Here is a 57,671-nt window from a genome sequence, read left to right as displayed (position 1 = left end):
AGGCCTAGTATTGCTGCAAACAGCTGAGGGGTAATCGCCCTGACCCAGGCGTTGTCGGCGAAAAGCTGTATCCCCATTTGGAGCACATCTTCCGACAAGTGGTGTAACGAAGGTATTCCGTGTACGAGGATGCCACCACCCACCAGAAACATCGCAGCGGTACCTAGTACCGTTAGCGCACGCATCAGGCGCGGCGCAAGCAACAACAAGCCTTTGCCCGCGCCTCGTAAGGCAGCGCCTCCGACGCCCTGTTGCTCACTCTGCACCCAATGCAGACCCAGGTCATCAATTTTCACAATGACTGCTACGAGCCCGTACACACCGATGGTCATCAGCAGAGCTATCGCTGCTAATACGCTCGCACGAACAAGCAAGCTGGCATCGCCCACGATACCCAGCGTAATGACAATAATTTCTGCCGATAGTATGAAATCTGTTCGGACCGCGCCCTTAATACGCTTTTTTTCAAGCTCCAGTGGATCCGTGCTTGGGTTTTCCAGTTGCTTGCGTAAATTCTCGCCGGCTTCACGACGAGTGTCAGCACTGTGACTGAGGTAATGCCAGAGCTTTTCGAAGCCCTCGAAGCACAAAAACAGACCACCCGCGATTAGCAGAGGCGTGATTAGCCACTCTGCAACCGCAGCTATCACAATAGCCGCGGGGACCAGCATCGCTTTATTGAGCATAGAGCCTTTGAAAACCGCGTAGACAACGGGCAGTTCCCTGTCGGCTGCTACGCCCGTGACTTTCTCGGCATTGACGGCCAGATCATCTCCGAGCACACCTGCGGTTTTTCTCGCGGCAACCTTCGTCATCACCGTCACATCATCCATGAGAGTAGCGATGTCATCGAGTAACGCGAGAAGGCTAGCTCCTGCCATAGGTTTATACCTTTTTTGTTTTCTTGCGCTGCTTGGCAGGCAGCTGCATGTTGGAACGAGGAATCCGTGGTTTCTTTCCGGACTCTAAATAACCGTGGATAGCCTCCTGAGACCGAATCGCAGCGGAGTGCGCTTTTCGCTGCACAGGTTGGTTTGATTGCGCCTTATCCAAAACCCTGGCACGAACATTGTCATGCCACTGAATATCCAATACGTCCTGAATCACGGTTTGCGCGTCAGCATCGTAGATAGGACACAGGACCTCCACGCGATAATCAAGATTGCGCGTCATGAGATCTGCGGAGCCTATGAGGTACTTCGGCTCGCCCGCGTTGTAAAACACATAGACTCGCGGGTGCTCCAGGTAGCGATCCACAACACTGATCGCCTCAATGTTTTCAGAAATATCTTTAACCCCGGGTTGCAAAGAGCACATGCCGCGGATAATTAAACGTATCTCTACGCCAGCATCACTCGCTTCGTAGAGCTTCATGACCAACTCTCGATCAACGAGGTTATTGCACTTCAGGGTCATCGCGGCACGAAGCCCTTTTTTGGCATTGACGATTTCCTGATCGATCATGCCTTCGATGCCTGGCCTTGAGCTGTGCGGAGAGACAAGAAGGTGCTGATACTGTGGGCGTCGATAATTGTATTGAAGAAAATCAAAAACGTCGAAAACCTCACGACCCAAATTTTGATCGTAGGTCATCAGAGAAAAATCTGTATACAAGCGGGCAGTTTTCTCGTTGAAGTTTCCGGTACCGATGTGCGTGTAAAACCTTTGTTGCCCCTCTTCTTTGCGCTGAATCAGCAATAACTTGCTGTGAACTTTCAGCCCCGGCACACCAAACTTAACTTCGATACCGCCCTCAGTTAGACGCTGCGCCCAATTGATATTGGCCTGCTCGTCAAAACGCGCCGCCAGCTCCACCACTGCAAGAACGCGCTTTCCGTTATGCACCGCATTTAGCAGCGCGTCCACCACCCGGGATTCCGACGCAACGCGGTAAAGACAGATCTTTATGTTTTCAACATCGGGATCTACGGCGGCCGTCTTGAGTAAGTCGATGAGGTAGTCAAAGGAATGATAAGGGTAGTACAAAAGTACATCTTTGCTGCGAATCGCCGCGAGGATATTGTCTGCTTCATCAATTCGTGTGACGGGCACATTGCCCAGGGGACGCAACTCAAGATAGCGTGGACCTACACTGGGAAAAGACATGAAGTCTTTGGAGTTGTGATAGCGCCCCCCGGGGATCAAGCTATCGTACTTACCCAGAGAGAACTTAGACGCGAGAAAGTCCAGCAGCGACGCCGGCATCTGGGCGTCGTAGACAAAGCGCACTGCATCTGCCTTACGTCTCTGCTTGAGACTGCTGGCCATTTTTTCGATAAGGCTATCCATGATACCTACATCGAGCTCCAGCTCGGCATCCCGCGAGAACTTAAAACAATAGGCTGCTACCGAATCTATGGGCATTACGCCTCGGAACATTTGCGGCAAACAGGCGCGAATCACGTTATCCAGGGCAATGAATACGCGACCGCTCTTACCTTTGCGCCTCGGGATCTCGACAAAGCGATTCATGCGGTCCGTGGGAACCTCCACCACCGCTACGCGTTGCTTCTTACCTGCGCCAATTTCTACGGCGAGATACAAGCTTTCGTCATTGAGAACAGGGATAGGCGAGCCTTCATTGAACAGAATGGGGTCTAGCTCGGGCAGCAGCTTGCTCGTGAAGTAATCCTGCACAAACTGGGCTTGGTTGGCTTCCAGTTGCCGCTCATTGATCAGGTAAATCCGCCGCGCCTGCAAAGCCTTCATTACAGTCGCGTAGACCTGCTCAAAGTCATGCTGCTGCGCAACCACCTCTGACTGAATCGCCGCGAGAAGCTCTTTCGCTCCTTGTCGTGCGCTGCCGCTAGACACAGAGATTAGCCGACGGACCTCAGCAACTCTTACGCGGAAGAACTCATCGAGGTTATTAGAGAAAATTCCGAGATATCTGAGACGTTGAATCTCCGGGGCATTATCGTCTGCCGCCTCTTGGAGTACTCGGGCGTTGAACGATAGCCAACTCAGCTCCCGCGGCACGAACAAACTATCATCGAGGTCCGCTAAGCGCGTCTTGATTGGGCTACTCATTGATACTCACCATCTGTTGCTCACAGGAACCCCATGCCGCTCAAAGCGGCTCACCATCAGGCGTCGGGCTTTATTGCTAACACATCTGTGTGAAGATCTTGTAGTACGGACTCCGCGGTATTGCCAATCAACTTTGCACTAATGCCCTGACGAGCAACGGTGCCCATTACAACAATTTGCGCTCTCGCCTTGGCTGCCTGGGAGGTAATCACCTTGCAAACCGGCCCACGCTTCGTAACAAACTGCTTTTCTGGGATGCCGTGCTCTTTGGCCAGCGCTTTGAGGTGAGGAAGCATTTCCTCACGATGCTTTTTGGAATAGCTGATGGGATCCACGAGATCGAGATCGGCCAAAACAGAGGGTATCTCGATCGCTGACATGATCTTGAGCTCGACGCCTAAAGCCTCCGCCAGAGCCTTCGCCGCCCCCAGAACCTTGGAGTTTAGCTGTTGCTTACTCTTCTTGCGGGTTCCGAGATCCAGTGCAGCCATGACGGGACGAGTCCGACTCCACTTTTTCTCAGCTACCATCAGAACAGGCACAGGACACTCTCGCAGAACGTGCCAATCCGTTGAGGTGTATCCGAGACTACCGGTCGTGTGCGTCGTTTTGACAACTGCGGAAAACTTCGCGCTACTGGTACGCTTCACGATCCAGGGATGCACGGTCTTAAGCCAAACTACCTTTAGGGCGACCTTTTGATCTTTGCTTGCGAAAGCATCAATTCGCTCGAGGATCTGCGCGCGGCGCTTATCCAGGATTTGCTGCTTCAATGTAGCCTGTGCAGCTTTGCCACCCTCGATACGATTGAGTGGCGCGTACACGAACGCAACGACCTCCACGTCGTAGCCCAGTTTGGCCGCCAGCTCGAGGCCTCGGGACGTCGCTACACATGACTTACCCTTGTCCGCAACGATTAGAATCTTGCCCATACTGTCTCTCCCGTGTCGTTAACTCGATTATAGGCGCTCAAGACAGTGGCGAAAGGGTCGTCTCTCAATTAATCGGCAAAAATATAGGCGGATACAGTATCTGCGGTGGCCTTGGGTGCCTCCAAGGGGAACAAATGCCCGCCTGGAATTTCTTTAAAGGACGCTTGAGGCTGCCAGTGCTGCCAACGCGACCATATTTCAGGTCGAAGGGTATCGCTGTCTGACCCACGAATTGCCAAGGTGGGCACCGGCATACGCTTCATGAGTGGTCGGGCCCTTGGCGCACTGCCGTAGACCGCCGCTTCCCATGCCCCCGAATAACGCAGCTGCACTCCCCCGTCTGGCAGAGCTGCTTTACTAGCCTGTACATAATTTGACAGCGCCTTGTCGCTAAGCCCTTTGAAAGCGCGCTTGCCCCGATAAAAGTCAAAGGCCGCTTCGTGGTTCTCAAAGTGCTCTGGCCGAGATAGAGCACGTCGAAGCATAGGCATGTTCTTGCGCCGCTTCTCTGGCATCAGCTTTGTTGCCATCACTAAACGATCGGGCAAGAACACAGGGTCCAACAAGATAAGTCCTGCTATTTTTTCGGGGTGACGACTAGCCGCAAGCGCGGCAATAGTTCCACCCATGCTATGCCCCATCACCCAGACCGGGGCATCAAACCGCGCGTTGAGTACGTCAAGCATATCGCCTGCGAAAAGCTGCCAGCTCAAACGTCGGGGCGGCTCTCTCCCTCCCCACAAAGGACGATGCTCCAAAGCGCTGATTGCGAACTTGTCTTGCAGGTGAGCAAAAAGTTCTCTGTAGCTCCCCGGGGGGTAGCCGTTAGCATGTGCAAACAACAGAGGAAGCCCCTCTCCCCCCATGTCTTCTACAACTACGCTACTCACCGTGACCTCCTCAACAACACTGTATTCGCAGCCTATGTCACCCAAAGATTTTTCGACAGCTCTGCTATGCTGTGAACATGGACAATGAAGATACAGCAAACCGCGGCCTGGACTGGAGAATTCTTTTCGGGCTCACGATTACGACGCTCTGGATGGGCACGGGCATCTACTACGTCACGGCCATCGTTGGCTGGAATGAGTTTAAGGCACTGCCCACCGCCGATATTGGCAGCTTTTTCGAAGGGGCTTTCGCTCCTCTCGCCTTTTTATGGCTGGTCATCGGCCACTTTATGCAACAGAAAGAAATCACCGCCAATACGCGCGCCACAAGTATGCAGGAGCAAAGCACGCGGCGCCTGGAACTCCACTCGCGGCGCGACTCCTATTTCAAACTCTTGGGTCTGGTGCAGGAGCAGTTAGGGAGTATCGCCGGCTTCCACTACGTGTCCGTTTTCGGACCTACGGGAACCAATGAGGTCTCAATGGAGGAGTTCACAAACTTGCGCTCTGAAGCAAGCACGGGCGATCACTCATTGTTTATTCGCCGCCTGATCTCAGCCATCGCCAGTAGCCGCGACGACCCCGAGGCCGTGCGTGACATTCTTTTTGGTACAGATATACGCTCGCGCCACAGCGAGAGTTTCAAACGCACCTTCGGCAGACTTCTCGATGCGGCAGAGTCTGTGGATACGGACAACATGCTTCGGGAAGCTCTCCTTGATGGCTCGGCCGCGGGAATCTACTACCGACTGCTTCGCCATGTCTCCGGCGAGGAAGAGATGAATCCGCTATCGGGTCTTCGCATCTAGTAACTCCAGCCAATTTGAGTAAACAAATATTGGCTATCCGTTGAAGCTGCGGGATTTAGCAATGCCCCCGGTGCTCCGGCAAAGTACTCACCCTTGTTGAGGTAAGCAGCGCCCAAAGCCACGACGAGAGACGTGTTGTTGGGTGTCCATCGCCAACGCAACTCCCACTGCCCGCCAATCTTTCGACCCGAAGCGCCCGTGAAGTCCCTTCGCCCTCCGGTAACAAAAAAGTCTCTGGGACTATCCAGCGATAGCCAGCGATGAGATAACAACCAGGCCTGATTTTCGGACGACTGCCACCAAGCCCGTACTGCCGGCGCACGCAGGTTGCTGCGAACCGCAGCTCCGAAGATACCGCTGGGCCCAAGTTCAAATGCTCGGGCGCCATACAGGCGATCGAAACGCTCGTTTCGACCATCAAAAGGATCTCGATCACCCGTCGCCTGATCATAGGCAAGCCGGAGATTTAATCCGGGCCACAGCTCCATGCCTAGATGCATATGAGTGAACCAGGCACGATGATCCAAAACCTCGTCAGGGGTCGAAAAAACACTCGCTCGGGACTCGCCCCATTGGTAGGCTGCCTCGAGCTCGGCATCCAGCGCGCCATCCGTCCAAACGAAGCGGGCGCCCAAGGTTGTCAATTCACGATCGGCCACTGGGCGACCAGGCTCGTCATTGAGCTCGCTGACAAACATATAACTAGCCAGGGTTGCGTCCGATTGGGGCACAACATAGTCAATACTAGCTCCCCAGAAACGCTCACCGCTCCCGGCCTTGTCGAGGCGAAATTCTTTTTCTCGCAAGGAATCAAAATCCAGGCCGTCCGGCCTACGTTGCAGCGGTAGAGTATAAAAAACCGCAGCGTTAGCGCTTGGAGATACATAGCTCAAGTGCGCGCCCTGGAACGCGTTACTGGTATTGCGAAACTTATTCCGCGCAAGCAGCCGTCGGCTACCGTAATCAATCGTCATTCGGCCCAAAGAAAGATCAAACTCCGAGCCGTCTTTTAATGCCCACTGTTTCGACAGCTTCGCTACGATGGGCTCGAGCGTGTTGATATCGTCAGTGCCTATTGGCGAAAGCGCCTCGGCCCCCCAGGCACGGCTGTCCTGAACCTCGACTTCCACGCTCCAGTCGGATGCCCGATATAGCGCTCCCACGACCGTACGAGAAAACTGCAGGTGGTCCTTAGCGGGGGCCACGATGCGGAAAGAATCAGAAAGATATTCTGTTCGAAGTCGAACATCCAAGTGCAGAGACCAACCAAGCGAGGGATCGTCATTATCCTGTGCGAAGACGCTGGAGCTAAGAAATAAGACGCTGGAGCTCAAACATAAAACGCTGGAGCTCAGACATAAAGTTGAGCTGAGCAAAAACCTACACAGACAAAGACTAATGCCTTTGATCATCAGCAGTTAGATGGCTCGATTACCAGCCAGCAGGCATTCGAACTAATCAAGCGTGCTTGGGAACCACAACACTAGCCAGGCCACTTGCAGAGAAAGGCTGCCAGTCTTCAACGGATTGTTTCAGGCGATCGGCAATCACATACCAAACAGTGGGGTTTAAAGTCATCCCACAGTGACTGCCGCGAACCTGAATATTCTGCGTCGTTCCATGCGCGAATTCAGGGTTCTGAAAAGAAGTCCGCCAATTCACGATGCCATCGCCTTTGGAATAGACGGCTGTTGTCGGCACTGGAGGCGCACGGTGTAGATCGTCAAGGGCGACGGGCAAGTCATCCGTGGGGTTCAGCGCCTCAAAGAGTCGCGCGGGATAGGAGCCGCTATGCCGGCCGCGCCCAAAAGGACTCCCGAGCGAGATTACTTGCCGTACCTGAGAGGGATCCTCACGAGCGATCTCCCGGGCAAAGATGCCGCCCAGACTGTGGCCTACAAGCGAGACGGATTGACCGTAGCGATCGCCGAGCATAGCTACGCGCTCCATCAGGTTATCGAGGGTCTCTCCTCTGGGGCCCAGGTTTTGTCCCTGCCCCCAACCATAGACCCTGTATCCGAGACTTTTCAGAAATCGCCTCAGAGTAGCGTTGTACCCATCGGAGCCAAGAAACCCCGGCAACACCATCACAGGGTGGCCATCACCGGGCGCAAGATTACTTAAGAGGCGCCGTACAGATGCGAGCGAAAGAACTTCGAGGGCCATTCTCTGGGGCTCGGTCAATGCAAGCCACGCAGCTGGAGGGGGCAGGTTATAAGGATCTACCGGCTCTGTCCCCGGCATCACTACGTCACCAAACAAGGCCATTCTACTCGCGCCCATAATTCCTCCTGATTGGCCGCAGAGCTACTGTCTGCGGCGCGAATTTTATTTTTTTCTATTGGGCAGGGAGGATACTCCGAGGAGCCCGGGGCACAACCCCCGGGAATGACTTGCTTTTTAGCACTCGCATGCGTTCCGGTGCTAGCTTCAGAGCCTGGAAAGCTCGCTGTTCAACTTGTAACGTCTGGAAGTTACATAGGTTTCCATGTCTTCCACGCGCCGGAGTGCCGAATCAAGACGCTCTCTAGCCCTTGCCAAACGAATGCTTGCACTATCGCTGTAGCGAAACATCCGTTTGGGACGGTAATCGTGATAGCGCTCGTCGTACTCCATCTCAGGCCCAAAAGCCTCTTCGTTCGCCGACGCTGGCGCGGCCTGCGAGGCTTCTTCCGCTTCACGCTTACGGCGGCGACCACTGCGATCATCCGGCCGCGGACTCAACAATAGGCAAGCCGCAACATAGGCCCAGATGGCGAGCGTACCGGTGAACAAAAACGCGCCTATAAAGATTAAGCGCACAACCCAGTCAGCCACGTCCCAATAGTCAGCAACGCCTGCCGCTACACCGCAGATCTTGCCATCACGTCGGTTGCGATACAGTCCCATTCCCCAACCGTGACGCTTACGCTCCTGGTAGTAACGAAACTGCGCTCCACCCCGGCGACGTCCTCGGCCGTGCCTACGGCGACGGCGACCTCTATCATCGGAATAATCGTTCATGAGCTTCTCCTTGTGTTGCTGTCCTGCAGCTCCTGGTCTCTCCAATCCCCATGTTCAGAATCGAGGATCGACTCCAGCGCCTGTATGCGCTCAGTCAGTCGGTCAACCGTAACCAGAATCTGTTCAACGTTCTCACGATCTTCTTCATTCAAACTTCGACTTGAACGATTGAGGCTGCGGTAGTGCAGCACAATCCAAATCGGAGCAACGATGACCATAAAGAGAATCGTTGGCACGAAAAGTAGTTCGTAAAGTTCCATCTATGGCTCCCTGCCTAATAGGGTAAAGCTCCCATCCTGCACTATAGCCGCTGGGAGCGGAATGGATTTAGGCGTCCTTGGACGACTCTCCCCCACCCAGCTCAGCTTTCAGGCGATCCAGCTCCGCTGTGATCTTCTCATCCTGCTCAAGGGCATTGATCTCCGCCGCCAGGGAGGGCGCCACGTCTTTCCCCATGTCCATCACTTCAAGCTGACTCTCCAGATTGTCCATGCGTCGCTCGAAGTGTTCAAAGCGACCAAAGGCCTGATCCAGTGCATCACGATTAACCTGTCGCTTGACCTTGATTCTGGACTCTACCGTCTGAGTACGCATCACGAGAGCCTTTTTCTTCGCCTTCGCATCATTGAGCTTCGCCTGCAGCTTACCGATCTCATCGTTGAGCTGTGCAATGTGCTCGTCGGTAGCAGCCAGTTCGGTACTGACCGCCTCAAGCTCCTCTTCGATCTCGCGCTTTTCCTGCAGGGCAGCTCTGGCAAGGTCCTCACGTCCCTTGCTGATCGCCAATTTGGCTTTCTGCTCCCAGGACTCAGCTTCAGCTTGAAGCTGCTCGACACGCCGTGTTGCGGCTTTGCGATCAGCCAGAACCCGCGCAGAAGAACTGCGCACCTCAACCAAGGTGTCCTCCATCTCCTGGATAATCAGTCGAATCAGCTTCTCAGGGTCTTCAGCCTGGTCGAGCAAAGCACTGATGTTCGAGTTAATGATGTCGCTCATACGCGAAAAAATACCCATAGTTACTCTCCTTGCGAGTGATTAGGGGAATCAGACCGGGACTGCATTGCATCCCCCGGTGCCGAAATCAGGTTTACAGCTTCTACAACAAGTACTATTTCAAACAGTGAAACGAGTGCCAGAGATGGCCCAGTGACAGCAGCTATCCCACAGGCCACCACGGCTAGGGCGAGATAGATCGTCATACGGTCGGGCTCCATGGAGCACTCCTTAAAATTTGTGATTCGATAGATACAATCCAATTAGCGGGCCAACAACTTCATATAATAAATAAAAACAACAGCTTAAGAAGCTTATATCAAGTTAATAATGATATAAAAATCACAATAAATGGTTTGTATAACCATATAATTTGGTAAAATAAACCGCATTAAGTGGTATATTTGACGCACTATGCGTACTCCCGACAACATGCTTGGAGAATCCTCGGCGTTAGCAGCGGCGCTGGATCATCTGTCTCAGCTAGCTTCAATCCAACGCCCGGTACTGGTGCTGGGAGAGCGAGGGACGGGAAAAGAACTCGCGGCAGAACGCCTGCACTACCTCTCACCACGCTGGGATTCACCTTTCGTCAAAGTGAACTGTGCCGCCATGGCGGAAACACTCCTTGAAAGCGAACTCTTCGGACACGAGGCCGGCGCCTTTACGGGGGCCTCAAAACTGCACGTAGGACGTTTTGAAAGAGCAGACGGAGGCACCCTACTACTGGACGAAATCGGCACTATGTCTCCTCGTCTTCAGGAAAAGCTTCTGCGATTGATCGAATACGGCGAGTTCGAACGCGTGGGTGGCCAAAGGACACTCCGCGTTGACGTGAGAGTTATCGGATCTACCAATGCTGATCTTCGGGCGATGGCCGAGGCGCAGTCTTTTCGCTCAGATCTCTTGGATCGCCTTAGCTTCGACGTCGTCCACATGCCAGCACTGCGGCACAGGGGCGAAGACATAGCACTCCTGGCCCGACACTTTGCTGTACAAATGAGCGCTGAATTGAGCTGGGAGCAGTTCCCGGGCTTTGCACCTAACGTCCTTCTGCAGCTTAGAGAGTACGCTTGGCCAGGAAACGTGCGGGAGCTTAAGAACGTGGTCGAGCGCTCCTTGCATCGCTGGGCCGATCAAGACAGCCCCGTAGCAGAACTGATCATTGATCCCTTCGAGAGTCCTTGGTCCGAAAGCACTGACGAGCAGCAGCGGCTCCCAGACCCCATCGTCGCAGCACTGGTGCAAGCCGGGACTGATTTGCAAGCGCCAGCTGCTGCGACTGCCTCCGAGGACTTAAACCCAGCGGTGAAAAACCTGCGCGAACGCGTGGATGCCTACGAGAGACTGCTCGTTGCGACGGCGCTTGAGCAACACGACGGCAACCAAAGACGCGCCGCCGAGGCTCTAGAGCTGAGCTACGACCAGCTTCGGGGACTTGTCCGTAAGCACAAGCTTGGTCGACGCAAAACTCGCTAAAGATTATCAAATAAGCCTGTTTAGGCATTTCTTCTTGGCTTGTCTCCTTGTAACGTACGCGACCTGAACAGCGTAATCCCAAGGAGTTAAGTCATGACACTTCCGCTCACGGACATGTCTCTGCTGCGTAATGGTGCCTACATCAACGGCGAGTGGCTTGCAGCAGACGACGGAAAAACACTGGCCATTTTGAATCCCGCAAACGGTGAAGAAATCACCAGCATAGCGAGCGTGGGCGTCAGTGAAACGCGGCGCGCTATCGAAGCCGCCGAAGCGGCCATGGACGACTGGAAGCGCCTTGCGGCAAAGAGTCGGGCACAGATTCTTCGCCGCTGGTTTGACCTCATCATGGAGCATCAGGAAGATCTCGCCACCCTCATGACTGCCGAGCAGGGCAAACCTCTAGCGGAGTCACGCGGAGAAGTCGCCTACGGAGCATCCTACGTGGAGTGGTTTGGAGAGGAAGCTAAGCGCGTATACGGGGACGTTATCCCCGGACCCGGCGAAGACAAGCGAATTGTCTGCATCAAGCAACCCGTGGGGGTTGTGGCTGCGATCACACCGTGGAACTTCCCCATAGCCATGATTACCCGGAAAGCGGCTCCCGCCCTGGCAGCAGGTTGTACCATTGTTATCAAACCTGCGAGTGAAACTCCTTTGAGCGCGTTAGCACTTGCAGAACTGGCAGAGCGTGCTGGCATACCCGCTGGTGTGCTCAACGTAGTCGCAGGCTCAGCGCGGGACATCGGAGGAGAGCTTACCGCCAACCCCTTGGTGAGAAAACTCACCTTCACAGGCTCTACCCCGATTGGAAAAGTTCTTGAGGCGCAGTGCGCCGACACCATGAAGAAAACCTCTATGGAACTCGGGGGCAATGCACCATTCATTGTTTTTGATGACGCTGACATTGATGCCGCTGTCGCCGGCGCCATGATTTCCAAGTACCGCAATGCAGGGCAGACCTGTGTCTGCTCAAATCGAATTTTTGTACAAAGTGCTATCTACGACAGCTTTGTAGAAAAACTCGTGGCAAAAGTGGCCGAGCTGTCTGTAGGCGATGGCATGCAGGACGGCGTTGTTTTAGGCCCTCTGGTCAACGCCAAGGCTGCAGTCGATGTTGACGAACTAGTACAAACATCCATCGCCAGCGGAGCAAAACTTGCCATCGGTGGCGGGCTTCACCCACTGGGTGGGAGCTTCTACCAGCCCACCGTGCTTACGGAAGTTGATAGCACCATGGCGGTGTTTCGAAACGAGATCTTCGGTCCTGTCGCACCAATAGTTCGTTTCGAAACTGAAGAAGAAGTGATCGCAATGGCGAACGATACTGAGTTCGGCTTGGCGTCGTATTTTTATACCCGGGATATCGGTCGCGTCTGGCGTGTCGGCGAAGCGCTGGAATACGGCATCGTGGGTATCAACGAAGGCATTATCTCCAACGAGATGGCGCCCTTCGGCGGGGTCAAAGAGTCAGGTTCAGGCCGCGAAGGGTCGCGCTATGGTATGGATGACTACCTGGAGATTAAATACATGCTCATGGGCGGCTTGTAAGTCACGGCTCGAGCTTTAAGCCAAAACCACGAGAAACCGAGGCGGGGTCTAGTCCCGCCGCTCACAACCAGGAAAGCTACAGAGCATTTCAAACATCAGGTTTGCTGCGAGCAATGCCGTGTTCCCGGTCGTGTCATAGGGTGGAGACACCTCGACCAGATCAGCGCCCACAAGGTTTGTACCAAACACGCCGCGAATCACTTCCAAGCCCTGAGATGTCATCAAGCCCGCGGGCTCTGGCGTGCCTGTGCCAGGGGCCACGGAAGGGTCAAGACCGTCGATATCAAAACTCAGGTACACGGGATGCTCAGCGCCAATCTGCTCCCGAACTTCCTGCATAAGCGGCTCGAGAGACTGATACCAGCACTCTTCTGCCGGCACCACTCTTACGCCCCTTTGTCGCGCCCAATCGAAGTCATCCGCGGCATAGCCTGTGGCACGAAGACCAATCTGCACCATTTTCTTGGGATCAATGAGCCCCTCTTCAATGGCACGGCGGAAAATAGTCCCATGAGTGATGGATTCACCGAACATGTGATCATTCATGTCAGCATGAGCATCAACATGAATCACCGCTAGCGGCCCATGTACCTTTGCCTGCGCTCTTAGAATCGGCAGCGTAATCGTATGGTCGCCACCCATTGCCAGAGTTTTTGCTCCGCTCGCAAGCACCTCGTCGAAGTGGCTTTCGATGATCCCTATGGATTTCTCCAGGTTGTAAGTATTGAGCGCGACGTCCCCGGTATCCGCCACCTGAAAAGAATCGAAAGGCGCAGCTTTTGTCGCCATACCGTAAGGCCGGACCAATACCGACTCCGCACGTATCTGACGGGGTCCATAGCGCGATCCCGCTCGATTGCTGGTGCCGCAGTCCAGAGGAACGCCCAGTATTGCAATGTCGAGACCTTGCGCGCTCAGCTGTACGGGAAGCCTGAACATGCTGGCGATACCGCCAAAACGCGGCATCTCATTCCCTGACAGGGGCTGGTTAAAATCGCTCAATCTATGCTCACTCGTCTATTGTTTAATGAAAGAACTCGTCTATCTTCGAAGTGTCTGACTTTGAAGCGTCTGGCGGACCGCGGCCTGCCAACTTTCCATCCGTCTGCGCCGACTCGCTGCCGTTACGCTAACGGCAAACTCACTCTCAGGCTGCCATATACGCTTTATTTCTGCACTGTTGCGCCAAAGACCGACACCCAATCCGGCAAGATAGCTCGCGCCGGCCACGGTGGTCTCAGTTATTCGAGGACGCACCAGCTTTCTGCCGAGGTAGTCAGCCTGAGACTGCATAAGCAGATCATTAGCCGCAGCACCTCCATCAACGCGCAGCGGCCGCATCCGCTTACCGAGATCCGCTTCCATACATTTCAGGATATCGACATTTTGAAGTGCCATCGCATCCAAAGTTGCGCGAGCTATGTGGCCCCGCGTACTTCCGCGGGTTAAGCCGGTAATCAAGCCTCGTGCGTCAGCCGCCCAATGGGGCGCTCCCAGGCCCGTGAGTGCTGGAACAAACTCCACACCGCCGTGATCAGGTACGCTGGATGCAAGAGCCTCCACATCAGAGGCCCGCCTTATCAATCCCAGTCCGTCGCGCAGCCACTGCACTGCAGCCCCACACACGAAAGCGCCCCCTTCCAAGGCGTACACGGGGTCCTTATTGTCTAGCTGCCAGGCAACGGTCGTTAGCAAACCGGACTTTGAAACCACCCGCTCATCCCCTGTGTTCATCACAATGAACGAACCGGTCCCGAAGGTACATTTAGCATCCCCAGCCGTAAAACACGCCTGACCAAAGAGCGCTGCCTGCTGGTCCCCCGCTATGCCGGTGATGGGGATGCCGTCAGGAAGACCCCGCACTCCCCGCGTGTGCCCAAAAATTCCACTGCTTGGACGTATTTCGGGAAGCATGCTTGTGGGAACTTCAAAGAGCCGGCTAAGCTCCTCATCCCACTGCAGGGTCTTCAAATTCATCAAGGAAGTACGTGCTGCATTGCTCACATCCGTCGCGTGTTCCTCCCCCCCTGTCAGTCGCCATAGCAGAAAACTATCAATGGTCCCCGCAGCTAGAGCGCCAGCTTTTAATGCACGCTTTGCAGCAGGTACTTCGCGCAAAAGCCAACGAAACTTACTGGCGCTGAAATAGGGGTCCAAGACCAAACCGCTGCGCTTTCTTACGGTATCTTCATGACCGGCATCGCGCAGGGCGTCACAAAAGTCACTAGTCCGTCTGCACTGCCAAACAATCGCGTTGTGCAGCGCGTCACCGCTCCGTCGATCCCAGAGTACTGAGGTTTCACGCTGGTTGGTGATGCCAACAGCGACAATATCCGAGGGCTTGCACAGCTTTTTACGAAGAAGCCGCGAAAGCGCTTTTTCTACTGAAGACCAGATAGCCTCCGGGTCATGCTCTACCCACCCGGGTTTTGGGAACACCTGCGGAAACTCGATGTTTACGCTGGCGCAGAGCTGCCCCTGCGAATCAACCAGGGCGACGGTACTGCCCGTCGTGCCCTGATCGATCGCAAGAATGAAGTCAGGCATTAGGCTGCAAAGCCCTCCATAGCCTTGATCTCCAGATAGTCCGTGAAACCGTGCTCGCCCCATTCGCGGCCGTTTCCAGATTGCTTAAAGCCACCAAAAGGCACCTCGTAGCCACCGGAAGCACCGTTGATGTGGATGTTGCCGGCACGAATACGTCGCCCCACTCGCCGCGCGTGCTCTATATCACCACTCTGCACATAACCCGCAAGACCGTAGGGCGTATCGTTCGCCATGGCGATCGCCTCGTCCTCACTCTCATAGGGGAGTATTGCCAGCACCGGACCAAAAATCTCTTCCCGCGCAATGGTCATGGTGTTCGTCACGCCTGAGAAGATCGTAGGCTTAACGTAGTAGCCCGCATCCAAGCCATCAGGTCGGCCCGTGCCTCCCGCAACGAGGGTAGCCCCCTCATCGATACCCGCCTGAATAAGTCCCTGGATCTTGTTGAACTGAACCTCTGACACGACCGGACCGATCTGTGTCGCCTCGTTCGCGGGGTCGCCAACCACAACGCTGGCAGCGACGTTGGCCGCTATCGCTTCGACCTCGGCCAATCGGGCTGCAGGAACAAACATTCGCGATGGAGCGTTGCAGGACTGGCCACTGTTCATAAACATGCTCATGACACCGCGAGAGACCGCTGCATCAAAGTCCGCATCATCAAGGATGATGTTCGGCGACTTACCACCCAACTCCTGCGTGACCCGCTTAACCGTCGGCGCAGCATTCATCGCGACTTGTGTACCAGCTCGCGTCGAACCAGTGAAGGACATCATGTCGACATCAGGATGCTTGGACAAAGCCGCACCTACAGTCGGCCCATCACCATTTACCATGTTGAAGACACCGGCAGGAACTCCGGCCTCATGCATGATCTCGGCCCAAATCTGAGCGGACAAAGGAGACACTTCACTGGGCTTCAGAACAATCGTACAGCCCACTGCCAATGCGGGAGCGACCTTGCAAGCGATCTGATTTACCGGCCAGTTCCAGGGCGTGATCATTCCACAGACGCCAATGGGCTCTTTGACAAGACGATGCTGCCCAAGGTCTTCTTCGAACTCGTACTCTCGAAGCACATCCAGCGCCTGCTGCAGATGCCCAAGACCGGTGTGGGCCTGAGCCGTCTCAGCCAAGCCCTTTGGGGCGCCCATCTCGGTACGAATGGCTTCTGCCATATCCTGGTAGCGAGACTGGTACACCTCAATGCAGCGCTCGAGCAAGGCAATACGCTCTTCACGACTGCTGACGCCATAGGTCTCAAAAGCCGCCTTTGCCGCCGCTACGGCTCGATCTACGTCTGCCTCAGAACCTAAAGAGATTCGCGCACAAACGGTCTCGTGAGCGGGGTCGATAACATCGAAAGGCTTGGCAACCGCAGGGTCAACCCACTCGCCATTAATATAAAACTGTAGATGCTCGCGCATAGGACTTGCTCCATTATTGTGGTGTTATCGAAAAATCCGAGACCGGAGTTTAGCACCGCAGAAGCTGAGGGAAAGCACCGTTTTTTATCATCCAGAGTAAGGCTCTGACGGTAACGAGTCCGCCGCAAAGCTCACAAGCCTGAGACCGGAGCTTCCTTGCACCTACCGGGTGTATCACCCACAATATGCGCCCCTAATTGCTTAGCCTATTCGAGGACAAATACCATGAACATGGATATTGCCAGTGACGAGATGACCCTCTTTCGCGACATGGCGCGCCGCGCGTTTGAGCAGGAGATAGGGCCTCACTTTGAAACATGGGAAGAAGACCACCTGGTACCTCGCGAGTTCTGGAACACCATGGGAGCAGCGGGCTTGCTCTGCCCCGACGTCGATGAAGCTTATGGCGGCGCAGGTACAGCACCCCATGTGACGCTGATGCTCATTGAAGAACTCTCTCGCATGGGATTTGGCGGAATCGCAACGGGCTACGGCATACACTCCAATATTGTGGCGCCCTATATCAGCCGCCATGGCACCGACGAGCAAAAGCAGCAATGGTTACCGAAAATGGTCAGCGGAGAAGCCTTTGGCGCGCTCGCCATGACTGAGCCCGGTGCTGGCTCTGACGTTCAAGGTATCCGCACGAATGCCGTGCGGGACGGTGACGAGTGGATACTCAATGGCTCAAAAATCTTTATCACCAACGGTATTCACGCAGACATCGTTGTCGTCGCTGCGATCACCGACCCCGGTAAAGGTGCAAAAGGCACATCACTCTTTTTGGTAGATACGACGCTACCTGGGTTTGAGAAAAGCCGTAAGATCGAAAAAATTGGCCAGCACACCTCGGATACTGCACAACTTTTTTTCCAAGATGTACGACTTCCGGCGAACGCCCTCCTCGGGGAGGAAAACCGGGGCTTTATAATCATGATGGAAGAGCTTCCGAGAGAGCGCCTCGGTATCGCAGCACAGGCGGTCGGCTCCGCTGAGGGCGCTCTGGATATCACCGTCGATTACGTAAAAGAGCGAAAAGCCTTCGGGCAGAGCATCGGCGAGTTTCAAAACACTCGCTTCAAGCTTGCCGATGTGAAAACCCAGATTGGGCTCAGCCGAGCGCTCTACGAGCAGTGTGCTGACGAATACGCAGGGGGCGCGCTTACCGCTGACAAGGCCGCGATGCTTAAGCTCGCTTCCTGTGAAATGCAGTGCAGCACCATTGACGATTGCTTGCAGCTGTTTGGCGGCTACGGCTACACCGTTGAATATCCCATCTCGCGCTTTTATACCGATGCGCGCATCCAACGCATTTACGGCGGGTCATCGGAGATCATGCGTGAACTCGTAGCTCGCACGATGTTGGGGCGCTAGGGCCTGAAGCAAACAGTTCTTCTTGCCGGCGCTACCGGCTATATAGGCTCTCGGGTAGCCCGAGAGCTTTTACAACATGACTACGCAGTTATCTGCCCCGTCCGGGATAACCAAGCTGCTGCTGCGAAGGCATTGGAAGCCTTCGCAAGCTCCAGCACGCAGGGTAGCCTTACCTTTTGCCCAACACGCCTGCAGGACGTAGCAAATCTAAATGACGCTCTACAGGCCTTCCCGATAGATAGCATCGTGTCTTGCATCGCCAGTCGGAGCGGCGGCGTAAAGGATAGCTATGAAGTCGATTACCTTGCCAATCACGCACTCCTTGAGTGGGCTCTTGGCAATGACGTCAGACACTTCACACTCCTGTCCGCCATATGCATACAGAAACCGCGACTGGCGTTTCAGTTCGCCAAGCTGAAATTCGAAGACGAACTGGCCGCGTCAGGAATAGCTTATACGAGCGTCCGCGCTACTGCCTTTTTCAAATCCCTTAGCGGGCAGCTCAAGCGAGTCAGTGAGGGAAAGCCTTTTCTTATGTTCGGAGACGGCACGCTCACTCGGTGCAAACCGATCGCCGAGTCAGACCTCGCCACCTTCATACGTTTGAGCCTGGAGTCCCACGATCTACAGGGGGTACAGGCTATTGGTGGACCGGGACCGGCGATAACGCCATTAGAACAAGCGCAGCTTTTAGCGCGTGTCACAGATCAACCCCTGCGCACTCGCGGAGTCAGTCCAACGTTACTAAAGGTGATCGCAGCGATACTAGCCGTGCCCGCTCGCTTGTCAAAAAAGTTTGCCGACAAGGCAGAGTTTGCACGCATTGGACATTACTATGCGACGGAGTCAATGTTGCTCTGGGATGCGGCCAGAGAAAGCTACGACGCAGACGCAACCCCCGAGTTCGGCACTATCACTCTGGAAGACAGTTATCGCGCACAGTTAGCGGGCACAGAAGACCAGGGGCTCGGCGATCAAGCCGTGTTCCGCTGAAACACAAAGTTGACGCAAACACTTAGTCTCTTGCAGAAGCCGCCGGATTAGGGTTCTATTAACGGGACGCGTGTTCATCACTGATAGTGCTCAAGAAAACAAACAGGAGAAGTTGTATGTCGAAGAAGTTGCTTGCGACCGGTTTAGCGGTACTCACTCTTAGCGCAGCGCCCGTGGCGCTATCTCACTTGGTGAAGGAAGAGGCTATGCAGTCCTATCGCCAATCTTACTTCACACTGATCGCCATGAACTTTGGCCCCATGGCAGCGATGGTCAAAGGTGATATGCCTTGGGACGATGCAAAAATGCTAGCGCTCGCCGAAGATTTTGCCGCTGTCGCCAGTGTAGACGTAGCTCGCGCGTTTGGCCCGGGCTCAGACAAGGGTACAACCCGAGCCAAGCCTGAAATCTGGGAGAACACCGACGATTTCCTGGAGAAGTACGCCGCCCTCCAATCTGCCGCCGAGGGGCTTTTAGCCGCTGCTCAAACTGGCGATCGCGGAGCTATCGGTGGCGCCATTAAAGACACCGGCGGTGCCTGCAAAGCCTGTCACGATGAGTACAAGTCTAAAGACTACTTGTACTAGGCCTTTCTACCGCTTTATCTTTGTATCGTTCTACCTGTCTACCTGTCTACCGGGGCGCTTTGCGCCCTGGTATGTGCCAGAAACCTCTTCGTGGTGTCGCCGCCAGTTCCTGTTACCAGTAGTAATCGGATACCGGTGGAGCGGGTGCAAGTTCAAGCAGCGCAAACAGCATCCCCGCAAGTAAAATCGCAATGATCAGCGCCTTGTAAACCGGTTGCGCTGGCCCCGTTCCAACCCGCCCCTCTGTCTTCCCCAACACCATCGGCTTCAAAAGTCTCTGTTTACGCACTCGCTCGTAATAAAGAACGGACGCGACATGGAGAGCAATGAACCCGAGAAGCACATTGAAGATTATCTCGTGATACGCCGCCAAGGCGTCGCTTATCCCGGTATCAAACACATAATAGAAGGGGCCGGTGTACAAAACATCGTCGGTATTCACCGTCCCGGTTAGCGCCTGTGCCAACAAAAGAAGCCACAGCAACAGAGCAGACCACCCCCCCGCAGGGTTATGACCTGGCGTGGTACTGGACGCTCCTCGAAAGTACGCCAATACCCCCATCGGTCCGCGCAGAAAGTCTTTAAACCTTGATTGTGGAGAGCCCACGATACCCCAGCAGAGGCGTGTTAACACCGCAAGCAGCAGAGTTAGACCTAACCACTGATGGACCTCCTGATACCCCTCCTCTGCTGTCCACCAGCTCGCTGGAAGCAGCAGCAAGATCAACCAATGAATCAATCGAACTGGCAGATCCCACAGCGGGTACTGCTTCTGCAACGACACATCAGGCGGCGCATCCTCTTCGTCATTTTGTGTTCGGATAGTTGGCAAAGGATTAGTCCTGAGGATACAAAGGCGGCTCGCTCACACCCTCGTATACATATTGCCAGCTGCCATTAGATAGAAACGCACGATGTCGAGGGCCCTCCGCTTCAAGGTCACCGCTTTCGTAAGCAGCATCACCAGGATAAAGGGTGGCAAAAGCGCCCTCACCTTCCAGAGGGACCAAGAGCGGCAGTACGCGCGGACACGGCGTCTCGCGCTCTCCCGCCAGAGCCTCCGATGCGGTGTCATACCGTGCGACAGCGCATAGGGTAATAAACGTAGGCGGCATCATGGGCAGCTCTCCGGCTTTGTGAGTATCCAAAGCTTGTTTCACCCCAATCCATTGATAGTCATGTATCTCACTACCATCGATCACCACTTCGGAATCGGGTGCGACCTCCCCGGCAAAAATCCACGTCGAAAAGCGCTTGCGTTCTCCCACAGGCGTCGTCCAATGGCTAACGAGCACCATTGCTTCGGGATCAGGACAAACTCCAGCTTCCTCTTCCGCTTCTCTTGCAGCTGCAACCCTTGCCGCCTCGTCAGCATCATCACCGCCCTGCTCTCGATCGGCAGCGTCCACAGCGCCGCCTGGGAACACCCAAAACCCCCCGGCGAATGCCAGTGCTCTATTCCTGCGTACCATTAACACTTCCATTTCCTGCTCGCCATCACGGAGCAGGACTACGGTACTCGCCGGTCTGATTTCGACACTCATTTCCCCATCAACTCCATCAGGCCTACGACAGTGGCTTCCACACCCAAGGTGACTGCGGGCTCCGGCGCAATCTTAAACAGCGGGGAATGATGGGACGGGACCGGCTCACCGCCCGCAGCCGCGGCGCTGAATGCTTCCGGAGGTGTTCCTCCAACGGCAAAGTACGTACTGGGAATATAGGGTTCTGTGGTGAAAAACGGGAAGTCCTCGGAGCCCATGGCCTTGCGTTTTTTGTCCCACAGTACGTCGTCCCCAAAGCGCGTTTTCCATACGCCGCGAAGACGCTCTGTCATGGCGAGGTCGTTTGCCGTCACGGGCACAGACTCGTCAGAAACAATTACTTCGGGCAGCTTATCGTCGGGCAATCCGGCGACGCGTCCCATATTGACCGCTACACGGCGGATACCATCCAGCAACAACTCACGCGTCGCCGGGTCGTCATTTCGCACCGTCAGTTTTAGATGCGCCTTATCAGAAATAATATTGTTCTTGGTGCCTGCGTGGAATGCACCCACAGTAATCACTCCCGCATCTCTGGGTGGCAAGGTGCGGCTCACCACCGTTTGTAGAGCCAGTACAATTTGTGACCCGAGCACCACCGGGTCAACACCCGCGTGGGGTGCCGCCCCATGGGCGCCAATCCCGTGGACTATGATCTCAACAGTGTCACCACCAGAATAGGCCGCGCCCATAGCCGCTGACAACTTCCCTGTAGGGATTGCTGATGTCACATGAAACGCCATCGCCATATCCGGCTGGCCAAAGCGTTCCCAGATACCATCTTCCATCATGGCTTCAGCCCCCGAGATCCGCTCTTCAGCGGGTTGTCCTATGAGCATGAGCGTACCCGACCACTCGTCCCGCCGAGCCATCATTTGCCGCGCAGTACCCACAAGGCTCGTAATATGAACATCGTGTCCGCATGCGTGCATGACGAACACTTCGTTGCCATCGGGATCCACCTGCTTTGCTTTAGAGGCGTATTCCAAGCCTGTCTTCTCCTCAACAGGCAGTCCATCCATGTCTGCACGCATCATCACCAATGGGCCGGGACCGTTCTCCAGAATAGCTACAAGTCCTGTTCCACCTACGCCCTCGGTAACCTCGAACCCTGTGTCACGTAATTCTGCCGCTAGGCGCGCCGCGGTTTTATTTTCCATAAACGACAGTTCAGGGTTTTCATGGAAGTACACAAACAGCTCTCCCAAATGACTGTCGTAGTCTTTGGAAATCGCGTCACTGAGGGAGTCTGCAAAAGGTAAAGAGGAATATGAAAGTCCGGATGCGAGGGCTAGCGCGAGAAGCTGACGCTTCATAAAGGTACTCCTTCCATTGAGTATTTGTTCAAATTTGAAAGCTGAATTAAAAACTGGTGCCAAGACGATTCTTAGCCCATAGACATAGAAACATCGAATCCGAGCTGCTGAGCGTGCTGCCTCGCTTGCTCCTGTTCGTCCCCCGTGCGGCTGCTGATCCAGAGATTGCTCGATCTGGTTCCGCTCCTGCAAAACGCGAACACGGCACGAGAGTCATCGAAGAGTGCCGCCATACTTGCCAGGTCATCACCCGGGTAGTTGAAGGCATTGAGGGGGTAATAGTGATATTCGAGTCCAGCCGCCTCCGCGGCCGCTCGCAACTCCTCTGAACCTGGCTGCCCCATAGCTTCGCCATCGGGGCGGTTATTGATGACTACTTCATACCCAGCTTCTGCGATAGCCGCCATATCCGCCGCTTGTATTTGAGGTGAGGCAGCGAGGCTGTCGGTGAGTTTGACGTAACGGGGACTATCCTGCATGCGTATGCTCAGCTCTTTGTATGGAGTTGTGAAGGTTCAAAGTATATCCCGCTGTCAGCATCGGAAACAGCTGGAATCTTGATTGTGATAGGCCGCTTCAGCGGTCAAAGGGCTCCGTAGCCATCAAGAATCAACTTGATTCCAACGATCACCAGAAAGAATGAGATTACCTTGTAGTAGACCTTGGGGTTAGAAATCTGTACCAGCTTTCTTCCCAGTAAAACGCCTAGGGGGGCGATGGGCACGAGTACTAAAGAATTCACGAGATTCTCTCTCGTAAACTGTGCCAACGCGTAATAGGCAGGAAGTTTGACAATGTTTACCACGGTAAAGAACAAACCGGCAGAGCCGGCATAGATAAGCGGCGGAAGTTTCTTGGGCAAGAGATACATCGCAAAAGGAGGGCCGCCAGCATGGATACTAAAACTTGTGAATCCGGACAGCGCACCGATGAGCGTCGCGCTCCACCGGTTATGCTCCTTGCCCAGCGAAGACAACCAACCGATGAGGGTCTGCAGCCCAAACACCAGGGCCACGAAACCTACGAGTAAGCGCATCATCGCATCGTTAACAGAATCTGCCAGAAGGTAACCCGCAAGGAGACCCAACAAGGCTCCAGGAATCAGCAACCGCAGCGCGCGGGAATCAAACTGACCGCGGTAGCTGTAGATCACCACCATATCCATTACCACCAGGATCGGCAGGAGAATCGCCGCTGCCTGCGCCGGCGGCATCACCAGGGCCATCAGGGGCACTGCCAGAATTGCCACAGCTCCACCGAAGCCTCCTTTGGCAACGCCGTACAGAAGCACCGCGGGAATACTCACCGTGTAGAACATTGGGTCTTGCGGTAGCACTCGTTAAACCACTAAGCCAAACTGCTCATTGAGTATGTCCAGCACAGTCTCTCTAGGCTTTTCGACTGCGGGTAAGGGCTTGCCCAAAATACGCTCCGCCTGCGCTGCATAGGTCTCAGACAATGCTTCAAAAAACTCATCCGGAACGGCGTTATCCCTAGCGTAGTCACTACGCTCGCTCATACGGGTGGGATCAAGAAGCATATCCTCGTCGCTGACCCAGGACATTAAGGATTCTCGAAATTGCTCCTTACTGTGCTCTTTGGGTTCTCCGCGCGCCCAATCCTGCTGACGCCAAATACGCGATGAATCTGGAGTGCCAACTTCATCCATATAGATGAGTTCGCTCCCGCCGGCGAACGCGGGCGCGATACCAAATTCAAACTTGGTATCCACGAGTAACTCTCCCTGCTTCGAGAGTTCATTCTCGATCGTCGTAAATCCTGTGCGCAAGGCATCAACACATTCGTTCAGTTGTGCTTCGCTCTGCAAGCCGAATGCCCCGTAATGACTCCTCAAGGCATCAGGCGAAACAGGCGCATCATCAGTATCAGGCACCTCGGGAACACCTCGAATGATTCCCTTGGTGGATGGCGTGAAGAGCAGCGACTCTAACCGCTGGAATTGTTCGAGACCGTCGGGTAATGCAATACCGCCAATGTGCCGCTCTCCTCGAGCATAGGCGCGCCACAACGATCCGGTAATGTAGCGCCGGGCAATCGCCTCGATCATGAGTGGTTGCGCCTGGCGAACGATCCACACCATCGGATGAGGCATTTCCAGTAAGTGATGAGATATCAGTTCCCTGTCGTCAAACGCCGCGAACCAATGAGCCGCAATGGCGTTTAACGCAGCACCCTTGCCAGGAACCCCGCTGAAACTCTCACTGCGCCAGAGACAATCAAAGGCGGACAAACGATCAGAGATCACCATTACCGCCAAATCACTGTGTGGCGCTAGCTCGTAACCTCGCTCTTGAATAAGGCGCTGGGAGTCTTCAGGACGCAGAAAATACACTGAACGTACCTTCCCGCTATGCACCGGTCGCGCGACAGCGATAGGAAGATCATCACTAACTGTTAACACCGATGAAGAGTTCATTTAACGCTCATTGCATGCACGAAGGTACGGCCATATCAGCCTAGCGACAAAAAGAAGCTGGCAATCGCCGCGCTCAGCAAGTTGGCCAAAAAGCCTCCTAACACCGCACGAAGGCCTAATTGTGCGATGAGAGGGCGGCGCTCGGGTGCCAAAGTCCCGAGACCACCGATCAGTATTGCGATAGAAGAAAGATTCGCGAAACCACAAAGCGCGAAAGACACCACCGCCTGAGCGTGATCGCTAAGCAGCGACTTATCTTCGTAGAATGAGCCAAAGGCAACAAACTCGTTCAGCACCAGCTTCTGGCCAATGAGATTTCCCGCGACCGCGGCCTCGTCCCAGGGCACACCCAACAAATAGGCCATTGGCCGAAACAGATTACCCAGCAACAGCTCAAGCGAGAGAGCATCCCAGCCCACAAGACTACCCAGCCCTCCAAGCAAACCGTTCACCAGCGCAATGAGACCAACAAAAGCAAGCAGCATCGCGCCTATATTGACCGCCAAAGACAAGCCATTACCGGCTCCCGTCGCCGCCGCATCAAAAACGTTTACGCTCTTTTCGATAGAGAGATCCATAGCCTCTTCGGTCTTTGGTGCCGACTGCTGCTCGGGTACCAATAACTTGGCCATCAAAAGACCTCCGGGAGCGGCCATAAAACTCGCCGCCAAGAGGTATCGCATCTCCACACCAAGAGCCACATAGCCCGCAAGAACGGAGCCCGCGACTGTAGCCATGCCGCCGACCATCACAGCAAAAAGTTCAGAGCGGGTCATGGACGCGATGTAAGGCTTAATTACCAGGGGCGCTTCTGTCTGGCTTACAAACACATTCGCCGTCGCTGACATAGACTCCGCAGGACTTGTGCCTAAAAGCTTTTGCAAGGCACCTCCAAGGATGCGAATAACCCAGCCCATGAGTCCGATGTGGTAAAGCACAGCAACGAGTGCCGAGAAGAAAATAATGATGGGCAAAACATGAAAGGCGAACACGAAACCCACCTCGTAGCGACCAATGTCGCCAAAGACAAAGTCAATCCCGGACTGTCCGTAGCTGATCACACGAGCGACCCCTGTCGACAGAGACTCCAGAACCGCCCGCCCTGCGGGCACATAGAGTGCCAGCCCCCCTATGCCCACCTGCAACAGAAACGCGCCCCCCACAGTCCGCAAAGACACGGCACGACGATCCAGCGATAGCAGCCAAGCTATGGCGATAAACAGTACTATCGCCAACACCGCAAGGAGTGCTGTGGACACGGCGCTCACGCCTTCTCCTCGTTCTGGGAAACGGACAGCAGCATGTTTCGTACAATGTCCAAAGCAACTCGGTTACGCCCTCCCCGAGTGATCACCATATCGGCATGGCGGACACTGGGCTTAATAAACTCGTGGTACATAGGCCGCACGGACTCTTGGTACTGATCCGTTACCGAATCCAGACTTCTCCCCCGCTCTTTCACATCACGAGCCATGCGTCGTAAAAGACAAATGTCCAGCGGCGTGTCCATGTAAAACTTTATATGGCAGGCATCACGCAACGCTCTGTGTGTAAGGAGTAAAATGCCTTCAACGATAATCACCGGGGCGGGCTCAATGCCCACGGTCTCCTGCCGTCGGTTATGTACCGTGTAATCGTACATAGGCGATTCCACGGGCTGCCCAGCGCTTAACGAGCGCAAGTGCTTTGCAAGCAAATCCTGCTCTATAGCTTCAGGATGATCGTAGTTCACCTTTTCACGGTCTTCGAGCGCTACGTGAGATTGATCACGGTAATAGGCGTCCTCTTTGATGAGCACGACGTCGAGCTGCGGGGCATCCCGCCGCAACTCATCGCATAGCGTCTCTGCAAAGAGGCTTTTACCTGACCCCGAGGGACCGGCGATGGCAATAACGAAGGGTTGCACTGATTACGTGCCCTTAGAAGGAATGAGTAGGCGCTCAGTCTATCTGCTGAAAGCGATCACCCCAAGCCTCTAAGTTAACTTCAATAGCTCCGCTGCGGCACACCCCTGGTATTCGCAATAGCTGTTAAGGGACTTGGGGCTCTGCGCAGGCTCCGTTACACTGCCGCGCGACTCATAACGACTTTAAAATTGGCCACTATGCGACCACTCACATCTTTAGTACTGCCGGCACTTGCTTGCCTGACGGGCATGTCCATCGCAGTATCGTCCATGGCTCAAGGCGATGGCGAGGCCGCCTCACGTATCGAGCAGGTCATCGTGAGTGCGAGCCGCGAACCGGAGATAGGCTTAAACCTCGCCCTGCCCTGGTCTCGTATTGACGATGAAGCCCTCTTGCTGACGGGCGCTGTGCATATCAATCAGGTGATGCAACGAGCTCCGGGGGCATGGATATCTCGCGGCAATGGTCAGGAGAGTCTCATCGCCTTGCGATCGCCTGTTCTCACCGGCAGCGGCGGATGTGGTGCTTTCTATACAGCCTGGGACGGCATCAGTTTGCGCGCACCGGGATTTTGCAACGTCAATCAGCTCTTTGATGTAAACAGTGAACAAGCGGGCGCTATCGAAGTAGTCCGGGGTCCGGGTACGGCAGTCTATGGCGCAAACGCTGTCCATGGAGTAATCAATACGCTCACGGCCGATCCTCGCAACGGGCCACAGAACGCTTATGCGATTGAAGCAGGACCGGACGACTACTATAGAGTCCGCGGCGAATTTCGTGCGGAGCATGGCGAGCACGCAGTCGGCGTCTACTTCAATGGCGTTACCGATGGTGGGTACAAAGACAACGCCGGCTTTGATCAGCAGAAACTCACGATGCGTCACGACTTCCAGGGAGACGTTTGGCAAGTAACCAATGCCGTCGAGGCCACTAATCTCAACCAAGAGACCTCTGGCTTTGTGGCGGGCTTTGAGGCCTACAAGGATCCCAACCTAAAGAAAGTGAACCCCAATCCCGAAGCTTATCGTGACAGCTTTGCCCTTAGAGCCTATAGCCGCTGGCGGCGTGACACGGATGCCGGCCAATTGAGTATCACGCCGTATCTTCGACGTACCTCCATGGAATTTCTTCAGCACTTTCTGCCCTGGCAGGCCACAGAGAAAAATGGTCAGGAAAGTCTGGGACTCAGAGTTGCGCTTAGCGACAGCTCAGAAACCTTCAGTTGGAGCACGGGCGTAGATATCGATGCTACCCGCGGCTGGCTTCGAGAAGTCCAGGACGATAACTTCAGTCCTAATCAACCTGCGGGCGTTCACTACGATTACGAAGTCGACGCCCTGTCTGCGGCTATTTATGCCCAGGCGAATTGGCAGCTGAGCTCGCGTCTGGGCCTTGCAGCTGGCGTACGACTGGAGCAAAACAGCTACGACTACGACAATCAAACCGGCGACGGCTCCGCCTGCGCACCTGAGGCCAGTGCTTGTCGATTCTTTCGCCCCGCTGACCGGGAGGACGACTTCAGCAATGGCAGCGTCAATCTGGGAGTCACCTATGCCCTGAGTGGTGCGCATCGTGTCTACCTGCGAGGCGCGCAAGGCTTTCGGCCTCCTCAGGCAGCGGAGCTCTACCGCCTGCAAGCCGGACAGGAGATCGCCGATTTAGACAGCGAAACCATCACCAGCGTTGATATCGGCGTTAGAGGAAGTTTCGGTACTTTCAGCTACGACACCTCGGTCTATGCTATGGAAAAGAGTGATGTCATCTTTCAGAATGCAGACCGACAGAATGTCAGCGGGGCAAAAACCAGCCACGAAGGCATCGAGTTCAGTTTCTACTGGAACGGCGAATCCGGTTGGTACGCGGGTATTGACGGTAATGTCGCGCGGCATCGCTATGATAGTGCTGCCAACTTGCTCGGTTCGCGACTTGATATCGAGGGCAACGATATTGATACAGCCCCCAGACAGTTCGGCAGCGCCCGACTCGGCCGTGATTTTGCCTTACTGAACAATCGTAGTTTGCGCACCGAACTTGAGTGGGTGCACATGGGAAGCTACTACCTTGAACCCGATAACCAGCACGAGTACGAGGGGCACGAGCTACTCAACCTGCGTCTTGCGCTGGCATTGAATAAGGGATTTAGTACCACTCTGCGCGTCACAAATTTACTGGATGAAGATTATGCCGAGCGTGCAGATTTTGGCTTTGGATCCTACCGCTACTTTGTAGGGCAGCCTCGAGGCGTGTTCTTGGAGTTCGCCTACCGGCCTGAGTAAGCCTGCGCATCCCTGTACAGGGGAACGACGCGCCGGGACTTCAGCCCATTGGCCGAATGCCCACAGCGGAGCGCACTTTCTCCATTAGTGGCGCGCTGTGCTCTCTGGCCCGCTCTGCTCCCTGGCGCAGCACAGATTCAATATGACCCGGCTCAGCGATAAGGCGGTCGTACTCTTCTCTTGGGCCGCGCAGCTCCTCGTTCACCCGTTCAAAAAGCTGCTTCTTCGCCTCGCCCCAGGCTATACCTTCTGCAAAAGCCTGCTCCATGGACGCAACGCCCGCTTGGTCCGCGAAAGCACACCACAACTGAAAAACAGTAGAGTCCGCAGTATCTTTGGGCTCACCCGGCTCAAGAAGGTTGGTCTTCACTTTATTAATAGCCTTCTTGAGGCGTTTCTCGGTGTCAAAAAGGGGTATCGTGTTGTTATAGCTTTTGCTCATCTTGCGGCCATCCAGGCCCTGGAGCACCGCGACATTGTCGTCGACCCGTGCCTCCGGTAGAACAAAGAGCTCCTCGTAGTTGTGGTTAAAACGTTGGGCAATATCTCTCGCCATTTCCACGTGCTGAATCTGATCGCGCCCCACTGGTATGTCGTGAGCGCTAAACATCAGAATATCTGCAGCCATAAGCACCGGGTAGCTAAACAAGCCCATGGTCACTGCATAGTCGGGATCATCCCCATTGTCCTCATTCGCCTGCACCGCCGCTTTGTAGGCATGCGCTCGGTTCATCAACCCTTTCGCTGCACTGCAATTTAAAATCCAGGTGAGTTCTGATATCTCGGGGATATCGGACTGGCGATAAAACACCGCCCGTGAAGTATCAAGACCAAGAGCAAGCCAGGTTGCAGCGATCTCCAACGTTGATCGCTGCACCTGTTCCGGGTCGCTACACTTGATGAGCGCATGGTAGTCCGCGAGGAAGAAGAATGATTCGTTATCTGCCTGCTGCGCAGCGCGAATGGCAGGACGAATCGCGCCTACATAGTTACCCAGATGTGGAGTACCGGTGGTTGTTATACCCGTCAGTACGCGTCGCACGCTCATTTACATCTCCTCAAAGTAGGGTTTACCGCAGTTAGCAATGCACAACTCGCCCGCAGGGCAACCGTGCAGCTCATGGACTAGCTGCAAAAAGTGGTGACGCGTGGCTAAAGTAGGCACTCAGCACCCGCTGCAGTGCCCAGGCATCGTCACTTCCCGCCAGCTCTCGGATGGAATGCATGCCAAAGGTGGGGACGCCAATGTCCAGCGTCGTAACGCCTAGCTCACCAGCAGTAATCGGACCGATCGTGCTGCCACAAGCCATGTCTGCGCGCATGGCAAAGGCCTGCACATCGACCGACTCCTTGCGGGCGAGCAGCCTGAACAATGCGGCACCATCACTCGACGTAGCATAGCGTTGACTCGCATTAACTTTAATCACCGGGCCACCGTTGATCATCGGTCCATGGCGCTCATCATGCTTGTCGGGATAACTGGGGTGCACCGCATGGGCATTGTCCGCAGAAATCATCATCGACCTCTGCATGAGCAGCGGTAACGAAACCTGATCCGGTAGTAGCCCCTGCAGAAAGTTCTGCAGCATCGGTCCCTGAGCACCGGTAGACGAACAGGAGCCGACCTCTTCATGGTCATTACAGACCAATAACGACCACTGCGATCCATCCGCTTCAATCAGAGCCTGCAGTCCCGTATAACAGGACAGCAGATTGTCCAGTCGCGCCGAAGTAATGAACTCACCACGAAGTCCTATCTGCGCGGGGGGCTGGGTATCGTAAAAACACAACTCGTAATCAAGAACCTCAGTGACATCCAGGTCTCGCGTCTGTAAATGCTCACTCAGAAACTCTCGCAAATTAAAGCTCTGCGTATCCAAGGACAACAACGGGGCCATTTGTAGCTGAGCATTAATACTGCGGTTTTTATTTGCTTCTCGATCAAGATGAATCGCCAAACTGGGAATCACAGCAATAGGGTCGCGAAAGTCCACCAGCGCCGTCGCTACGGCTCCCGCTCCATCCTCATAACTCACTCGTCCCGCGAGGGATAAATCGCGGTCAAACCAAGGATTCAGTAAAGCCCCGCCGTAGACCTCGATACCCAGTTGCAGGTAACCCAGCTTGCGCTGCTCCGCATTCGGCTTAACCATAAGACACGGGCTGTCCGTGTGCGCGCCGACCATACGTAAGCCACTCTCTTCCAAGGCTTCGGAGCCAGGGCGCAAGGCGATTAGGCTTCCTCCCTGCTCGTAGAAAACCCCAGTACTGCCGGGACCTATATGGCTGTTAGTTTTAAGTGGCTCAAACCCCGCGTCACGAAGACGCTGGGACATCGACTGAACCGCGTGAAAAGGACTCGTGGACTCGGATAGAAACTCAAGCAAGCCCTGATTGAATACCTCCTTGTCCACTATGCTTTGCCCTCATCGTTTGATCCCGCATGTTTGGACTCCAGGCGCGCCAACAAACTGCTCGTATCCCAGCGCGACCCACCCATGGTTTGTACCTCCTCATAAAAGCCGTCAACCAACTGTGTTACCGGGAGATCAAGTCCCATGCGCTCTGACTCGCTAAGCACGATAGACAAGTCTTTACGCATCCAGTCCACGGCAAAACCGTGCTCATACTCCCCGGCCAGCATCGTCTTGTAACGGTTTTCCATCTGCCAGGATTGCGCCGCGCCTTGACTGATTACGTCGATCACCGCCGCGGTATCAAGGCCTGCACGCTGGGAAAACAGCAATGCTTCGGACAAACCCTCTACAACCCCGGCAATGCAGATCTGATTCACCATCTTCGCCAACTGCCCCGCTCCGCTGGCGCCCAGCAGGCGCACACATTTCGCATAGGCTTCCATAACCGGCAGCGCAGTATCAAAGGCATCTGTATTACCCCCGGCCATTACCGTGAGCGCACCTTGTTCAGCACCAGCTTGGCCACCACTGACCGGCGCATCCACGAAGCCAATTTCCCGCGCCGTACATAAGGTGGCGAGCTCTCGTGCCAAGGCTGCAGAAGCCGTGGTGTGGTCCACGATTACTGCGCCGCTAGCGATTCCTTCAAAGACGCCTCCATCGCCGCATATCACCTGACGAACATCATCATCATTGCCCACACAGAGGGCAACGACACCTGCGCCTGTGGAAGCCTCTGCGGGAGTATCGGCCAACCTGCCCTTATAGCTTTCCAACCAAAGCTCAGCTTTGGCACGCGTGCGGTTATACACACACACCTCATGCCCAGCGCGCGACAAATGTCCAGCCATGGGAAACCCCATAACGCCCAACCCCAGAAAAGCGACTTTCATTTAAGCGACATCCTCAAAACATTTAAGCCCTAGAAACCTAGGCCCACAACAGCCCACACAAAACAGCGCCGAGCAGTAAGCGGTAGATAACAAATGGCAGCATGCCCACGGCCTCTATAAGGCGAAGAAACATAGCGATGCAAGCATAGGCGCTGAGCGCTGCAACGGCGGTACCCAAGAGCACCAATGGCAGATCCACTGCCGTGTCTATCGATACCAGGTCCAAGGTCTTCAGCAGTGCTGCGCCCAGAATAATCGGAATCGAAAGCAGAAAAGAAAACCTTGCCGCTGCGTGACGAGACAGCCCCAACAGTAAACCCGCGGTGATTGTTATTCCGGATCTAGAGGTACCCGGTATAGGCGCAATGGCCTGAGCACAGCCGATAACTAATGCGATCTGCCAACTGGCAACATTTTCGACAGGCGTCGCACTCACCCGTCCGTCGGCGTAGGCAAGTAATAGCGCAAATACAATAGTTGTGGTCGCAATCACTGGCACAGTACGTAGAGAATCCATCACATCGTTTAAAGCGAAGCCCACAATAACGGCTGGTACCGTGGCTAAGGCCAAAAAGCCAATCTCCCGACTACTGTCATTCATCGTTCTACTGCTCACTGCCTCCCATCCACCGAGAGTCAGGGCCCACAGATCTCGCCGGAAGTAGATCACTACCGCAATGAGCGTGCCGAAATGTACGGCCACATCAAAAGCCAAGCCCTGGTCGGGCCAACCCAAAAGCATGGATGGCAACAGTAGATGCGCTGAGCTAGAGATGGGCAAAAATTCGGTTAAGCCCTGAACCAGCGCCAACACCAAGGCCTGCCACCACTCAATCATGCGCTGCGTCCTTGCTCAGCAAGGGTCTTCCAGCCTATGCGTGACTGCACATAATCCGGTGTCGCAAGCATAGGGTCCTGCCCAAGTCCCGCCCCAAGCGCCAACTTGGCAGGTTCAAACATGTCCTGAGCCTCGGGTAACACGTCAGGCCAGGACGTAATGGGGTCTCGAATCGCGAGAGGCATACTGGTCAGCAAAGCAAAGCCACTACCCACGCCGATAAGGGGGCCCTCGGCCTGTGGCCAGTTTTCGGGAAGCTCCAAAGCTTCCGGGGGCGCGACAAAAGCATCACCTGAGGCGCGAACCGTCCCATCGATGAATGAGAACCACTGTCCATAGACCTGTCCGATACGTGCATCAATGGAACTCAGTATCATCGCTCCCGGAGAAACCTCTTCTTTCCTTATAAAGGTCCGTACCTGAGTTTCCAGGCTGGAGACTCCCACCACGGGCACTCCCAGACTAAAAGCGAGGCCTTGAGCTGCGCTGACCGCGATACGCAGTCCCGTAAAGGACCCGGGACCGCGACCGTATACAATAGCGTCCAAGTCGAGTTTCGCGGGGTTTTGCCCCTCCAACAGCTCATCTAACAGGGTAAACAACAGTTGTTGATGCTGCCTTGGCATGACGCGGTGCAGAGACCGACACGCAAGCTCGTCCCCAAGCGCGAGGCTTAGGGCATCCGTAGCACTGTCAATAGCGAGAAGACGGCTCAAGTATATGAAATCTGGCAAAGGTGAGGCCCAATTATCCCACACAATCCCTGCCACGGGAGGCAATGCTAAGCCGGGAAAACGATATGACTGACGTCGTTGGCCTGGTGCTCTGCGGCGGCGCGGGCCGGCGCATGGGCGGTGTAGATAAGGGCCTGATTCAGGTCGATGGCTTGAGTAATGCTGAACGAGCGGTAAAGTTGCTAAATCCACTCTGCGAACGCTGTTTTGTCAGCGCGAACAGGAACCTAGAATTTTATGCGAGTATCGAGGGCGTTAAGGTCATTTCTGACCTTCGTCCCGACTACCAAGGTCCCCTGGCTGGCCTGGAGGCTTTAGCTCCGGTTTTCTCTGACGAAGAAAGTGATGTACGACTAATCCTACTTCCCTGTGACCTGCCAAAACTATCTCACGAGGTACCGCAACGCCTCCTGGCGGAACTCGAGCAGCGTGAGGACAGGGAAATCATCTACGCAAGTACCCCGCACGGCGGACACTACCTATGCGCCGCTTTACGGGTCTCTGTGCTAGCAAAGGTGAGTGAGAGACTAGATGGTAGCGACTACTCTGTACGCGGGTGGTATGCGAGTTGTAAAAGTGCGTCACTGAGCTTCGGCGCCGAGTTCTCGGAAGGCTTTCTCAACCTGAATAGAGTCGATGATCTAGACCAGCAGGACTAGATCATCATCAAAAACACCGTTTAAGCATCCAGCGCAGCTACAACCTTGGCTCGAATTTCCTGCACAGTGCCTACACCGGCAATGAAATGACAGGCTGGCGCATCGGCGCCGCTCATGTTGCTATAGAAGTCCACCAAGGGTCTGGTTTGCTCCTGATATACCGCCAGGCGCTTGCGCACGGTTGCTTCAAGATCGTCGTCGCGATGAACCAAAGGCTCGCCCGTCTCATCGTCCACGCCTTCGACCTTCGGTGGATTGTGCTCTATGTGATAAATCCGCCCCGAGCCCGGATGTACCCGTCTACCGCTCAAGCGCTTTACGATCTCATCATCATCAACAGCAATCTCGATAACGTGATCGATGCTAACCCCCGCATCGACCATAGCCTGGGCCTGGGGAATCGTTCGCGGAAAGCCGTCAAAGAGGCAGCCGCCCGCGCAGTCGGGCTCACTAATACGCTCTTTTACCAAACCGATGATGATGTCGTCTGAAACAAGGCCGCCAGAGTCCATAATTGCCTTGGCCTTCAAGCCCAACTCCGTTCCTGCCTTCACGGCAGCCCTGAGCATATCGCCGGTAGATATCTGAGGAATGCCAAAGGCTTCGGTAATGTACTGAGCCTGGGTACCTTTACCGGCACCGGGAGCTCCCAGCAGTATCAATCGCATGGACGTCCTCATTTCTTAAGATAATAATCCGATCAGCCTGCAGGCACACCCTACAGCCGAGCCGGACACCATACCGGCAGCATCGAGGGGAAACAAGCCGGCTTTAGTCTAAGGTTTGTACGTTACTCCGACGCCTTTGCGTCACTCCAGAGCAACTCCATAGCTGCGCTATCGAGTGCCTCTAGCGGCTGACCCTGAGCTGCGCAGCGCGCTTCCATAGCCCGAAAACGGCGCTCAAACTTGCTACTGGCTCGACGCAGCGCGGTCTCAGCATCAATCTTCAAATGGCGAGAAAGATTTACTACCGTAAACAACAGATCTCCCAGCTCATCCTCGATGTCCTCATCGTTTTTTCGCGCGACAGCCTCTCTAAGCTCGGCAAGTTCCTCATCGACCTTACTCCAAACGGGCTCAGCACTATCCCAGTCAAAGCCGACGCGAGACGCGCGCTTCTGTAGCTTCTGCGCCCTGGGTAGGGCCGGTAACGCCACAGGAACGTCGTCAAGCGCTCCCAGCTGTGAACGCCCTGCTCGCTCTTTGGCTTTTATAGCCTCCCACTGCTGTTTCACTGCCTCGGTACTGCCTACGCTGTCCTCATTTGAATCCCCAAGCCGGACGCCATCTTCGGCAGGCATTGTGTGCACGACGCCCTCGATCTCGCCGTCAGCGAATACATGGGGATGCCGCCGGAGTAGCTTGTCTGAGAGTCCATGCACCACCGATTGAAAACTAAACAGTTTTTGCTCTTCTCCCAGCTGCGCGTAGAAAACCACCTGAAACAGGACATCACCCAGCTCATCCGCAAGATGAGGATAGTCGCCGGCTTCTATGGCAGCCGCCAGTTCGTAGCACTCCTCCAGCGTGGACGGAACGATACTCTGGAAATCCTGTTGTAAATCCCAGGGACATCCGTGCTCGGGATCCCTCAACCGCTGCATAATCCGCAGTAGGTCAGCCAGCGTGTAACGTGTGTTATCCAAAGAGCTTACTCCGCTTTCCCTGCCTTCTTCGCTTTCGACAAAATTGAGCTCAGGTACTCAGCCTACGGGCAGAGATTACGTTCTTGAGTCGATTGAGGCGCTCAAGAAGTTTTGCCAGGGATCCCAGATCACCCACTTCCACCGTGAGGCGCATCGCTGCCGCGTGAGCTTTGCGGTTAGTCTGGGTTTGAATCGAAAGCACGTTGATTCTCGCGTTCGCAAACATCGAGGTAACGTCCCTCAAGAGCCCCTGGCGATCATAAGCCTCAATCGCAATATCCACCTCAAAACGCTCGTCTGGGGTGCTCCCCCATTCCACATCAATCACCCGCTCAGGATGCTGCTCTGAGATCTTCAATACCCTAGCGCAATCCTCTCTGTGAATACTTACACCGCGGCCCTGAGTAATAAAGCCCGTTATCGCGTCACCCGGTACGGGCTTACAGCATCCCGCTATGTTCGTTAGAAGATTACCTACGCCCTGTACCTGAACGGCGTTGCGCTTGCGTCCGCTACTAGGCCGACTTACCCGCAATTCAGGCTGCGGTTTACTGCCGATAAGAGTTTCCGCGGCGTTGACAACCTGCGAAGCGGTCAGATCACCCGAGCCCACCGCTGCATACATATCGTCAACGGTAGCAACACTAAGCCGCACGGCGATACGTTTGTAGTCCACGCTGGTGAGAGCCAAGCGGCGAAACTCTCGCTCGAGCAACTGCCTTCCCGCATCGACGTTTTCTTCGCGCGCCTGACTCTTAAACCAGGCCTGCACTTTGGCGCGAGCGCGGGGAGTTTGCAGATACCCCAAGCCTGACTGCAACCAGTCCCGTCGTGGACGATTCTCGCGGCTGGTAAGTATCTCTACACGGTCGCCGGTTTGGAGACTATGCGTTAAAGGAACGATCTGCCCGTTTACCTTCGCTCCACGACAACGATGGCCAACCTCTGTGTGCACGTGATAAGCAAAATCGAGGGGCGTCCCGCCGCTAGCGAGATTCACTACGTCGCCACGCGGGGTGAACACGTAGACGCGGTCCTGAGCCACATCAAACTGCAATTGCTCCTCGACGCTGACCGCGTCGCCGCTTTCTTCATGCCAATCCAATACCTGGCGAAGCCAGTTGATCTTCTCGTCGTAACTTGAGCCCGTGCCTTTGCGGGTATCAGTACCCTTGTATCGCCAATGCGCGCAAACGCCGAGTTCGGCCTCCTCGTGCATCTCGTGGGTGCGAATCTGGACTTCGAGTATCTTGCCTTCGGGGCCGATCACTGCCGTGTGCAGCGAGCGGTAACCGTTCTCTTTGGGGCTGGCAATATAGTCGTCAAACTCGTTAGGTATGTTGCGCCAAAGGCCATGCACTAAACCCAGAGTGGCGTAGCAGTCTTTAAGCTCGGGCACGAGAATACGCAGGGCGCGGATGTCATACACCTGAGAAAACCCGATGCCCTTGCGCTGCATTTTTCGCCAAATGCTGTAAATGTGCTTGGATCGACCGCTTATATCAAATTCGATACCAGCCCCGCCAAGCACCGAACGCAACTGATCCGTCACCCGAGTAATGAACCGATCTCGCTCGAGTCGCTTGCCATCCAGCAAGCGCGCGATGCGCTTATAGGAATCGTTATACAGATAGCGAAAGGACAGATCCTCAAGCTCCCATTTAAGGTGGCCAATACCAAGACGATGAGCCAGCGGGGCATAAACATCGAACACATCACGCGCGACCAGTTCCTGACGCGTTTTATCGCTTTTTACCGCTCTAATCGCGCAGGTTCTTTCCGCTAGCTTAATAAGGGCCACCTGCACATCGTCGACAATGGCGACAAGCATCTGGCGGATGTTGTCTCGTTGCCTCTCGGCCTCTCCGAGGACGACGGTATCGCTGGGGTTACGAAGGTCCGCGATGGCGGCCATGCGCAGCACGCCGCGGAGCAAATTGCTAACGCCTTTGCCAAAGCGAGCTTCCACTTCGTCCAAATTCAGACGCTGTTCTCTTACGGCGCGGTAAAGCAAACCGGCGATGAGACAGTCAACGCCAACACGCAGCTCAGCGAGGATCTGCGCCGACTCTATGCCCGCCCACTCGCAATTTGGCTCCCGAGCCCAATCCCGAGCGTCGATGGAGGGAGTCTTGTTTGCGCCATGGAGAACATCAAGAGCATCTCGCAGCCTATCTGTGCTTGCATCAGAAAGCGCGAGGCCCTCCGGAAGCTGCGCCAGCCAGGCCTCTCCGTCGGCTACTCCATCGCTGGAGAAGTAGCTCTGTTCACGAATACGGACCATGGCTTCAGTCCTTGTCGAAGACGCCGGTGGAGAGGTAACGATCGCCACGATCGCAGATGATCATTACGATCGTGGCGTTTTCCAGCTCCGCCGAAATTCGCAGAGCCCCAGCGACCGCTCCGCCCGCTGAGACTCCGCAGAAGATGCCCTCTTCTCGCGCCAAAGCACGCATAGCATCCTCTGCTTCGTTCTGGGAAATATCCAACACACGATCAACTTTAGCGGGTTCAAAAATACTCGGCAGATACGCTTTAGGCCAGCGACGAATGCCCGGAATACTCGCGCCCTCAGTCGGCTGAAGACCGACAATTTCAATCTCGGGGTTTTGAGTCTTGAGGTAGGCAGAGCAACCCATAATCGTGCCTGTGGTCCCCATAGAGCTGACGAAGTGGCTTACCTCTCCACCCGTCTGACGCCATATCTCAGGCCCCGTCCCACGATAGTGGGCCAGAGGATTATCCGGGTTCGCAAACTGGTCCAGCACGATGCCCTCGCCCGCATCACGCATAGCATGAGCGAGATCTCGCGCCCCCTCCATACCTTGCTCGGCCGTCACTTCTATGAGCTCAGCACCATAGGCCTTCATCGCCTGCTTACGTTCGCTGCTAGCCGTTGCCGGCATAATCAAACGCATGCGATAACCACGCATGGCCGCCGCCATAGCCAATGCGATGCCGGTATTTCCACTGGTCGCTTCAATGATCGTGTCACCAGGTGTGATATCGCCGCGGGCCTCAGCCTCGGCAATCATACTCATAGCGGGTCTGTCTTTGACTGAACCCGCGGGGTTGTCGCCCTCCAGTTTCGCGAGCAACACGTTGCTTGTATTACCTGGAAGACGCTGAAGACGCACAAGCGGCGTATTACCGATGCAAGCTTCAATAGTTGGATAGTCAGGCATAGATATTCCTAAAGCTCGTGCTCAAATCATGATATTTGCTACTCAAAACGGCACCCACCTTATGCCAGCGAAACGGCGAATACCACCGCATTTCCGCACTCTATTGCACTGCCACTAACCATAGCTCACAAGCGCTGTCCGCCCTTATTGCTCTCGTTTAGCGGGAGCTGTCTGAACGGTCTCAAACATGCTGCGCGAACGTAAGGGGGTGCTACCCAGGTGCGGGTGAAGTAAGGCTCGTACCATCCGCTTCGCAGCAACGCCGTTCTCACCATCAAAGCGGCCTTGCGCAATTGCGGAAATTTGAGCACCGGTGAAACTCGCATCGCCGGCGCTGGCTTTGACACCAACTTCCCGCAAGCCATAGTCAGGCACCAGTGCGTAATGCGTATCGTCGCGAATAGGCGTCCCACGGGACGCATCACTGGATAAATCCACCGCGTACCCCAGCTCCTCCAGTAAACTGAACTCGAAACGCCTGAGTGCCGACTCCAGCGCGCCTCGCCGGCTCTCGGCCCGCGCCGCGTCTGACAAATCTGCGATCGCTGCGCCATAGGCCGTGAAAACTGCAGGCTGCTCTTCAAAACGCTGTAAAAGCCGTAGGAGCAGCTCATTGAGGTAGAAAGCGCTTAACAGGGCATCTCCCGTCAATGGAGGTAGCTCTCCGCCGGACTCAGCACCGGTGAGTGTCAGCAACTCGCCTTTTCCGGAAAAGCTCAGCAGTAACGGCCTGAATGGTTGTAGCACGGCACCCAGGGGTCCCCCGCGACGCCGACGACTCAAACCACGAGCAACCAGCCCCAGGCGCCCATGCTCGACACTAAACACATCGAGCAATTCACTGTTATCCCGAAAGGGTCTGCGGTGCAGAAGATACGCGGGCTGGAGCTGGACTCGCATCTGACAAGTCAGCGCTAGGACTCAACGTCCATCGTCGTATCCAAGACTGCGCAGGGCCCGTTCATCGTCGGCCCAGCCTGATCGAACTTTCACCCAAAGATTGAGCATGACCTTGTTGTCGATCAGTCTTTCAATATCCTGGCGAGCTTCGGTGCCTATTTGGCGAAGCCGACTGCCCTTCTGGCCAATCAATATAGCTTTCTGACCCTTGCGCTCCACAAGAATAACGGCTGAAATATGCACTATCCCGCCCTCTTCGCCATACTCTTCGATTTCTACAGTCGTGGAATATGGAAGCTCATCACCAAGCTGCCGCGTGATCTTCTCTCGCACGATCTCTGCCACCAAAAAGCGCGTGCTTCGATCCGTCACCTCATCTTCTTCAAACAAGAAAGGGCCTTTAGGAAGACGCTGCACAATTTCCGTCTCGAGAACATCGAGATTTTTAGCTCGCAGTGCCGACAGGGGAATCAATGCGGCAAAATCTGCTCGTTCGGAAAGTGACTCTAAACTCGGTAAAATAGCGTTGGGATTGTCCTCAAGGTCTACTTTATTGACCACCAGCAAAACCGGAGCATCCGCAGCAAGGCAACTCCTCAGAACCCGATCGTCATCATCTCGCCACTCCCCTCGATCAACGACCATTACTACGATATCCACTGCGGCCACTGCGGCGCCAGCGGTGCGGTTCATAAAGCGATTCAGCGCACGATCTTCGCCGCCGTGAATACCGGGTGTATCAACGAACAACATCTGAGCCGCATCGGTAGTCTTAATACCCAAAACCTGATGCCGTGTTGTTTGAGGTTTTCGCGAGGTAATCGACAATTTTTGCCCGAGCAGATGGTTCAGGAGCGTTGATTTACCAACGTTGGGCCGCCCTACGATAGCCACGTAACCGCAGCGTGTGTCTTCCCTCATGATTCCCCCAGTTGATCGAGCACCGCCGCGGCGGCGGCCTGCTCCGCGGCCCGACGACTGTCGCCAACCCCTTCCGCAAAGATTTTGCTATCAGCAAGCTCGCAGGCAACAGTAAAAATACGGGCATGGTCTTCTCCCGCCGCGTTACGCAGTACGTAATCCGGTAGCGGACGTCCCGCACCCTGCAGCAACTCCTGCAAACGGGTTTTCGGATCTTTTCGAGCCTGCTCAAGCCTCAGATCGTCCAAGCGGCTTCGAAACACTTTGAAGATCGCCTTTCGGCAGGCCTCTATACCTGAATCCAGCGTAATGGCTCCAAGAACAGCCTCAAAAGAATCGGCCAGGATTGAATCGCGACGACGACCGCCACCATGGCGTTCTCCGGAGCCCAAGCGCAGCTGCTCCCCTAGGGACAGCTCCCTTGCTACTTGCGCTAAAGCGCTACCCTTCACAAGGGAAACGCGAAGGCGGCTCAACTGCCCTTCGTCAGCGTCCGGAAATCTGCGATAAAGCTCTTCACTGACGACATAACCCAGAACTGAGTCGCCGAGAAACTCGAGGCGCTCGTTGTTCTTGCTACCGACGCTCCTGTGAGACAGCGCTTGTGCGAGCAAGGACTCTTGATGCAGCCGACAGCCAAATTGCCGCTCAAGCCATTGCTGATCATCCATCACTCATCGCTGTAACGCTCGCCACCAATGAACACCAGGTCGTCGTATTTCACAACGGCATCGATACGCCAGAACAACGGGATACGGTCTTCGTAGTTCGCATTGAGTACGACCTTCCCGTCTTCGCGCGTGATTTCCACATCGCGAGGTCCAATGGTTTTGATCTGGTTCATGTTGAAACTACCGGACAGCGTTCGACGTATGTCGGCGATCGTATCCTCATCGTCGTCGTACTCTTCTGCCGCTTCGATCACCAGTTCCCGTACCGTTTGATACTCGATCAAACCCGGCGCGATTCGAATACCGGACATAACGAAGAAACCCACCATCACCGCAATAATGAGCATACCCAGCATGCCCATGCCTTGCTGCCTGTTACGTGTTTTCATAGCCCTTCCCTCGATAACCGTCGGTGCTGAATGGGATCTATTCGATACCGCCGACGCGATCAAAACTTGGGATGCTGAACAGCGAATCCCAGTGCATCCATATAGCAAACGCTTTACCTACTATATCCCGCTCGCTCACCTGCCCCCAAACGCGACTATCAGAGCTGTTATCGCGGTTATCCCCCATCATAAAGTAGTGACCCGGCTTTACGGTGACCGTGAAGTCTCTTCCAGGCCGCATCAGGTTTACCTGCTGGAGGTGATTCTTCCCTCCGAGGGAGGACATCCCCATCTGGTAGCGGGAACGCCCCTCGGGAAGCACTGCGAGAGGCTCAAAAGGAATCGGCTCACCGTTCACATATAGCCGCTTGCTGCGGTAGCTCACCACGTCGCCAGGCAAACCGATGACCCGTTTGATGTAATAGGTTTTGTTCAAATGCGGCGGAAAAAACACCATAACGTCGCCGCGCTTCGGTTCACTGATCGAGAAGACTTTTGTTCTTAGCACGGGCAGGCGAATACCGTAGACAAATTTGTTCACCAAAATGTAGTCGCCAACTTCGAGCGTGGGAACCATCGATGAAGAGGGAATCTGAAAGGGCTCTGCCAAAAAGCTACGCAGTACGAACACCACTGCGAGCACTGGAAAAAAAGACCGTGAGTACTCAACTACCGTTGACTCTCTGGGCAACGTCTCCACGGAAGCCGCAAACAACTTGGCATCCGCCGAACCCTCTTGGTTCCATTGGGGGTATTGGCTGCATAACGCGTCGAGACTCCGCTGGCGACCAGGCGCCCAAAGCACTCGGTCCGCTAGCCAGATCAATCCGGTACCAAACACCAGAATTACCAGAATGAGCGGAAAATCAAGCGACATAAACGCTCCTGTGCGTAACGATCAAACCCATAGTCAATCCACTTTTAACACTGCGAGAAACGCCGACTGGGGAATCTCCACACGGCCAACCTGCTTCATGCGTTTTTTACCCGCTTTCTGCTTATCCAGTAGCTTGCGCTTGCGACTAACGTCACCACCGTAGCACTTCGCCGTAACATTCTTACGCAACGCTTTCACGGTTTGCCGAGCAACGATCTTACCCCCTACGGCTGCTTGAATCGCTACGTCAAACATCTGGCGAGGGATCAGCTCTTTCATTTTCTCGGTGAGCTGCCTACCGCGATACTCCACTTGATCACGATGAACGATAAGCGCTAGAGCGTCGACGCGGTCGCCGTTAATGAGCACATCGAGTCGCGATAGTGTTGCCGTCTCGAAGCGATCGAAACTGTAATCCAGTGACGCATAACCGCGGCTTACGGACTTCAACCTGTCAAAAAAGTCTAGAACCACGTCAGCCATGGGGATGTCGTAAGTCAGAGAGACCTGAGATCCAAGGAACTGCATATCACGCTGCTCTCCCCGCTTCTCGACACACAGGCTGATGACGTTGCCCAGGTAATCCTGCGGAACGAGAATATTGCAACGGGCAATGGGCTCACGCATCTCATCAACGTCGCCCATATCGGGAAGTGCCGAAGGGTTATCGACGCGCAGTGTTTCCCCTCGCTTAGTGAGCACCTCGTAGACTACCGTCGGGGCCGTGGTGATCAAGTCAAGATCATATTCCCGCTCAAGACGCTCTTGAATGATCTCCATGTGCAGCATGCCCAGGAAACCGCAGCGAAAGCCAAAACCCAGGGCATCGGAGGTCTCAGGTTCATAAAACAGCGACGCGTCATTAAGAGTCAGTTTGGCCAGTGCCTCACGAAAGTCTTCGTAGTCATCCGTAGATACGGTAAAAATCCCCGCGTACACCTGGGGCTTGACCATCTTGAAACCCGGCAAAGAAGGCACATCAGGCATCTTCGCGTGAACGAGCGTGTCCCCTACAGGAGCACCAAGAATGTCTTTGATCCCGGCGACAACGTAACCGACTTCTCCGGCTTCCAGAGATTCTCTAGCTTCGCGCTTGGGAGTGAAGATGCCGACTCCATCTACCTGATGCTGCTTGCCAGTAGACTTGGTCACAATACGGTCGCGACGGGTGAGGACACCCTGCTTTACACGCACCAATGACACCACGCCAAGATAGTTATCGAACCAGCTGTCGATAATCAGGGCTTGGAGCGGAGCCTCACGGTCCCCCTCTGGAGGGGGAATATGCTCCACGAGATACTCCAGAGCATCTTCGATACCCAAACCTGACTTGGCAGACACCAGGCAGGCTTCTGTCGCATCGATGCCGATGATTTCTTCTATCTCAATCCTTACGCGATCGGGGTCGGCCTGAGGGAGATCCATTTTGTTGAGAATCGGTAGTACCTCAAGACCCAATTCGATCGCGGTGTAGCAGTTCGCCACCGACTGAGCTTCAACGCCCTGCCCAGCGTCTACCACTAATAGAGCACCCTCACAGGCTTCCAGGGATCGCGATACTTCGTAGGAGAAGTCAACGTGCCCGGGCGTATCAATAAAATTGAGCTGGTAGGTCTCGCCGTTCTTGGCGTGATAATCGAGGGTCACGCTCTGAGCTTTGATCGTGATGCCCCGTTCACGCTCGATATCCATGGAATCCAGCACCTGGGCCTGCATTTCGCGAGAGCTCAGGCCTCCGCAATGCTGAATAAAACGATCGGCCAGAGTCGATTTCCCATGGTCGATATGGGCAATGATCGAAAAGTTGCGTATGTGATCGAGGTCACTCAAAAGGCATGCTCACAAGAAAAGCGCGAAGCGGCGGCCCCATACTTGGGACCCCCGCAAAAAGCGCGGCATTGTAGCCTAGAGAGGCGCCCGTCGCCACGAATACGACGACCGGCGAATCTACCCGCGTGGGAGCTGAGCGAGGAATCTAGTCACCCAAACGCAGCCCAATGAACATTGGGGAGCCTCTGCGAATCAATCTCAGCGGCACAGAGGCGTTATCCGCAAGGTCGCCGATGATCTCGCTGAAGGTATCCAGAGAGCGGACGGGCGTCGCGCCGACCGCGGTAATGACATCCCCCGGCATTAGGCCCGCGTCATCCGCAGGAGAATCTGGCTCAACGCTACGCACCACTACACCACCAGCAAGATCCCAGCGAGACAGCATCTCTTCCGGCGCTTCCTCCACCACGATGCCAAGACGTCCGCCCTGCTGGTCTTCAGCGTCGCCATTTCGATAGGCTTGATCCACGCTGTCGTCGGCGTCTAGTCCGCCTACTTCAACCTCGATGGTCTTTTGTTTTCGGTCTCTAACGATCAACACATCGACTTCGGCACCTGGAGCAATAAGACCAACCACGTGCGGCAGGTCAGCAGAGGTTTCGATAGCCTCACCATCGAATTCGATGATGATGTCGCCGGGCTCAAGTCCCGACTTCGCGGCAGGCCCATCACTCGCGATTTGCGATATCAAGGCACCTCGGGGCCGATCAAGACCGAAAGACTCGCCTAGATTCCGATCAACGTTCTGAATAGTGACGCCCAACCAGCCACGAGTGACCGTGCCGCCATCTTTTAACTGGTTTACAACGTTTCGAACCACGTTTACGGGAATGGCAAAGGACAACCCAATGGACCCCCCGGCGCGCGTGGTGAATATCTGTGAGTTAACGCCAACAACTTCGCCTTTGAGGTTAAACAGCGGACCACCCGAGTTCCCGGGGTTGATCGCAACATCGGTCTGGATGAAAGGCACATAGTTTTCGCGGCTTCGGGTCGGCAAACTGCGACCCTTAGCGCTCACTATGCCCGCGGTAACCGAGTAGTCCAGGCCGAACGGTGAACCGATTGCCAGCACCCATTCACCCACTTTTAAAGCATCGTCGGCGCCCAGCACCAGGTAGGGCAGGTCTTCCGCCTCTATGCGCAGTAGTGCCAGATCAGATCGAGGATCCAGGCCGACGACCTCGGCCTCGTACTCCCTGCGGTCTGACATGCGTACCGTGACCAAGTCCGCGCCCTCAACTACATGATGATTCGTTACTACGTAACCATCGTCCGAGATGATAAAACCGGAGCCCGTGGCCATGCGCTCTTGAGGACCCTGAGGGCCTTGGGGAGGGTTTGGCATCTGAAAATAGCGCCGTAAAAATTCAGGAATTTCCTGCTCATTGATGTCAGATCCATCTCTGGCTGTACTGGCCTCGACAATGATCTTAACCACCGCTGGCGATTGTTCTTCGACAATCCCCGTGAAATCAGGTAACTCCGCCGCATGGCCGAGCCTCGCCGAGCACAGCAGCGCAATCGCTGCGATGGCCAGTAGTTTGGATCCCAAGGCTCCAAAACGGTATGTCATGAGTATCTCCCGCATAAATACAGTCTGAAAAAAGTTAGCACCAAAGATTCGCTGGAACCGGCAATTTGGATCAGCTAATGCCTGTGACCCGCGGCTGAAAGTCGGTGTCACCGCTTCGGCGATCGCTAAGAAAACGTAGTAGCAACAAGCCGGCGCCCAGGCCAGCAACAGCCGACAGAGTTACCCGCAAGTCCATGGCAGCCTGAGAAAGTTCGGACGCAGCCCAGAAGTAATCAGCAAACCCCGCTGCAAAAAGCATTGTCAAAAGAGGCATGGCATAAAGCATCCACACTGCTCGCAGAAAGCCCTGCTCTGGCACCGAAATCTCCACCGTGTCATGGAGACCCACCGCGAAGGAACCATCAGAAGGCAGGGCCGCCTTTACGAGTCCTTTGGATACGCCCGCCTTAGCGCTGTTAATCATGCCATGGCCACAACCAGATCGTGCGGCGCAGCTGCTGCAACTCGACTGCCGTAAGGTCTCAACCCACACTCCATCACTATCGACGGCTACTACTCGGGCTGTTTCAGTGAGCATAATAAGAACAGGAAAGCTTCGTTATCATCTGAGGCGCACGGAGTCTGCAAGCATGCGTGCAGTATTCGTCGGAATCTCGCCCAGAACAGTTACCAGCACAGGGCGACGCTGCAGCAAAACGCCGCGGGTGTACGCCACGGTACTGCCCTGCCGCTCAACTCCTTCACCAGGTTTGATCGCCGCGCCCAAGGGTTCGAGGAATACCGAGAAAGACGCTAAACCATCGGTATAACTCTTGCGTTCAGATGTTGTTAGAGCGGCATCTGTGGCCATAAAACCGTCCGGCAACCACGTTAACTCCCATGCGACCCCTTGTCTCAAGTGTTCGGTCTCGTGGGGGTGGGGATGGCTCGCCTCGTGCGCTACCGCAGACTCGCCCGCAGAGCCCGGTTTCATAGTCAGGCTGGCAAATTGAAACTGCTCCAAAACGCTCTGATCTGCAGCAAAAGTAGAGGACTTCAAAATAAGTGCTGTGTCCTGATCCAGCTCAATAACATGGCCAAAACGGTACATATCTCGTGGCTCAACGCGCAAACGCAGCGACTCACGACCGGCGACTCTGTCTCCGGGCTGAACACGAAAACGATAGACAGACGCTAAGCCACAAAAGGAGCCACCAAACACATCGGCGGCTCTGAGCAACTGATGCCCCGGATGCATACAATCCGTCGGGTGTCCTGACCTTTCAACGCGCGCGTCCTGCCCCGTTAATCGGGACAGCTCTTCAGATGCCTGACCATTAACCACGCTGTGGGAGAGTTGCATGATTTGCATATCACCACCCCGCTGTAACGTGACGACACCACTGTAGTTAACTTGTTGGGCGTTACTGGACATTGCTTGAAGAAGCTTGGCAACCGAGGGATCTAACGCATCACATTGCTGCGCATTCGCAGCGGAAACCCCGCAAACACCTAGTGCAAGTGCGGCCAGCATGCCGAGCAGACGATCCCTTACTAAAGCAACCGCTGCAGCGCCCTTTTGGAACGGGATATTTGCCACCACTGTTTGATACCTGAAGATCACCTTACTGCTCAATTTACTGCTCAATCACCGGCACGCGGGCGAAAGGCAGCATACCCTGAGGGGTATTCAAAGACGCATGTTCCGCGTGCTCCTGGCTAAATTTACGCAGGCGCTGCCGCGCAAGTTCCCGATAGGCAGTGCGGTCCGCAGGCTGCAATGTAGGCAGTGCCCGGGTACCAAAACTCGCCTGTACAGGAACCGCTCCGACAGTGTTCACCACACCTACAGGAAGCGGTGCTACGCGTGCCACAAGGTCGGCATCCCCACCGGCAGAGGTCACCGCCAATTGCTGACCGCCAACGACAACAACTGCTGCCACGGATGCCGCTACGGCGAAACTTCCCAGAGCGCGGCGCCAGTTGCCCGACGTGTTCTGTTGCAAGGCGGGTTCGGCGTCGATAGCTGCACGCACGGACATGGCGAAGTCCGGTGCTGGCCTCACCGCCTCACCCTGCATGACCGATCGCGCAACGTGCAATCGGTACCAACGCTTGCGCAACTCGGGCGAGCTGTCCACGTCACGAAGAACGCGACGCAACTCTAACTCCTGGGCTTCATTATCAGCCAATGCGGACAAAGTCTCCGCTGCAGTCATTTCCGGACTACTGCTCTCAGCGTTACGCATGCTGTGTATCTCCAATACTCAAACTTTTCTTTCCCTGTTTAAACCAATGCTCATTTGTCGAAACGCTTAGTGCCCATCCATTTGCTGCTGCACAATTTTATCGATGGCTTCCCGGGCGCGAAATATTCTCGACCGCACGGTGCCAACCGGACATTCCATCACTTCAGCAATTTCCTCATAACTCAGACCATCAAACTCGCGTAAAGTTACCGCCGTTCTCAAATCATCTGGCAAAGCATCGAGAGCGCCATGCACTTTGGCCCGCAACTCTTCCCCGAATAAGGCGTTCTCGGGAGACTCTTTGTCCCTTAAGGCATCCCCGGCTTCCAGATACTGGGCGTCATCAACATCTACGTCCGAGCCCGGCGGTCGCCTGGATCGCGAAACAAGATGGTTTTTGGCTGTGTTGATCGCGATCCGGTACAGCCACGTGTAGAACGCACTGTCACCGCGAAAACCCGGCAACGCGCGATACGCCTTGATGAACGCTTCCTGGGCAACATCCTGCACCTCATCCGCGTCATGCACATACCGGCTGATCAGGCTCATGATTTTTTGCTGATATTTGATAACCAGCAAATCAAAGGCGCTTTTATCGCCTTTTTGAACCCGCACAACCAATTGCTTATCTGTGACCGAAGCGGTCAAACGTCGCACTCCTCCCTGATGCACGGCGCTAGCAACCGCATGCTGCCTCACCTGCAATTATGGACACCGGGGATCACCGGCAGTTCCCTGTGAACTATTTACGTTTTAGCCCAGCGCCTGAGGTTCTTCAGCAGCACTGTACCGATAGCCACCTAAAAAGGGCATGATACCCGCCATTAAGACCTCTTGATAAGGATTTTGAGCGCGCAATGAGCACGCATTACCGCCACGACGTCGTGATCATCGGACGCGGTGCCGCAGGCCTGGCTCTCGCACTACGTCTGCCAACCCACAATCGCATCGCAGTTCTGTCCAAAGGAGACGTCAAACAGAGCTCCACCTATTGGGCGCAGGGCGGTATGGCAGCAGTGCTCCATGCCCGGGACAGTGTTGATGCGCATGTAGAAGACACGTTGCGCGCCGGAGCGGGTCTATGCCACCGCGATGCTGTGGAACTCACTGTGACACACAGCCGAGAAACCGTCGATTGGCTGGCGTCCCTGGGAGTAGACTTTGATCTTCGAGAGGATATGGACTCAACCCAGTCTCCCGAGTATCACCTCGCTCAAGAGGGAGGACACAGCCACCGCCGCATCGTACATGCCGCGGACCGCACCGGCGGAGCTATCGGTGAAGTACTGGAGGAGCGCGCTCGCCAAGCCGCAAATATAGACTTACTTCCCGGACGCGTCGCCGTCGATCTCGTTGTGGAAGACGGGCAATGCAAAGGCATATACGTGCTCAACGAGCAGGAAGACAGCGTCGACCTCTTCGAGGCAGATGCTGTCGTGCTAGCCAGCGGTGGCGCCAGCAAAGTGTATCTCTATACCAGCAACCCTGATGGCGCGAGCGGCGACGGCATAGCCATGGCCTGGCGGGCGGGCTGTCGCGTGGCGAACCTGGAATTCAACCAATTTCACCCGACTTGTCTTTACCACCCCGATGCCAAGTCGTTCCTGATTACGGAAGCTTTGCGCGGTGAGGGAGCGTATTTGACGCTTCCCAACGGGGATCGATTCATGCCTGATTTTGATGATCGGGCTGAGCTGGCACCTCGGGATATCGTGGCGCGGGCCATCGATCACGAAATGAAGCGCCTCGGCGCCGACTGCGTGTATCTCGATATCTCCCATCGAGAACCGGACTTTGTTCGGCAGCACTTCCCCACGATTTACGAACGCTGCCTTGAATTTGGCATCGACATAACCACCGACAGAATACCGGTGGTGCCCGCGGCGCACTACACCTGCGGCGGCGTCATGGTAGATAATCACGGCCGCACAGACGTGGCCGGCCTTTACGCTATAGGTGAATGCTCCTTCACGGGTCTCCACGGAGCTAACCGCATGGCGAGCAACTCACTCCTGGAGTGTTTGGTGTATGCCCAGGCGGCAGCGGGGCACATCAGCAAGCAGCCAAAGTCGCCTCCCGATCAGGTCGGTCCGCCACCCTGGGACGAAAGCCAGGTAACCGACTCCGACGAGGATGTTGTCATTTCTCATAACTGGGACGAGCTTCGTCGTTTTATGTGGGATTACGTTGGTATTGTCCGCACCAATAAGCGCCTTCAGCGCGCTCTTCGTCGAGCCGGTTTGCTCCAGGGGGAAATCGCGGAGTATTACAGCAATTACAAAGTGACCAATGACCTGCTGGAGTTACGCAACCTCGCCATGGTGGCGGAGCTGATGATTCGCTGCGCCATGGAGCGTCAGGAGAGTCGAGGCCTGCACTACACCCTCGATTATCCCGAACTACTAGCGGAAGGCGAAGACACGATACTTATTCCGGACAACTATCGCGCCAGCGAAGTATCTAGCTAACCCCCCTCTTTGCATAGGGCATGCGCCTCCAAACGCAGTTCGCGGCGTAACAGCCGCCACTGCTCAAAAGACATTGCATCGGGAAACACGAGCATTCGTTGACACGAGGCAGACTCCAGTGGAGTCGCTTCGCTGCGACACTCAATCCACAGCACAGACGCCAGCTTGCCGTGACCAAGAAGAGTGCAGGGCCTGAGCGGCGAGATTTCTGCCGGGGAGTACCTCCAACTACCCGCGGCCTGTCCAAGAGATTCGCAAACTAGCGTGACTCCCTCAGGATCCAGACGGGTGATAGCTATCGATAGCAAACACAGCCCGATAGCGGAAAGAATAAGGTGGAAGTTGGGACCGTATAAACTGACAGCAAACGTGGTCACGCACAGCAATCTGCTTAGCTGCAGGTAGCGGCGTAAAATCGCCGACTTACGGAGGCGTATCCTCAGGTCGCCGTGCACTGAGTATCGTTTTTACCATGTGTGCATGCTCGGGATTCTCTGGAACCTGCTTGTGCAAAAACCAATCAAAGAGCTCCTGATCCTGACAGGTCATCAGCTCGCGATAGCGAACCCGGCCTTCGTCATCCAACTGGGCATAGTGCAGACGCACGTAGGGCTCGAGAATAAGGTCAAGCTCCAGCATGCCCCGGCGGCTCGCCCAACGCATGCGTTTATGTTCTTCGTCCATGCCAGACACTCGGTTTTTTAAAGCGCGGGAGTATAGCTGAGTCGACGCTGGGTTATGATTCGCCACTTAAACATCTATCGCAAGATCAAGAGCTGACAAGGAGTGATTGTGAACGGTTTTGCCTGTTATTTGCCCGATGAGGCCATGCTGCACCTCCGTGGCGAGAAGGTACCCGCGTTTCTCCAAGGGCAACTGACCTGCGACACGCGGAAATTGAGTAATAGCCAGGCCTTAATGGGAGCCCTGTGCAACGTTAAGGGCCGAGTATTGACCGACCTCACGGTGGTTCAACTCAGTGATACGCACGTGGTCTTGCGACTGCGTCGTTCTTTGGCGCCGCGCATCGCCGAAACGCTCCTGAGATATGCCCAGTTCTCACGAATCAGTGTCGAGGTTGATCCCTCAGATACCGCCATTGTTGGCGTGCTCGATCCTGAAAGTGCGACGAACGCAGATTTAGTACAAGACGGTCTCGTTCCTGTATCTCTGAGCGATGGAGAGCTTTATCTGCAGCGTGGGGCAGCATACGGCGAGCGTATTTCTCTCGACGGAAGCACGCCAGCAAGCTTGGCCTCACAACACGACGCTGCTATCGACGACGGCCCTGCACTCTGGTCGCAAGCGATGCTTCGCAGCGGTCACTACGCGGTCGATTTGGGAGACGTTGAAAGCTTCACTCCCCAGACCCTGAACTATGATCTCACAGGCCTCGTTGCCTTTGACAAAGGCTGCTACACAGGACAGGAGATCGTCGCGCGCCTTCACTACAAGGGACGGAGTAAAAAGCGACTACAAATCTACGAGGCCGACAATGGCGCGGAGGACTTAAGCCGAGACGCATCCTTACATAACGGCAACGGCGACGTTGTTGGGCGTTGCCTTCGCAAGGCATCCGCGGATGGCGCTCCAACCCTCGTAGCGGGCGAGGTTCAAAGTGAGATGCTAAACGAGGCAGTCTATTTAGTCAGCGGCGAGCAGCTGCGGAGTCTCGACTTTAACTATGCCCTTGAGTGACTCCCCGAGCCCATGGCGTTCGCCTCTGGCCCCGAGTCGCTAGTTTCCAAGGGTCCAGTCAACCGGTTTTTGCCCTCGCGAAACAAGAAATTCGTTCGCTTTGACGAAGTGGCCACACCCAAAGAAACCACGGTAAGCGCTCAGTGGCGAGGGGTGCGGCGCCCTCAGCACACAGTGCTTTTGATCGTCAATGACGCCTCCCTTCTTCTGTGCCTGCGCACCCCAAAGCATAAATACAAGGGGCTTCCCGGCCATGTTCAAGGCCTGAATCACGCTATCCGTGAACTTCTCCCAACCCTTGCCCTGATGCGAACCAGGGCGCCCTTCCTCAACCGTTAGTACAGCATTTAAAAGAAGAACGCCCTCATCCGCCCAGGCATTCAGGCATCCATGCTCTGGCGCGGGAACACCCAACTCTTCCTGCAACTCCTGAAAGATGTTTCGAAGCGAAGGTGGTATGGGGGTTCCTCGGTTGACTGAAAAGCAAAGTCCATGGGCTTGCCCGGCACTGTGATACGGGTCCTGCCCCAGAATAACGACCTTGACGTCTTCAGGGCTTGTTCTGACCAAGGCGTTGAACAGCTCATTTGCTGGCGGGTAAACCTCGCTGGTACTCGCGCGCCTCTCATCGAGAAAGATCGACAAACTTCGCAGGTACGCGGGATCGCCTTCCAGCTGCAATAGCGTTTTCCAGCGATCAGGGATCCAGTCTGTGAGAAATGGCTTGTTGATATAGACCTACCAATGGGAGAGTTCAATGTTAGCGATGAAGTTGCAACGAGTTAGCCCCTACCCGCTCGAATGAAAAGCCGTACTGTACTTCAGAGTCGACAGCTTCTTCCGTATACTCTGGCTTACTACGATGCAGCCGCGCAACTTCGCGCTTGCCTCACGTAATGAGACTGCGAGATATATGAGCGAAAAAAGGCGAGCATTACCAGCGTATCTTCGGTTGCCCGATGGTCTTCGCTTTGCTGGCATTGCAGAAATCACAGACTCGGGCTCGCTACTGCTAAAACCCAAACAGGCTATCTCTACGCTGCCGCCCGAAGGTCTGCCCGTTCATTTGGTGATTGCCGGCCTCCCCGATGACGATGAAGCTCAGATCAGCATCGCGGGAAGTATCGAATCTATCAATGCGCGGGAAGTCTTGGTCACCCCTGATGACGATCTACCAGACGTAGTCCTTGAGGTCATGGACCCCGATGCCATCGTCTGGCTCCCGGGCCCGGAAGAAGCTGACCGTCTCGTTAACGAAATGCTGGCTAAGGGGCACGAGGAATTACTCAAGGCCATGCGACGCTTCCTCGTTGAGCTGGGAGACCGCCTCTTTGATCTGTCGACCTCTTCACGCTACGGCATCTCGGGACAGCACGCACACTACGACGCCCTGAATGTACTGAAGCGAAACAATGAAGATTTTCTCGACGACTTTTCCAAGGCGCTGACGGCGAGCGTCGAAACCCTCGAGAAAGAGAGCGACGGTCAGACCTTCGCAGATCTTGAGGCGGCGTCTGCCAGAAACCTTGATCTGGTGGCTCTCGACGAGATGGATCAGAAGCTGGCGGTAGACAAAATAGTCAACAGCCTGATCGAGACACACCGAGTAGAACTGGAGTGCTTGACGATCCGCACTGCACTTGTCGCGGACCGTGAACCCCGACGGGCGCGAACCCCTTTCCATCCCGCATATGTGTTGCAGGCCTTCATCGACGCCTTCGAGCCCATTAGCGACAGCCAGGTAGTCGTTCAAGACAGCTTGCAAATGTTTCGGGATGCCTACGCGCCGCAACTGGAAAAACTATACCCATCACTCAACGCCATCTTTATAGAAGCCGGAGTTGAGCCGGGCCTTGAAGAAGATATTCGCGACAACGGCTCACTACTCAATCCCGTCGAAAAGCGAATTATCAAATCCACTGTGCGTACCAAACCGGGCTCACAGGCACAGCAAGAAGCGCACCCCGCGCCCACGGAAAGCACCTCGGTAGATTCTGAAGAACGTCGAGGCGGCGCCAAAAGTCCTAATGAAACCAGCTCCCGGGAGGCGGGCGCGGGCACGGGATCGGGCTCGGACGGAGCGAACGGTGATGGCGGCGGTGCCGGCGCTGGCGGCGGTGGCGGCGGTGGCGGCAGTAAACATGACGCCATGTACGACGCGGTCATCAGCGCCTTGGACACAAATCGCGAGCGCTCTGAAGACGAAAAGCAGGAGGACGCTGCAGAACAACAAGCCGGAGACAGCAACGCCCAAGGGACCGGCTCAGCGGCATCTGGCGACAGCCCGTCGACAACGCCGCAGGCTCTGGATCAGCAACAACTACTCAATGCACTACTCGCTCTCCAAGCCTCGCAACCGCAGGCCGCGTCTCTTGGGGATCTAAAGCCTTTGGAAAGCCTCCTGAAAGAGCATGGCGCGTTGGGAGACGATGAGAGCATTGGCCGCGACGGCGCCAATCGACTGAGCTTTGTAGACACAGTTTTCCAGACCTTGAACCGTAACTTCGAGGTGAGCGATGACATGGCGCCCAGCCTCGCAAGGCTAAGAGTTCCTCTTGCTCGCTTGTCGCTGCATGAGCCCAAGTTTTTTGCCCAACCCGATCACCCCGCCCACCGGTTACTGGACAAAATCTCCAAGTTGGCGAGCGCCGACAACACGGTGAACCGTTCTGTACGCAAGAAAGTCGCCGAGATCGTCGAACGCGTCGCTCGCGACTATAGCGATGACAGCGTTGTATTTTCGGACGCGCAAGGCGAACTAGACAGCCTGCTCTCTCAACAAAACCGATCGCTTGATCGAAACATAGAAAGAGTCATTAGCGGCCTTCAGGGGCAGGAGCGACTCAACCGAGCGCAGCGAAGTGTGGAAAACCTCCTGGATCGGCACATTGACCGAAATGGAGCGCCTCGCCCCTTGGTTGATCTACTGGACGGAGGCTGGCGCCAGGCCCTCGTGCAAATCGCACTGCGTGAAGGCGAAGACAGTATTCCATGGCAGGAAGAAGAGGCGCTCCTACAGACTCTTGTTGCAGACTTCCGGGAGTCCATCGAGGGGGAACTTCCTCCACCCGAAGTAAAAGAGATGCAGCACCGTTTACAGGCGCTCAATCGCAGATTAAACAGCTCCAACCCCGGCTCCGTTGCGCACGACGCTGCTTTACGCAACATTAACGCCGTGATCACTGGCAGAGCTCCGGCTGACACCACCACTTACAAGCCTCAAGTTAGCGACGCACCTAAACCCGACTCCCAGCGGGTAGAGCAACTACCTCGTTTACGTCGCTGGCTCCAACGAGTCGAGGCTTTGGAACCCGGGGCCAAATTGCGCTACCGATCCAAAGATGGGCGCCAACGGAAAATGCGCCTGGTGTGGATCAGTGAAGATCGCGATCAGTTCGCTTTCGTCAACGAGCGGGGACAGAAGATCGCGGAGATGAGTGCAATACAGCTTGCCCGTCAACTCAGTCGCGGAGCACAAGCCCCCACTCCCGTAGACGATATGTCCGTGCTCGAGCAGAGCATGTACGGAACGCTCGAAGAAGCACAAAAAACCCTCAGCTTTGATCGTAACCGCGACAACGTAACCCAGCTGATTAATGGCGAGTCCCTGATGTACCAGCTTCAGCGTAGCCTCCGCCACGCTCATGCAAGAGCCAGTGAACACGCCTTTTTGTTGCTCGACATCGACAATTTCGCGCTGGTCAATGATGTCTTTGATGACACCAGCGGCGATGAAGTCATCAGTGAGTTTGGCCGTTTGCTGGGACAGATGAATGATAGGCGCGCACTCACTGCACGCATGGAAGGCGATGAGTTTGGTATTCTGCTGACGTACCGCAACTCGGAAGAAGCGCGCCACATTGCGGACAAAATACGCCTGGACATCGCCGCAAGCAGTCTGTCGATTAACGGCGAGAACGTCTCTTTTACCGTATCCATTGGCATCGCCAGTGTTGTTCAAACAAGCGAAAGCCCTGCATCAGTGAAAGATCAGGCGCGCCAGGCTTTGGCATTAGCAAAGACCCAGGGAAAAGATCAGGTAGTAGTTTTCGACATCGACCAGGAAGAGGTCATGAACTACAAGCTTGAACGGGCAACCTCCCGTAAACGCCTTGATGATGCGATGTCCACAGATAGCCTCGTGCTCCGTGCTCAGCCCATTGTCCAAAGCGCAGTCGATGGCCGCGAGGGCGCGAAGCATCACTATGAAATATTGCTGTCGCTGAGGGACGACGATGGAGAGCTCCAGTCCCCACAGGACTTCATTATGTCCGCCGAGCGCTTTGGCTACGTCACGCTGGTGGATCGTTGGGTACTCAAAGAGGCCTTTTCCTGGATCTCACGACTAATGGACGCTCAAAAGGAAGTGCCCGAGCTGTCGATCAATCTCTCGGGAACGAGTATTACAGACAATGATTTCCTCGATTATGTTTTGGAGCAAATATCAGAGCACGGCGTGGGCACCAGTAAGCTTTGTTTTGAAATCACGGAAACAGGTGCTATCGACAATATTCCTCGAGCTGCTGACTTCGTGCGCACCCTGAAGAATATAGGTTGTAAGTTTTCCCTGGATGATTTCGGCACGGGCCTTGCCAGTCATAAATACCTCAAAGAGTTACCCGTGGACTACGTCAAGATTGACGGCACCTTTATCACCGACATTCATCGCAACAAGACGGACTA

General features: G+C 55.1%; 55 protein-coding genes (2 of these 55 running past the window's edge). 11 read left to right on the top strand and 44 right to left on the bottom strand.

All coding sequences use genetic code 11. From position 1 onward, the window contains the following. The 4 genes from AB8B76_RS03195 to AB8B76_RS03180 form a co-directional block, all read right to left on the bottom strand. On the bottom strand, positions 1-881 hold the 5' portion of the coding sequence (locus AB8B76_RS03195; protein WP_405270184.1) for a DUF808 domain-containing protein. Its footprint begins 67 nt before the window's first position; 881 of the gene's 948 nt are visible here — the first part of the coding sequence; it begins with the start codon at positions 879-881; its stop codon lies beyond the left edge, outside the window. A gap of 4 nt (positions 882-885) precedes the next feature. Then, positions 886-3,030 (bottom strand): polyphosphate kinase 1, encoded by a 2,145-nt coding sequence (ppk1, locus tag AB8B76_RS03190; RefSeq protein WP_405270180.1) that lies wholly within the window; start codon positions 3,028-3,030, stop codon positions 886-888. Positions 3,031-3,086: 56 nt separating this feature from the next. Beyond that, entirely contained in the window at positions 3,087-3,962 is an 876-nt protein-coding gene (locus AB8B76_RS03185; RefSeq protein ID WP_405270178.1) for a universal stress protein, read from the bottom strand. Between the two features lie 68 nt (positions 3,963-4,030). After that, a complete protein-coding gene (locus tag AB8B76_RS03180) occupies positions 4,031-4,852 on the bottom strand; it encodes an alpha/beta fold hydrolase (protein WP_405270175.1) in 822 nt (273 codons plus the stop codon). 77 nt (positions 4,853-4,929) lie between these two features. On the opposite strand from AB8B76_RS03180, the gene AB8B76_RS03175 reads away from it, so the two are divergent. Then, complete coding sequence (locus tag AB8B76_RS03175) at positions 4,930-5,661, top strand: hypothetical protein (protein WP_405270172.1); 732 nt, start codon at positions 4,930-4,932, stop codon at positions 5,659-5,661. Here the strand turns inward: AB8B76_RS03175 and AB8B76_RS03170 are convergent. The 6 genes from AB8B76_RS03170 to AB8B76_RS03145 all read right to left on the bottom strand — a co-directional run bounded on the left by AB8B76_RS03170 (position 5,658) and on the right by AB8B76_RS03145 (position 9,878). After that, entirely contained in the window at positions 5,658-6,995 is a 1,338-nt protein-coding gene (locus AB8B76_RS03170) for an alginate export family protein (RefSeq protein ID WP_405270169.1), read from the bottom strand. The two genes, AB8B76_RS03175 and AB8B76_RS03170, sit on opposite strands and share 4 nt — an antisense overlap. Before the next feature lie 124 nt (positions 6,996-7,119). Continuing rightward, positions 7,120-7,944 carry an esterase/lipase family protein gene (locus AB8B76_RS03165; protein WP_405270166.1) on the bottom strand — a complete coding sequence of 275 codons (825 nt, stop codon included), beginning with the start codon at positions 7,942-7,944 and terminating at the stop codon, positions 7,120-7,122. A gap of 147 nt (positions 7,945-8,091) precedes the next feature. Further along, positions 8,092-8,664, bottom strand: coding sequence for a PspC domain-containing protein (locus AB8B76_RS03160; RefSeq protein WP_405270163.1), 573 nt, complete (start codon positions 8,662-8,664; stop codon positions 8,092-8,094). Next, on the bottom strand, positions 8,661-8,924 hold the full coding sequence (gene pspB, locus AB8B76_RS03155; RefSeq protein WP_405270160.1) for an envelope stress response membrane protein PspB: 264 nt from the start codon (positions 8,922-8,924) through the stop codon (positions 8,661-8,663). Before pspB ends, AB8B76_RS03160 begins: the two co-directional genes overlap by 4 nt. Before the next feature lie 67 nt (positions 8,925-8,991). Continuing rightward, a complete protein-coding gene (pspA, locus tag AB8B76_RS03150) occupies positions 8,992-9,678 on the bottom strand; it encodes a phage shock protein PspA (RefSeq protein ID WP_405270157.1) in 687 nt (228 codons plus the stop codon). Positions 9,679-9,680: 2 nt separating this feature from the next. Further along, positions 9,681-9,878, bottom strand: a complete 198-nt coding sequence (locus AB8B76_RS03145) for a hypothetical protein (protein ID WP_405270154.1) — start codon at positions 9,876-9,878, stop codon at positions 9,681-9,683. A 193-nt stretch (positions 9,879-10,071) separates the two neighbouring features. On the opposite strand from AB8B76_RS03145, the gene pspF reads away from it, so the two are divergent. Both pspF and AB8B76_RS03135 read left to right on the top strand, forming a co-directional pair. Then, the gene (gene pspF, locus AB8B76_RS03140) at positions 10,072-11,136 is read left to right on the top strand and encodes a phage shock protein operon transcriptional activator (protein ID WP_405270151.1); all 1,065 of its coding nucleotides are present in this window, start codon (positions 10,072-10,074) and stop codon (positions 11,134-11,136) included. A 93-nt stretch (positions 11,137-11,229) separates the two neighbouring features. Further along, a complete protein-coding gene (locus AB8B76_RS03135) occupies positions 11,230-12,687 on the top strand; it encodes a succinate-semialdehyde dehydrogenase (RefSeq protein WP_405270148.1) in 1,458 nt (485 codons plus the stop codon). Between the two features lie 48 nt (positions 12,688-12,735). Here the strand turns inward: AB8B76_RS03135 and speB are convergent, their stop codons facing one another. The 3 genes from speB to AB8B76_RS03120 are packed head-to-tail and all read right to left on the bottom strand — an operon-like array spanning position 12,736 to position 16,661. Then, a complete protein-coding gene (gene speB, locus AB8B76_RS03130) occupies positions 12,736-13,689 on the bottom strand; it encodes an agmatinase (RefSeq protein ID WP_405270146.1) in 954 nt (317 codons plus the stop codon). A gap of 39 nt (positions 13,690-13,728) precedes the next feature. Next, a complete protein-coding gene (glpK, locus tag AB8B76_RS03125) occupies positions 13,729-15,234 on the bottom strand; it encodes a glycerol kinase GlpK (RefSeq protein WP_405270143.1) in 1,506 nt (501 codons plus the stop codon). Beyond that, on the bottom strand, positions 15,234-16,661 hold the full coding sequence (locus AB8B76_RS03120) for an aldehyde dehydrogenase family protein (RefSeq protein ID WP_405270140.1): 1,428 nt from the start codon (positions 16,659-16,661) through the stop codon (positions 15,234-15,236). Before AB8B76_RS03120 ends, glpK begins: the two co-directional genes overlap by 1 nt. A 225-nt stretch (positions 16,662-16,886) precedes the next feature. Between AB8B76_RS03120 and AB8B76_RS03115 the strand changes: the two genes are divergently transcribed. The 3 genes from AB8B76_RS03115 to AB8B76_RS03105 all read left to right on the top strand — a co-directional run bounded on the left by AB8B76_RS03115 (position 16,887) and on the right by AB8B76_RS03105 (position 19,615). Beyond that, on the top strand, positions 16,887-18,035 hold the full coding sequence (locus AB8B76_RS03115; RefSeq protein WP_405270137.1) for an acyl-CoA dehydrogenase family protein: 1,149 nt from the start codon (positions 16,887-16,889) through the stop codon (positions 18,033-18,035). Between the two features lie 3 nt (positions 18,036-18,038). Further along, on the top strand, positions 18,039-19,028 hold the full coding sequence (locus tag AB8B76_RS03110) for an NAD-dependent epimerase/dehydratase family protein (RefSeq protein WP_405270208.1): 990 nt from the start codon (positions 18,039-18,041) through the stop codon (positions 19,026-19,028). Positions 19,029-19,144: 116 nt separating this feature from the next. Next, entirely contained in the window at positions 19,145-19,615 is a 471-nt protein-coding gene (locus AB8B76_RS03105; protein ID WP_405270134.1) for a c-type cytochrome, read from the top strand. 112 nt (positions 19,616-19,727) lie between these two features. Here the strand turns inward: AB8B76_RS03105 and AB8B76_RS03100 are convergent, their stop codons facing one another. The 8 genes from AB8B76_RS03100 to udk all read right to left on the bottom strand — a co-directional run bounded on the left by AB8B76_RS03100 (position 19,728) and on the right by udk (position 26,818). Continuing rightward, positions 19,728-20,447: a cytochrome b/b6 domain-containing protein gene (locus tag AB8B76_RS03100; RefSeq protein WP_405270131.1), complete on the bottom strand. Its 720-nt coding sequence runs from the start codon at positions 20,445-20,447 to the stop codon at positions 19,728-19,730. A 4-nt stretch (positions 20,448-20,451) separates the two neighbouring features. Next, positions 20,452-21,159 (bottom strand): NUDIX hydrolase, encoded by a 708-nt coding sequence (locus tag AB8B76_RS03095; protein ID WP_405270128.1) that lies wholly within the window; start codon positions 21,157-21,159, stop codon positions 20,452-20,454. Next, positions 21,156-22,475, bottom strand: a complete 1,320-nt coding sequence (locus AB8B76_RS03090; protein ID WP_405270125.1) for an amidohydrolase — start codon at positions 22,473-22,475, stop codon at positions 21,156-21,158. Before AB8B76_RS03090 ends, AB8B76_RS03095 begins: the two co-directional genes overlap by 4 nt. Positions 22,476-22,546: 71 nt before the next feature. Further along, entirely contained in the window at positions 22,547-22,954 is a 408-nt protein-coding gene (locus AB8B76_RS03085) for a TIGR01244 family sulfur transferase (protein WP_405270122.1), read from the bottom strand. A 104-nt stretch (positions 22,955-23,058) separates the two neighbouring features. Then, positions 23,059-23,811, bottom strand: coding sequence for a sulfite exporter TauE/SafE family protein (locus AB8B76_RS03080; protein ID WP_405270119.1), 753 nt, complete (start codon positions 23,809-23,811; stop codon positions 23,059-23,061). A 3-nt stretch (positions 23,812-23,814) separates the two neighbouring features. Then, positions 23,815-24,912, bottom strand: coding sequence for a phosphoribosylaminoimidazolesuccinocarboxamide synthase (purC, locus tag AB8B76_RS03075; RefSeq protein ID WP_405270116.1), 1,098 nt, complete (start codon positions 24,910-24,912; stop codon positions 23,815-23,817). A 35-nt stretch (positions 24,913-24,947) separates the two neighbouring features. Then, positions 24,948-26,180 carry a NupC/NupG family nucleoside CNT transporter gene (locus AB8B76_RS03070; protein ID WP_405270113.1) on the bottom strand — a complete coding sequence of 411 codons (1,233 nt, stop codon included), beginning with the start codon at positions 26,178-26,180 and terminating at the stop codon, positions 24,948-24,950. After that, a complete protein-coding gene (gene udk, locus AB8B76_RS03065; protein ID WP_405270110.1) occupies positions 26,177-26,818 on the bottom strand; it encodes a uridine kinase in 642 nt (213 codons plus the stop codon). Before udk ends, AB8B76_RS03070 begins: the two co-directional genes overlap by 4 nt. 198 nt (positions 26,819-27,016) lie before the next feature. Between udk and AB8B76_RS03060 the strand changes: the two genes are divergently transcribed. Then, the gene (locus tag AB8B76_RS03060; RefSeq protein ID WP_405270206.1) at positions 27,017-29,095 is read left to right on the top strand and encodes a TonB-dependent receptor; all 2,079 of its coding nucleotides are present in this window, start codon (positions 27,017-27,019) and stop codon (positions 29,093-29,095) included. A 40-nt stretch (positions 29,096-29,135) separates the two neighbouring features. On the opposite strand, the gene trpS is transcribed toward AB8B76_RS03060, so the two are convergent. The 5 genes from trpS to tsaB form a co-directional block, all read right to left on the bottom strand. Then, positions 29,136-30,143, bottom strand: coding sequence for a tryptophan--tRNA ligase (trpS, locus tag AB8B76_RS03055; RefSeq protein ID WP_405270107.1), 1,008 nt, complete (start codon positions 30,141-30,143; stop codon positions 29,136-29,138). 70 nt (positions 30,144-30,213) lie between these two features. Further along, entirely contained in the window at positions 30,214-31,509 is a 1,296-nt protein-coding gene (locus AB8B76_RS03050; protein ID WP_405270104.1) for a M18 family aminopeptidase, read from the bottom strand. Continuing rightward, the gene (locus AB8B76_RS03045) at positions 31,509-32,405 is read right to left on the bottom strand and encodes an NAD(P)-dependent oxidoreductase (RefSeq protein ID WP_405270101.1); all 897 of its coding nucleotides are present in this window, start codon (positions 32,403-32,405) and stop codon (positions 31,509-31,511) included. Before AB8B76_RS03045 ends, AB8B76_RS03050 begins: the two co-directional genes overlap by 1 nt. A 37-nt stretch (positions 32,406-32,442) precedes the next feature. Further along, a complete protein-coding gene (locus tag AB8B76_RS03040) occupies positions 32,443-33,240 on the bottom strand; it encodes an undecaprenyl-diphosphate phosphatase (RefSeq protein ID WP_405270204.1) in 798 nt (265 codons plus the stop codon). Beyond that, the gene (tsaB, locus tag AB8B76_RS03035) at positions 33,240-33,959 is read right to left on the bottom strand and encodes a tRNA (adenosine(37)-N6)-threonylcarbamoyltransferase complex dimerization subunit type 1 TsaB (protein WP_405270098.1); all 720 of its coding nucleotides are present in this window, start codon (positions 33,957-33,959) and stop codon (positions 33,240-33,242) included. Before tsaB ends, AB8B76_RS03040 begins: the two co-directional genes overlap by 1 nt. 83 nt (positions 33,960-34,042) lie before the next feature. Between tsaB and AB8B76_RS03030 the strand changes: the two genes are divergently transcribed. Then, a complete protein-coding gene (locus tag AB8B76_RS03030) occupies positions 34,043-34,636 on the top strand; it encodes a molybdenum cofactor guanylyltransferase (protein WP_405270095.1) in 594 nt (197 codons plus the stop codon). A gap of 20 nt (positions 34,637-34,656) precedes the next feature. On the opposite strand, the gene adk is transcribed toward AB8B76_RS03030, so the two are convergent. From adk to rpoE, 15 genes are all read right to left on the bottom strand, one after another. After that, positions 34,657-35,304, bottom strand: a complete 648-nt coding sequence (adk, locus tag AB8B76_RS03025) for an adenylate kinase (RefSeq protein ID WP_405270092.1) — start codon at positions 35,302-35,304, stop codon at positions 34,657-34,659. A 122-nt stretch (positions 35,305-35,426) separates the two neighbouring features. Further along, complete coding sequence (mazG, locus tag AB8B76_RS03020) at positions 35,427-36,284, bottom strand: nucleoside triphosphate pyrophosphohydrolase (RefSeq protein ID WP_405270089.1); 858 nt, start codon at positions 36,282-36,284, stop codon at positions 35,427-35,429. Between the two features lie 49 nt (positions 36,285-36,333). Next, positions 36,334-38,568 carry a GTP diphosphokinase gene (gene relA / locus AB8B76_RS03015; protein WP_405270086.1) on the bottom strand — a complete coding sequence of 745 codons (2,235 nt, stop codon included), beginning with the start codon at positions 38,566-38,568 and terminating at the stop codon, positions 36,334-36,336. Between the two features lie 4 nt (positions 38,569-38,572). Then, the gene (gene cysM / locus AB8B76_RS03010) at positions 38,573-39,469 is read right to left on the bottom strand and encodes a cysteine synthase CysM (protein WP_405270083.1); all 897 of its coding nucleotides are present in this window, start codon (positions 39,467-39,469) and stop codon (positions 38,573-38,575) included. Between the two features lie 144 nt (positions 39,470-39,613). After that, positions 39,614-40,369: a DNA repair protein RecO gene (recO, locus tag AB8B76_RS03005; RefSeq protein WP_405270080.1), complete on the bottom strand. Its 756-nt coding sequence runs from the start codon at positions 40,367-40,369 to the stop codon at positions 39,614-39,616. Between the two features lie 21 nt (positions 40,370-40,390). Next, complete coding sequence (gene era, locus AB8B76_RS03000) at positions 40,391-41,290, bottom strand: GTPase Era (RefSeq protein WP_405270077.1); 900 nt, start codon at positions 41,288-41,290, stop codon at positions 40,391-40,393. Then, positions 41,287-41,961: a ribonuclease III gene (gene rnc, locus AB8B76_RS02995; protein ID WP_405270074.1), complete on the bottom strand. Its 675-nt coding sequence runs from the start codon at positions 41,959-41,961 to the stop codon at positions 41,287-41,289. Before rnc ends, era begins: the two co-directional genes overlap by 4 nt. Further along, positions 41,961-42,350, bottom strand: coding sequence for a DUF4845 domain-containing protein (locus AB8B76_RS02990; RefSeq protein ID WP_405270071.1), 390 nt, complete (start codon positions 42,348-42,350; stop codon positions 41,961-41,963). Before AB8B76_RS02990 ends, rnc begins: the two co-directional genes overlap by 1 nt. A gap of 37 nt (positions 42,351-42,387) precedes the next feature. Then, the gene (lepB, locus tag AB8B76_RS02985; protein ID WP_405270068.1) at positions 42,388-43,227 is read right to left on the bottom strand and encodes a signal peptidase I; all 840 of its coding nucleotides are present in this window, start codon (positions 43,225-43,227) and stop codon (positions 42,388-42,390) included. A gap of 33 nt (positions 43,228-43,260) precedes the next feature. Next, the gene (gene lepA / locus AB8B76_RS02980) at positions 43,261-45,057 is read right to left on the bottom strand and encodes a translation elongation factor 4 (protein ID WP_405270066.1); all 1,797 of its coding nucleotides are present in this window, start codon (positions 45,055-45,057) and stop codon (positions 43,261-43,263) included. 145 nt (positions 45,058-45,202) lie between these two features. Further along, complete coding sequence (locus AB8B76_RS02975; protein ID WP_405270064.1) at positions 45,203-46,633, bottom strand: Do family serine endopeptidase; 1,431 nt, start codon at positions 46,631-46,633, stop codon at positions 45,203-45,205. A 70-nt stretch (positions 46,634-46,703) separates the two neighbouring features. Next, positions 46,704-47,171 carry a SoxR reducing system RseC family protein gene (locus AB8B76_RS02970; RefSeq protein WP_405270061.1) on the bottom strand — a complete coding sequence of 156 codons (468 nt, stop codon included), beginning with the start codon at positions 47,169-47,171 and terminating at the stop codon, positions 46,704-46,706. 24 nt (positions 47,172-47,195) lie between these two features. Next, positions 47,196-48,107 carry a MucB/RseB C-terminal domain-containing protein gene (locus tag AB8B76_RS02965; RefSeq protein WP_405270058.1) on the bottom strand — a complete coding sequence of 304 codons (912 nt, stop codon included), beginning with the start codon at positions 48,105-48,107 and terminating at the stop codon, positions 47,196-47,198. Between the two features lie 103 nt (positions 48,108-48,210). Then, positions 48,211-48,822, bottom strand: a complete 612-nt coding sequence (locus AB8B76_RS02960) for a sigma-E factor negative regulatory protein (RefSeq protein WP_405270055.1) — start codon at positions 48,820-48,822, stop codon at positions 48,211-48,213. Between the two features lie 66 nt (positions 48,823-48,888). Further along, positions 48,889-49,470 (bottom strand): RNA polymerase sigma factor RpoE, encoded by a 582-nt coding sequence (gene rpoE, locus AB8B76_RS02955; RefSeq protein ID WP_405270052.1) that lies wholly within the window; start codon positions 49,468-49,470, stop codon positions 48,889-48,891. Between the two features lie 209 nt (positions 49,471-49,679). On the opposite strand from rpoE, the gene nadB reads away from it, so the two are divergent. Beyond that, complete coding sequence (gene nadB, locus AB8B76_RS02950) at positions 49,680-51,290, top strand: L-aspartate oxidase (RefSeq protein WP_405270049.1); 1,611 nt, start codon at positions 49,680-49,682, stop codon at positions 51,288-51,290. On the opposite strand, the gene AB8B76_RS02945 is transcribed toward nadB, so the two are convergent. Beyond that, entirely contained in the window at positions 51,287-51,667 is a 381-nt protein-coding gene (locus tag AB8B76_RS02945; RefSeq protein WP_405270046.1) for a hypothetical protein, read from the bottom strand. The genes nadB and AB8B76_RS02945 overlap by 4 nt on opposite strands. A gap of 46 nt (positions 51,668-51,713) precedes the next feature. Further along, the gene (locus AB8B76_RS02940; RefSeq protein ID WP_405270043.1) at positions 51,714-51,974 is read right to left on the bottom strand and encodes a succinate dehydrogenase assembly factor 2; all 261 of its coding nucleotides are present in this window, start codon (positions 51,972-51,974) and stop codon (positions 51,714-51,716) included. A gap of 108 nt (positions 51,975-52,082) precedes the next feature. Here AB8B76_RS02940 and AB8B76_RS02935 point away from each other — a divergent pair, with 108 nt between their 5' ends. After that, complete coding sequence (locus AB8B76_RS02935) at positions 52,083-52,988, top strand: YgfZ/GcvT domain-containing protein (RefSeq protein WP_405270041.1); 906 nt, start codon at positions 52,083-52,085, stop codon at positions 52,986-52,988. Positions 52,989-53,027: 39 nt separating this feature from the next. On the opposite strand, the gene ung is transcribed toward AB8B76_RS02935, so the two are convergent. Beyond that, entirely contained in the window at positions 53,028-53,693 is a 666-nt protein-coding gene (gene ung / locus AB8B76_RS02930; RefSeq protein ID WP_405270201.1) for a uracil-DNA glycosylase, read from the bottom strand. A gap of 208 nt (positions 53,694-53,901) precedes the next feature. Between ung and AB8B76_RS02925 the strand changes: the two genes are divergently transcribed. After that, positions 53,902-57,671, top strand: partial view of a DUF1631 family protein gene (locus AB8B76_RS02925; RefSeq protein ID WP_405270038.1) — the 5' portion only. Its footprint extends 190 nt past the window's final position; 3,770 of the gene's 3,960 nt are visible here — the first part of the coding sequence; the start codon lies at positions 53,902-53,904; its stop codon lies off the right edge, out of view.

The organism is Congregibacter sp., assembly GCF_045107095.1.
GTDB lineage: Bacteria > Pseudomonadota > Gammaproteobacteria > Pseudomonadales > Halieaceae > Congregibacter.
This window is presented reverse-complemented; position numbering and strand designations above follow the sequence as displayed.

Coding starts and splice junctions, on each gene's coding strand:
- AB8B76_RS03175 (WP_405270172.1), top strand. CDS start 4,930: ATGGACAATGAAGATACAGCAAACCGCGGCCTGGACTGGAGAATTCTT.
- AB8B76_RS03090 (WP_405270125.1), bottom strand. CDS start 22,475: ATGAAGCGTCAGCTTCTCGCGCTAGCCCTCGCATCCGGACTTTCATAT.
- era (WP_405270077.1), bottom strand. CDS start 41,290: ATGAGGGAAGACACACGCTGCGGTTACGTGGCTATCGTAGGGCGGCCC.
- AB8B76_RS02940 (WP_405270043.1), bottom strand. CDS start 51,974: ATGGACGAAGAACATAAACGCATGCGTTGGGCGAGCCGCCGGGGCATG.
- AB8B76_RS03045 (WP_405270101.1), bottom strand. CDS start 32,405: ATGAAAGTCGCTTTTCTGGGGTTGGGCGTTATGGGGTTTCCCATGGCT.
- AB8B76_RS02990 (WP_405270071.1), bottom strand. CDS start 42,350: ATGAAAACACGTAACAGGCAGCAAGGCATGGGCATGCTGGGTATGCTC.
- AB8B76_RS03060 (WP_405270206.1), top strand. CDS start 27,017: ATGCGACCACTCACATCTTTAGTACTGCCGGCACTTGCTTGCCTGACG.
- AB8B76_RS03115 (WP_405270137.1), top strand. CDS start 16,887: ATGAACATGGATATTGCCAGTGACGAGATGACCCTCTTTCGCGACATG.
- cysM (WP_405270083.1), bottom strand. CDS start 39,469: ATGCCTGACTATCCAACTATTGAAGCTTGCATCGGTAATACGCCGCTT.
- trpS (WP_405270107.1), bottom strand. CDS start 30,143: ATGAGCGTGCGACGCGTACTGACGGGTATAACAACCACCGGTACTCCA.
- nadB (WP_405270049.1), top strand. CDS start 49,680: ATGAGCACGCATTACCGCCACGACGTCGTGATCATCGGACGCGGTGCC.
- pspF (WP_405270151.1), top strand. CDS start 10,072: ATGCGTACTCCCGACAACATGCTTGGAGAATCCTCGGCGTTAGCAGCG.
- AB8B76_RS03165 (WP_405270166.1), bottom strand. CDS start 7,944: ATGGGCGCGAGTAGAATGGCCTTGTTTGGTGACGTAGTGATGCCGGGG.
- AB8B76_RS02970 (WP_405270061.1), bottom strand. CDS start 47,171: ATGCTCACTGAAACAGCCCGAGTAGTAGCCGTCGATAGTGATGGAGTG.
- AB8B76_RS02960 (WP_405270055.1), bottom strand. CDS start 48,822: ATGCGTAACGCTGAGAGCAGTAGTCCGGAAATGACTGCAGCGGAGACT.
- AB8B76_RS02975 (WP_405270064.1), bottom strand. CDS start 46,633: ATGACATACCGTTTTGGAGCCTTGGGATCCAAACTACTGGCCATCGCA.
- glpK (WP_405270143.1), bottom strand. CDS start 15,234: ATGCCTGACTTCATTCTTGCGATCGATCAGGGCACGACGGGCAGTACC.
- rnc (WP_405270074.1), bottom strand. CDS start 41,961: ATGGATGATCAGCAATGGCTTGAGCGGCAATTTGGCTGTCGGCTGCAT.
- AB8B76_RS03145 (WP_405270154.1), bottom strand. CDS start 9,878: ATGGAGCCCGACCGTATGACGATCTATCTCGCCCTAGCCGTGGTGGCC.
- AB8B76_RS03105 (WP_405270134.1), top strand. CDS start 19,145: ATGTCGAAGAAGTTGCTTGCGACCGGTTTAGCGGTACTCACTCTTAGC.
- lepB (WP_405270068.1), bottom strand. CDS start 43,227: ATGTCGCTTGATTTTCCGCTCATTCTGGTAATTCTGGTGTTTGGTACC.
- AB8B76_RS03120 (WP_405270140.1), bottom strand. CDS start 16,661: ATGCGCGAGCATCTACAGTTTTATATTAATGGCGAGTGGGTTGACCCT.
- AB8B76_RS03160 (WP_405270163.1), bottom strand. CDS start 8,664: ATGAACGATTATTCCGATGATAGAGGTCGCCGTCGCCGTAGGCACGGC.
- pspB (WP_405270160.1), bottom strand. CDS start 8,924: ATGGAACTTTACGAACTACTTTTCGTGCCAACGATTCTCTTTATGGTC.
- pspA (WP_405270157.1), bottom strand. CDS start 9,678: ATGGGTATTTTTTCGCGTATGAGCGACATCATTAACTCGAACATCAGT.
- AB8B76_RS03085 (WP_405270122.1), bottom strand. CDS start 22,954: ATGCAGGATAGTCCCCGTTACGTCAAACTCACCGACAGCCTCGCTGCC.
- AB8B76_RS03095 (WP_405270128.1), bottom strand. CDS start 21,159: ATGAGTGTCGAAATCAGACCGGCGAGTACCGTAGTCCTGCTCCGTGAT.
- recO (WP_405270080.1), bottom strand. CDS start 40,369: ATGCGAGTCCAGCTCCAGCCCGCGTATCTTCTGCACCGCAGACCCTTT.
- purC (WP_405270116.1), bottom strand. CDS start 24,912: ATGAACTCTTCATCGGTGTTAACAGTTAGTGATGATCTTCCTATCGCT.
- relA (WP_405270086.1), bottom strand. CDS start 38,568: ATGGTCCGTATTCGTGAACAGAGCTACTTCTCCAGCGATGGAGTAGCC.
- AB8B76_RS03185 (WP_405270178.1), bottom strand. CDS start 3,962: ATGGGCAAGATTCTAATCGTTGCGGACAAGGGTAAGTCATGTGTAGCG.
- adk (WP_405270092.1), bottom strand. CDS start 35,304: ATGCGATTGATACTGCTGGGAGCTCCCGGTGCCGGTAAAGGTACCCAG.
- AB8B76_RS03135 (WP_405270148.1), top strand. CDS start 11,230: ATGACACTTCCGCTCACGGACATGTCTCTGCTGCGTAATGGTGCCTAC.
- ppk1 (WP_405270180.1), bottom strand. CDS start 3,030: ATGAGTAGCCCAATCAAGACGCGCTTAGCGGACCTCGATGATAGTTTG.
- AB8B76_RS03030 (WP_405270095.1), top strand. CDS start 34,043: ATGACTGACGTCGTTGGCCTGGTGCTCTGCGGCGGCGCGGGCCGGCGC.
- AB8B76_RS02965 (WP_405270058.1), bottom strand. CDS start 48,107: ATGCTGGCCGCACTTGCACTAGGTGTTTGCGGGGTTTCCGCTGCGAAT.